Source organism: Pseudomonas sp. NPDC099000 (assembly GCF_044759925.1).
Lineage (GTDB): Bacteria > Pseudomonadota > Gammaproteobacteria > Pseudomonadales > Pseudomonadaceae > Aquipseudomonas.
In genome coordinates, this window is record NZ_JBIWAF010000003.1 from 279998 (window position 1) to 337668 (window position 57671).

General features: G+C 58.8%; 42 protein-coding genes and 2 pseudogenes (2 of these 44 running past the window's edge). 21 read left to right on the forward strand and 23 right to left on the reverse strand.

Translation table 11 applies throughout. The features are described 5' to 3' along the window. The 7 genes and pseudogenes from ACIQV9_RS05950 to ACIQV9_RS05980 all read left to right on the forward strand — a co-directional run. A protein-coding gene (locus ACIQV9_RS05950) for a hemagglutinin repeat-containing protein (RefSeq protein WP_403099210.1) crosses the window boundary here: on the forward strand, positions 1-4479 show its 3' portion. 8205 nt of this gene lie to the left of the window's left edge; 4479 of the gene's 12684 nt are visible here — the last part of the coding sequence; its start codon lies off the left edge, out of view; its stop codon occupies positions 4477-4479. A 635-nt stretch (positions 4480-5114) separates the two neighbouring features. Then, the gene (locus ACIQV9_RS05955) at positions 5115-5675 is read left to right on the forward strand and encodes a hypothetical protein (RefSeq protein WP_403099213.1); all 561 of its coding nucleotides are present in this window, start codon (positions 5115-5117) and stop codon (positions 5673-5675) included. A 99-nt stretch (positions 5676-5774) separates the two neighbouring features. After that, a pseudogene (locus tag ACIQV9_RS05960) lies at positions 5775-10976 on the forward strand (hemagglutinin repeat-containing protein); the annotation flags it as partial. Then, the gene (locus ACIQV9_RS05965) at positions 10973-11542 is read left to right on the forward strand and encodes a hypothetical protein (protein WP_403099216.1); all 570 of its coding nucleotides are present in this window, start codon (positions 10973-10975) and stop codon (positions 11540-11542) included. The pseudogene ACIQV9_RS05960 and the gene ACIQV9_RS05965, both read left to right, overlap by 4 nt. A gap of 122 nt (positions 11543-11664) precedes the next feature. Beyond that, complete coding sequence (locus ACIQV9_RS05970) at positions 11665-12051, forward strand: barstar family protein (protein ID WP_403099218.1); 387 nt, start codon at positions 11665-11667, stop codon at positions 12049-12051. Positions 12052-12135: 84 nt separating this feature from the next. Next, positions 12136-12681, forward strand: a complete 546-nt coding sequence (locus tag ACIQV9_RS05975; RefSeq protein WP_403099221.1) for an Imm42 family immunity protein — start codon at positions 12136-12138, stop codon at positions 12679-12681. Positions 12682-13001: 320 nt separating this feature from the next. Then, the gene (locus tag ACIQV9_RS05980; RefSeq protein WP_403099224.1) at positions 13002-13175 is read left to right on the forward strand and encodes a hypothetical protein; all 174 of its coding nucleotides are present in this window, start codon (positions 13002-13004) and stop codon (positions 13173-13175) included. 4 nt (positions 13176-13179) lie between these two features. Here ACIQV9_RS05980 and ACIQV9_RS05985 read toward each other — a convergent pair whose 3' ends face one another. Next, positions 13180-13914 (reverse strand): DUF899 domain-containing protein, encoded by a 735-nt coding sequence (locus ACIQV9_RS05985; protein WP_403099226.1) that lies wholly within the window; start codon positions 13912-13914, stop codon positions 13180-13182. Positions 13915-14090: 176 nt separating this feature from the next. On the opposite strand from ACIQV9_RS05985, the gene ACIQV9_RS05990 reads away from it, so the two are divergent. Continuing rightward, positions 14091-14480, forward strand: a complete 390-nt coding sequence (locus tag ACIQV9_RS05990) for a transcriptional regulator (RefSeq protein WP_403099229.1) — start codon at positions 14091-14093, stop codon at positions 14478-14480. A gap of 125 nt (positions 14481-14605) precedes the next feature. Here ACIQV9_RS05990 and ACIQV9_RS05995 read toward each other — a convergent pair whose 3' ends face one another. The 3 genes from ACIQV9_RS05995 to ACIQV9_RS06005 form a co-directional block, all read right to left on the reverse strand. Continuing rightward, positions 14606-15475, reverse strand: coding sequence for a DUF6279 family lipoprotein (locus ACIQV9_RS05995; protein WP_403099231.1), 870 nt, complete (start codon positions 15473-15475; stop codon positions 14606-14608). Between the two features lie 76 nt (positions 15476-15551). Further along, on the reverse strand, positions 15552-16268 hold the full coding sequence (locus tag ACIQV9_RS06000) for a TorF family putative porin (protein WP_403099234.1): 717 nt from the start codon (positions 16266-16268) through the stop codon (positions 15552-15554). A 220-nt stretch (positions 16269-16488) separates the two neighbouring features. Continuing rightward, a complete protein-coding gene (locus tag ACIQV9_RS06005; protein ID WP_017337097.1) occupies positions 16489-16677 on the reverse strand; it encodes a hypothetical protein in 189 nt (62 codons plus the stop codon). Positions 16678-17029: 352 nt separating this feature from the next. Between ACIQV9_RS06005 and ACIQV9_RS06010 the strand changes: the two genes are divergently transcribed. The 3 genes and pseudogenes from ACIQV9_RS06010 (at position 17030) to ACIQV9_RS06020 (ending at position 19457) form a co-directional block, all read left to right on the forward strand. Next, positions 17030-17866 (forward strand): S1 RNA-binding domain-containing protein, encoded by an 837-nt coding sequence (locus ACIQV9_RS06010; protein ID WP_403099236.1) that lies wholly within the window; start codon positions 17030-17032, stop codon positions 17864-17866. 46 nt (positions 17867-17912) lie between these two features. Further along, positions 17913-18305 (forward strand): DUF2177 family protein, encoded by a 393-nt coding sequence (locus tag ACIQV9_RS06015; RefSeq protein WP_403099238.1) that lies wholly within the window; start codon positions 17913-17915, stop codon positions 18303-18305. 220 nt (positions 18306-18525) lie between these two features. Further along, a pseudogene (locus ACIQV9_RS06020) lies at positions 18526-19457 on the forward strand (DMT family transporter). Here the strand turns inward: ACIQV9_RS06020 and ACIQV9_RS06025 are convergent. Further along, positions 19402-20583 carry an MFS transporter gene (locus tag ACIQV9_RS06025; protein WP_403099241.1) on the reverse strand — a complete coding sequence of 394 codons (1182 nt, stop codon included), beginning with the start codon at positions 20581-20583 and terminating at the stop codon, positions 19402-19404. The pseudogene ACIQV9_RS06020 and the gene ACIQV9_RS06025 sit on opposite strands and share 56 nt — an antisense overlap. A 103-nt stretch (positions 20584-20686) precedes the next feature. On the opposite strand from ACIQV9_RS06025, the gene ACIQV9_RS06030 reads away from it, so the two are divergent. Then, on the forward strand, positions 20687-21580 hold the full coding sequence (locus tag ACIQV9_RS06030) for a LysR substrate-binding domain-containing protein (RefSeq protein WP_403099244.1): 894 nt from the start codon (positions 20687-20689) through the stop codon (positions 21578-21580). Positions 21581-21719: 139 nt separating this feature from the next. Beyond that, positions 21720-21848, forward strand: coding sequence for a PA1414 family protein (locus tag ACIQV9_RS06035; RefSeq protein ID WP_003184145.1), 129 nt, complete (start codon positions 21720-21722; stop codon positions 21846-21848). 208 nt (positions 21849-22056) lie between these two features. On the opposite strand, the gene ACIQV9_RS06040 is transcribed toward ACIQV9_RS06035, so the two are convergent. The 6 genes from ACIQV9_RS06040 to speB form a co-directional block, all read right to left on the reverse strand. Further along, complete coding sequence (locus tag ACIQV9_RS06040; protein ID WP_010462011.1) at positions 22057-22308, reverse strand: hypothetical protein; 252 nt, start codon at positions 22306-22308, stop codon at positions 22057-22059. 55 nt (positions 22309-22363) lie between these two features. Further along, positions 22364-23089, reverse strand: a complete 726-nt coding sequence (locus tag ACIQV9_RS06045) for an MBL fold metallo-hydrolase (protein WP_403099247.1) — start codon at positions 23087-23089, stop codon at positions 22364-22366. Between the two features lie 85 nt (positions 23090-23174). After that, positions 23175-24554: a sodium:solute symporter gene (locus tag ACIQV9_RS06050; RefSeq protein ID WP_403099250.1), complete on the reverse strand. Its 1380-nt coding sequence runs from the start codon at positions 24552-24554 to the stop codon at positions 23175-23177. A 191-nt stretch (positions 24555-24745) separates the two neighbouring features. Next, positions 24746-26257 carry a purine-cytosine permease family protein gene (locus tag ACIQV9_RS06055; protein WP_403099253.1) on the reverse strand — a complete coding sequence of 504 codons (1512 nt, stop codon included), beginning with the start codon at positions 26255-26257 and terminating at the stop codon, positions 24746-24748. A gap of 54 nt (positions 26258-26311) precedes the next feature. Then, the gene (locus tag ACIQV9_RS06060; protein WP_403099255.1) at positions 26312-26719 is read right to left on the reverse strand and encodes a YybH family protein; all 408 of its coding nucleotides are present in this window, start codon (positions 26717-26719) and stop codon (positions 26312-26314) included. A 9-nt stretch (positions 26720-26728) separates the two neighbouring features. Further along, on the reverse strand, positions 26729-27679 hold the full coding sequence (gene speB / locus ACIQV9_RS06065; RefSeq protein ID WP_010462004.1) for an agmatinase: 951 nt from the start codon (positions 27677-27679) through the stop codon (positions 26729-26731). 391 nt (positions 27680-28070) lie between these two features. On the opposite strand from speB, the gene ACIQV9_RS06070 reads away from it, so the two are divergent. Beyond that, positions 28071-28964: a LysR family transcriptional regulator gene (locus ACIQV9_RS06070; RefSeq protein ID WP_007945995.1), complete on the forward strand. Its 894-nt coding sequence runs from the start codon at positions 28071-28073 to the stop codon at positions 28962-28964. A 4-nt stretch (positions 28965-28968) separates the two neighbouring features. Then, a complete protein-coding gene (locus ACIQV9_RS06075; RefSeq protein ID WP_403099258.1) occupies positions 28969-29565 on the forward strand; it encodes a tRNA-uridine aminocarboxypropyltransferase in 597 nt (198 codons plus the stop codon). A gap of 128 nt (positions 29566-29693) precedes the next feature. Here the strand turns inward: ACIQV9_RS06075 and ACIQV9_RS06080 are convergent, their stop codons facing one another. From ACIQV9_RS06080 to ACIQV9_RS06090, 3 genes are read right to left on the reverse strand one after another with little or no spacing between them, the layout of a single operon-like run. After that, positions 29694-31061 carry an HlyD family type I secretion periplasmic adaptor subunit gene (locus ACIQV9_RS06080; protein WP_094468566.1) on the reverse strand — a complete coding sequence of 456 codons (1368 nt, stop codon included), beginning with the start codon at positions 31059-31061 and terminating at the stop codon, positions 29694-29696. A 9-nt stretch (positions 31062-31070) separates the two neighbouring features. Then, on the reverse strand, positions 31071-33230 hold the full coding sequence (locus ACIQV9_RS06085; RefSeq protein ID WP_403099261.1) for a type I secretion system permease/ATPase: 2160 nt from the start codon (positions 33228-33230) through the stop codon (positions 31071-31073). Positions 33231-33248: 18 nt separating this feature from the next. After that, on the reverse strand, positions 33249-34607 hold the full coding sequence (locus ACIQV9_RS06090) for a TolC family outer membrane protein (RefSeq protein ID WP_403099264.1): 1359 nt from the start codon (positions 34605-34607) through the stop codon (positions 33249-33251). A 590-nt stretch (positions 34608-35197) separates the two neighbouring features. Here ACIQV9_RS06090 and ACIQV9_RS06095 point away from each other — a divergent pair. Further along, positions 35198-42367, forward strand: coding sequence for a retention module-containing protein (locus ACIQV9_RS06095; protein ID WP_403099266.1), 7170 nt, complete (start codon positions 35198-35200; stop codon positions 42365-42367). Between the two features lie 408 nt (positions 42368-42775). On the opposite strand, the gene ACIQV9_RS06100 is transcribed toward ACIQV9_RS06095, so the two are convergent. The 6 genes from ACIQV9_RS06100 to ACIQV9_RS06125 all read right to left on the reverse strand — a co-directional run bounded on the left by ACIQV9_RS06100 (position 42776) and on the right by ACIQV9_RS06125 (position 49482). Then, a complete protein-coding gene (locus tag ACIQV9_RS06100; protein WP_403099268.1) occupies positions 42776-43135 on the reverse strand; it encodes a DUF6124 family protein in 360 nt (119 codons plus the stop codon). Positions 43136-43553: 418 nt separating this feature from the next. After that, the gene (locus ACIQV9_RS06105) at positions 43554-45437 is read right to left on the reverse strand and encodes a hypothetical protein (RefSeq protein ID WP_403099270.1); all 1884 of its coding nucleotides are present in this window, start codon (positions 45435-45437) and stop codon (positions 43554-43556) included. Between the two features lie 127 nt (positions 45438-45564). Then, complete coding sequence (gene lapD / locus ACIQV9_RS06110; RefSeq protein WP_403099272.1) at positions 45565-47505, reverse strand: cyclic di-GMP receptor LapD; 1941 nt, start codon at positions 47503-47505, stop codon at positions 45565-45567. Between the two features lie 22 nt (positions 47506-47527). Further along, positions 47528-48235 (reverse strand): cysteine protease LapG, encoded by a 708-nt coding sequence (lapG, locus tag ACIQV9_RS06115; RefSeq protein WP_403099276.1) that lies wholly within the window; start codon positions 48233-48235, stop codon positions 47528-47530. 253 nt (positions 48236-48488) lie between these two features. Next, entirely contained in the window at positions 48489-48884 is a 396-nt protein-coding gene (locus ACIQV9_RS06120) for a YbaN family protein (protein ID WP_403099279.1), read from the reverse strand. A 10-nt stretch (positions 48885-48894) separates the two neighbouring features. Further along, positions 48895-49482 (reverse strand): YecA family protein, encoded by a 588-nt coding sequence (locus tag ACIQV9_RS06125; protein WP_010461974.1) that lies wholly within the window; start codon positions 49480-49482, stop codon positions 48895-48897. A gap of 397 nt (positions 49483-49879) precedes the next feature. On the opposite strand from ACIQV9_RS06125, the gene recQ reads away from it, so the two are divergent. The 4 genes from recQ (at position 49880) to ACIQV9_RS06145 (ending at position 54791) form a co-directional block, all read left to right on the forward strand. After that, complete coding sequence (gene recQ / locus ACIQV9_RS06130) at positions 49880-52006, forward strand: DNA helicase RecQ (protein WP_131062539.1); 2127 nt, start codon at positions 49880-49882, stop codon at positions 52004-52006. A 119-nt stretch (positions 52007-52125) separates the two neighbouring features. Next, positions 52126-52560, forward strand: coding sequence for a MarR family transcriptional regulator (locus tag ACIQV9_RS06135; RefSeq protein WP_403099284.1), 435 nt, complete (start codon positions 52126-52128; stop codon positions 52558-52560). A gap of 128 nt (positions 52561-52688) precedes the next feature. Further along, positions 52689-54458 carry a FimV/HubP family polar landmark protein gene (locus tag ACIQV9_RS06140; RefSeq protein WP_403099286.1) on the forward strand — a complete coding sequence of 590 codons (1770 nt, stop codon included), beginning with the start codon at positions 52689-52691 and terminating at the stop codon, positions 54456-54458. 45 nt (positions 54459-54503) lie between these two features. Next, entirely contained in the window at positions 54504-54791 is a 288-nt protein-coding gene (locus ACIQV9_RS06145) for a SelT/SelW/SelH family protein (protein WP_403099289.1), read from the forward strand. Here the strand turns inward: ACIQV9_RS06145 and ACIQV9_RS06150 are convergent. Next, positions 54785-55675, reverse strand: a complete 891-nt coding sequence (locus ACIQV9_RS06150; protein ID WP_403099293.1) for a DMT family transporter — start codon at positions 55673-55675, stop codon at positions 54785-54787. The genes ACIQV9_RS06145 and ACIQV9_RS06150 overlap by 7 nt on opposite strands. Before the next feature lie 72 nt (positions 55676-55747). Then, positions 55748-56512: an AraC family transcriptional regulator gene (locus ACIQV9_RS06155; RefSeq protein ID WP_403099296.1), complete on the reverse strand. Its 765-nt coding sequence runs from the start codon at positions 56510-56512 to the stop codon at positions 55748-55750. A 129-nt stretch (positions 56513-56641) separates the two neighbouring features. Between ACIQV9_RS06155 and ACIQV9_RS06160 the strand changes: the two genes are divergently transcribed. Beyond that, positions 56642-57457, forward strand: a complete 816-nt coding sequence (locus tag ACIQV9_RS06160) for a UDP-2,3-diacylglucosamine diphosphatase (protein WP_403099299.1) — start codon at positions 56642-56644, stop codon at positions 57455-57457. 149 nt (positions 57458-57606) lie between these two features. On the opposite strand, the gene ACIQV9_RS06165 is transcribed toward ACIQV9_RS06160, so the two are convergent. Then, positions 57607-57671, reverse strand: the final stretch of a protein-coding gene (locus ACIQV9_RS06165; RefSeq protein ID WP_403099302.1) for an HD domain-containing protein. It continues 526 nt past the right edge of the window; 65 of the gene's 591 nt are visible here — the last part of the coding sequence; its start codon lies off the right edge, out of view; the stop codon is at positions 57607-57609.

Sequence of the window (57671 nt, forward strand, 5' to 3'; positions counted from 1 at the left end):
CAAGTCGCGGCCCTGACCCACGATATTGTCTGGATGGAAAACGCCGTGGTGAACGGCGAGCAAGTACTGGTGCCGGTGCTTTACCTGGCCAACGCCAACAACCGCCTCGCCGCCAACGGTGCCCTGATCCAGGGCCGCGACGTGACCCTGATCGCCGGTCAGGACTTGAACAACGCGGGGACATTGCGCGCCTCGAACAACCTGTCCGCCACCGCCGGCAACGACTTGGTCACGAGCGGCCTGGTGGAGGCTGGCAGTCGCCTCGACTTGCTGGCGGGGAACAACCTCGTCAACAAGGCCGGCGGCATCATCGCAGGCCGTGACGTCACCCTCACCGCCACCCGCGGCGATGTCATCAACGAGCGCAGCATCACCACCCATGAAAGTGGTACCGGCGCCATCAACGAGCGCAAGGATTTCGTCAACAGCGCCGCGCGTATCGAAGCCGCCAATGCCCTGACCCTCAATGCCGGCCGCGATATCAACAACACCGGTGGCGTACTGAAAAGCGGCGCCGACACCACGATCAATGCGGGTCGTGACGTCAACCTTGTCTCCGCTGAACAGGTTGTCAGCAGCGAGCGGGGACTTCATCGCAATGATACCGTGACCCAATATGGCTCGGATGTTGATGTGGGGCAGAGCCTGAAGGTCAATGCCGGGCGTGACCTTACCGTTATCGCCAGTCAGATCGACGCCAAGCGCGATGTGAACATGAGCGCGGTCGGTGATTTGATACTGGCTTCTGCGGCGGATGAACAGCATGCCTATGGCGCGAACAAGAAGTTTGTCAGCCAGGAAGATCACGTCAGTCAGGTGTCTACGACGGTCAATGCGGGGGGCACTGTCTCGCTTAACGCTGGCAAGGACCTGAGTTTGATCGCCAGCCGGGTGAGTGCTGGTGATGAGGCCTATCTGGTCGCTGGCGGTGATCTATTGATGGGGGCCGCACAAGACGAGGACTACAGCTTTTACAGCAAGACCAAGAAAAGCTCTTCGGGCAAAAAGAGCTTGCTGGAAGAAACTTCCAGCACGACCAATGTCGGGAGCTCGGTGACTGCTCAGGGTAAAACGGTACTCGCGGCTGGCAAGGATTTGCTGATCGAAGGCAGCAATGTGATCTCCGAAAAAGGCAGTGTCGGCCTGGCGGCTGGCAATGACGTGAAGATCGTTGCAGTTACTGATTCGAGTAGTGCGCGCCATGAAAGCAGCTCCAGCAAAAGCAGTTGGGGCGGATTGAAATCAAGCAAGGTCAAGGACGCGTTTTCGGAAACTCAAACCACTGCCGTGGGGAGCCTGATATCGGGCAACACCGTTGCCGTGAGTGGCAAACGTGATGTCGATATCACTGGATCGGCAGTCGTCAGTACGGAGGATTTGACAGTCCGTGCCGTGCGTGACTTGACGATCAATGCTGCCGAAAACATCTTCACTCGTAACCAGACGCATCAGGAAAAGAACCGTGATCTGACCGGTGTACTCACCGGCAACAAATTGGGTATCGATGACATCACCGGCAACCAGCATCTGTCTGTTGGCGGCCAAAAACACAATGGCACGATGTCACAGACAACATTGACCGGCAGTACCGTCGGTTCAAGTGCAGGCAATGTCAGTCTCGTTGCGGGGGGGAATCTGGACGTCATTGCCAGCGACCTGTTCAGCATCAAGGACATGACGCTCATGGGCGCTGACGTTTCCATTACGTCCGGCATGGAAAGCTCTAGCCAGAACACCACAGACAAAAGCAACAACCTGGGCGTAGGACGGGTGCTCGGTGGGTCGATAATCGACACCGTCAATACGATTCGCACCGCCGTGAAGGCGGCCAATGATGCTGAGGATCCGCGTCTCAAAGCGGTGAAATTGGCGCAGGCCGCATTGGCGGGCTACAACCTGGGCGGCATGGGATCACAAACCGAGGATGCCGCGACGGCCTATGGAGACAAACAAGGTGGTTCCGCCAGCAACGGCTCGTTGATCAAAATCGGCACCGAGCTTGCAAACACCCACAGCAAAGCCACGAGTGAGTACAACAGTCAGACTGCCAAGCAAAGCACGGTCAATGCCGGAGGCGGTCTCACCATCATTGCCAATGGCAATGCGGCGGGCAGCCAAGGTGATATTCATGTCACCGGCAGTAGCCTGAACACCGCGGGCACAGCTGTATTGAACGCCAAAAATGACATCGTCCTGGAAAGCGCGCAAAACACCGCTGATTGGGCCAATAACAACACCAGTAACAAAACCGCTATCGGCGCCAGTTTCAACATTGGCCAGCAAAACGGTTTTACCCTGGATCTTGGGGCTTCCGGCGCGAAAGGGACCGGGACCGGCAGTTCCATCACCCAGGTAAACACCACGCTGAATGCGGGAGCGCTGGTGTTACGCAGCGGCGGCGATACCACCTTGGCAGGGGCTCAGGTCACCGCTGACAGCATCGACGCGAAGATCGACGGCAACCTCAACATCATTTCCCGCCAAGACGTCGAAACCCAGGAAAACAAACAGGGCACTGCCGGTTTCGGTGCGAGCATCTGCGTCCCGCCGTTCTGCTATGGCACCACGGTGACAGGGTCGGCCAGCGTTTCTTTCGGCAACATGGATAGTGAATACAAGGCTGTCACCGACCAGACCGGCCTCTTTGCGGGTGCGGGTGGCTACAACCTGGATGTGGGTAAAAACACCACGTTGGTCGGTGGTGTGATTGCCAGCGAGGCATCCGCCGACAAAAACGTGCTCAGCACTGATCGATTGATTGTCAGTGACATAAAAAATGTCAGTGAAGTGAATGCGCAATCGGGCGGCGCGAGTGTTTCAGGCAGCTACGGCGGCGGAAGTGGTAGCGCGTCCGTAGGTGGCTTGTATGGTGTCGCTCTTTCGGACTCGGACTCGAGTAAAACCCGAAGCGCAGTCAGCGACGGCACGATCACCGTGCGTAACCCTGAAGGCTCCAACGATTTAGTGGGGTTGAATCGGGATACGACAAACGCCAACGAGCAACTCGACAAGCCCGACATAGAGGCTATGAAAGAGCGCGTTGAGCTAGTGAAAAGCGCCATTGAGCTGTCGAAGGGCATCAGCGACGCAATTGCTGCAGCGAAAATGGAAGAGGCCAACGACCGGGATAGCGAAACCTCGAAGGTTGCGATCCAGAAACTCAAGGATCAGGGGTACAGCAACCCGACGGACGAGCAGATCATCCAGCAGGTTCAGCGCGATTACGGCATGGGCAGCAGTTTCCAAAAGGCTGCTCAGGCGGTGACGTCAATCGTGCAAGGCGTGCTCGGCGGCAACATTGCCGGAGCGCTTGCGGGGGCTGCTGCGCCCTACGTTGCTCAGGCCATCAGAGATGCGACCAAGGGAGATAAAACGGCTAATTTGATGGCCCATGCCGTGTTGGGCGCGTTGGTTGCCAAAGCTAACGGCGGCTCAACGCTTGCGGGTGCGGTTGGCGCAGTTGCTGCGGAAGAGATAGCCCGAATCCTCAAGGAAGAGCTTTACGGTGACGTCAGTAACGACAAGTTATCGGCCGAGCAGAAACAGACCATTTCCAGTTTGTCTACGCTGGTTGCCGGCATTGGTGGTGCTTTCACGGGGACTGATTCACTGGATGCCGTTACGGCGGCGCTGGTGGGGAAAAATGCGGTAGAAAATAACGGCCTAAGCGCACAGGACGTGGTCAATTGGGCTTCTGAACTGATTTCTGCCAACAAAAAAGGCGAGTCTACAGAAGGGGTCTGGGAAAAGTACAAGGGATTGAGCGCGCAAAAACGTGCAGAAATGCTCACAGACTGTGCCGGTACTGGGGGAGCCTGCACGCTCTACTATCAGTCCGATTTGGATATGGGTATCACCGTGGCTGACAGTGTCAGTGCGCTGAGTTGGTTTTTTAACCTGTCTTCCGACGAAGCTCGACGGCTTAACCAGTATGTTGATGAAGAAAACAGAAATGACATGTCTCTGTTGTATGAGGCACTGCCCACATGGGAAAAAGTAGCTTTAGTCGCAAAGGACACGGCTGATGCGTTGAACCTTGGGGCTGGTGGTGTCGGAGGCAGTAAAACTTCCGTTGCATCAGTTGTGGCGCGCAACACAGGTAGTAAAACCACGACTGGCTCAAAAACCAGTAGTGGTCCAGTGGTGCTTAGCTATGATAAAAATACTCGGACTTGGTCAACCCCCGCTGGCCTTGACTATGGTGAAGGGTCTGAACAAGGTAATCGCGTTAAACACGTGCTTGAACATTCGGTCCCTAATCCTAATAAAAGAAAGCACAGTGTTTTCAGTATGGATAGAAAAGATATTTTAGGTGTTGTGGATGAGGCTTGGATAAAAAAAGGTAATCCAGTCGTAGGAGATCCGGGCGCTTATATTGTTCCAATGTCGCGCGTTGTGGGTACCGCGGGCGAGACAAATATTAAGATTGTTGTTCGTCCTGGTACGAGTATAGTAATTACTGCGTATCCGTTTAAGTAGTGAGGTGTGAAATGTGGTGTCCGCGCTGTGATCAGGGTGATGTTGTAAAAGCAACAATCAAAGGGTGTGGGGTAGGTATTTATTTGTGTGATGAATGCGAGGCTACTTGGTTTTCATTAGAGCAGATCGGAGTAGGTGAGTTTATTGATTTTGGTACTTATATGATTTCCATAGGACTGCCTCCTTTGTGGAGTTCGATAGAGGTTTTACGTGGGTGGGACAAGGAGTAGCTACTACTTTTTTTCGACGACACCGAATGGGGTTGAGGTCGAGGGATATGGTTCTCCAAGGAACACTATTTATCCGATTTATAGCCCTCTACGAGAGGCAGGCATGGAACTGAAGTATTGCTATATTCCCGGGGGAGTTCACCCTGTTGCCGGGACGGTATAGAAAGGGGACGGATTTATTTTTCTGGCACCCGATGAAGAGAAAAGGGGACGGATTTATTTCTCTGGCGCCCGATGAGCAGGCCAGAAAATAAATCTGTCCCCTTTTCTTTAAAAACCTGATCTGGCCCCTCTAGTAGAAATGGGGACAGATTTATTTGTTTGGCTTGTCACGGGCAGAAAATAAATCTATCTCCTCTTATTACCCCTCACCACCGGACCTAAACTTAATAAGGGCATCCACACGTGAAAAAAATCACACTACTAACCCTGACCCTGATTCTCGCATTGCCAGGCTGTCATTCCAACGTCAGGGACTCCTCTCCCAGCCTGTTGAAAGACGGCATCCAACTGCAACAGAATACGGTAACTACTGACGCGCAGCACGCCAAAGTCATCATGAAAGCGTCGGGCTACACATTTCCAGTCGAGTTTTCGGTCCGTCATTCGGCAGATCCTGACCAGAGATTGGAGGTGCTAGGGACCGTGGTGGACTCCGGCCAGGGCAAGGTGTTTGGCTGGATCGTCAAACTTAACGAAGTAGCCAATAGCGCCACGGTTAAACGTTTCCCGCAATTAGAAGTACAGGCCGATGCCGACAAGCCTTTTGAGGTGTCGGGATATTCGAATGGCAGGGGCGCCGGCGGCAATTATAGTTGCGGCCCGCTGAAGAACACTTTTACGCCAGAGCGAAGTAAGGTCTATTTGGTGGAGTTCCAGTTTGTCGGGCAGGGCTGTGAGCAGCATGTTTACGATGTGACCCTGCCTCAGCAGCGTGTTCCCGTGACGAGTGCACCGGCTGTGTGACAAGGATATCTATTGCTCGCTACATAAAACGGGCGACCCAAAAGGTCGCCTGTTTTCATTCAGCCCGCAACCACCGACCAGCTCTCGCGCACTCGTTAGACCTCCGACGAGAGCATGTTCAAGTACCTGATGAACAATGCGGTCGCCAGCAAACAGGAACTCAACCTGTCGCTCGGCGTCAGCCTGACCTCCGAACAAGTCGCGGCCCTGACCCACGACATTGTCTGGATGGAAAACGCCGAAGTGAATGGCGAACAAGTGCTGGTGCCGGTGCTGTACCTGGCCAACGCCAACAATCGCCTGGCCGCAAACGGTGCCTTGATCCAGGGCAGCGACGTGACCCTCATCGCCGGCAAGGATCTCAATAACGCCGGCACCTTGAAGGCCTCCAGCAACCTGTCGGCCACCGCCGGCAACGACCTGGTCAACAGCGGCCTGGTTGAAGCAGGCAATCGCCTCGACCTTTTGGCCGGCAACAACCTGATCAACAAGGCCGGCGGCGTCATCTCCGGCCGCGACGTCTCGCTGACCGCCACCCGTGGCGACGTGATCAACGAACGCACCGTCACCACCCACGAAAGCAGCAGTGGTTATCGCGACGAACGCACCGACTTTGTAGACAGCGCGGCGCGTATCGAAGCGGCCAACAGCCTGACTATCAAGGCCGGGCAAGACTTCAACAACACGGGCGGCGTGCTGAAAAGCGGGGCCGACACCACGATCAATGCCGGTCGAGACGTCAACCTCGTCTCTGCCGAACAAATCGTCAGTGGCGAGCGCGGTCTGCATCGTGATCAGACCATTACGCAATACGGCTCGACTGTTGATGTAGGGCAGGACCTGAAGGTCAATGCCGGTCGAGACATCACCGCCATCGCCAGTCAGATCGATGCCAAGCGCGACATCAACATGAGCGCTGTTGGCGACCTGACGTTGGCTTCGGCGGCGGATGAACAGCATTCCTATGACAAGACCAAAAAGGTGACGAGCCAGGAAGATCATGTCAGTCAGGTGTCTACGACGGTCAATGCAGGGGGCAACATCACCCTCAGCGCGGGCAAGGATCTGGACCTGATCGCCAGCCGAGTGAGCGCGGGCGATGAAGCCTATCTGTACGCCGGCGATGACGTGAACATGGAGACAGCGGACAACGTCGATTACTCCTACTATTCGAAAACCAAGAAGGGTTCGTTCGGCAAGAAAAAGTCGACGATGACTGAGAGCGAATCGGATGTATCCGTCAGCTCGAGTGTCTCGGCTACGAACAAATTGGTTATCTCCGCCGGTCAGGATTTCAACGCCACCGGCGCCAAACTGAGCAGTGATGGAACGTTGCTCGCCACCGCTGGCCGGGATATCAATCTTGATGCCGCCGAAGACTTTGCGAGTGAAGCCAGCTCCTCATCCAAAAAGGGTTGGTCTTCCAGCAAGTCCAGCAGCTCGGAAGTCACGCAGACCCGCCTGAACAGCACTGAGCTGGTCGCAAAAAACATCGAACTGAAAGCCGACAACGACATCTCGCTGACGGCTGCTGCGTTGCGTGCCGAAGAAGCGGTGAAACTCACCGCAGTTAACGATGTGCTGATTGGTGCCGGTGAAGAAACTCAAACGTCCACTCAATCGAAAAGCTCCAGCAAGACCAGCGCAACGTTCACGGGCTTGTTGTCCTCCTCACAAAAATCGCAAGAGGGGCAATCCACCTCAACCCAGAGCATCGGCACTGATATCAGTGGCGGCAGCATTCAAATCAAGAGTGGTCGTGACACTGTCATCGAGGGCAGTACGCTAGTCGCTGACAAGAACATCACTATCAATGCCGCTCGTGATCTGGAAATCACCAGCGCAGAAAATACTGAAAGCGCTAGCTCTTCTTCCGGCAGCAAGAAAGTCGGGGAGATCGGCTCCTGGTGGCAGGGTGCGACGGGAATCGTCAAGCAGAAGGAAGCTGATGAATACACCTCCACCCGCCAGTCGGGCAGCCAGATCGCATCGTTGGGCGGCAATATCAGCCTGACGGCAGGTGATCACTACACCCAGACGGCCAGTCAATTGGTCGCGCCACAGGGTGATATCAGCATTACCGCCAAGCATGTCGACATCGAAGCCGGTTTCGACACGATGGAATCGACCAAAACGGCGAGCACCAGCCGGACGGCCGTTGGTGGCTCCGTGAGTATTCCTCTGCTCGATGCCTTGCGTGGCATTCAGCAAATGGGCGAGGCGGCACAGAAAACCAGTGATGGGCGGATGGTAGCGCTTGCTGCGGTGAACGCGGCAATGAGTGCCGATCAGGCGCTGGACGCCGGTAAATCAATGGTTCAGGACCCTAAGGCCGGAGTGAAGGTCAGCGTCAACCTCAGCAATACCCAAAGCAATATGAACAGCAGTCAAAGCGGTCGTAACGTTGTAGGCAGCGGGGTCATTGCCGGAGGAAACATCAACATCGTCTCCACTGGAGCCGGGGCTGATAGCGACATCAATGTGGTCGGCAGCCGGATCGAAGGCGGTGGCGATGTCTCCCTCAAAGCCGATGGTGAGATCAACGTGCTGTCCGCGCAGAACACGGCGCATCAGGAAAGCACCAACAGTAACAGTGGCTGGAGCGCCGGCATCGGTTTCGGTTTTGGTGAAAGCAATGGCATCACCTTTGAGCTCGCCGCAAACAAGGGGCGCGGCAGCGCTGATGGCGATGACGTCACCCAGACCAATTCATCGATCAAGTCCGGCCATACGCTGAGCCTGCAAAGTGGTGGCGATACCAATATCAAAGGCGGCGTTGTCAGCGGTGAAACGGTCAAGGTCAAGGTGGGCGGTGATCTCAACATCGAGAGCTTGCAGGACACCAGTACTTACGAATCGAAACAGTCGAGCGCCAACGTAGGGGTGAGTCTATGCATTCCACCGTTCTGCTATGGCAACAGCAGCGTCAGCGGTGGTGTCGCTCAGCAACACATGCAAAGCGATTACGCCAGCGTCAGCGAACAGTCGGGGATCAAGGCTGGCGATGGCGGCTTCCAGGTTGAAGTCATCGGCAATACCGATCTGGTCGGGGCGATCATCGCCAGTACCGACAAAGCGGTGGCCGACGGCAAGAACACCCTGAGCACCGGGACACTGACCAGCTCCGATGTCGAAAACAAGGCGGAGTACGACGCCAGCAGCATCAACCTTAGTGGTGGTTATGGCGGCGACATGGGCCGTGATGCAAACGGAAATGCCAGCGCCACGGCCAACCGAGGTGGTCCCGTCGTTGCCAGCAAGGATGGCGTGAGCGCGACAACGCCAATCGTTCTGTTCGCCGGCGGCAACTCCAGCAGCACCACCCACAGCGGGATCAGCGGCGCAGCGGTCACCATCACCAATACGGTCAAGCAACAGGAGTTGACCGGTCAGACGGCCGAGCAGGCAATTGCCGCGATCAATACCGATGTCTCCAGCGAGCGTGATGGCAGTAACAAACTCAAACCGATTTTCGATGCAGAAGAAATCGGTGTGGATTTTGAGATTGTCGGCAAGTTTGTGCAGAACGTTTCTCAATATATTGAGAGTCGTGCAAGGGAAATTGACCAGAAGAAGGGCTTGGCTGAGCAGGAAAAAGCGGCATCGAATGACAAGACCTTGTCTGTCGACGTTCGGATGCAGCACCTCGAAAATTACCGGGCGCTCACTCAGCAAATCAAGGAAATAGGCGATAACTGGGGCGCAGGTGGCACTTATCGGCAAATCGCTACAGCACTGGTGGCCGGTATCAGTGGCAATGTGGCCGGCAGCGGCGCTCAGTTCGCGCAAAACATGGTGGTCAACTACGTCCAGCAGCAAGGCTCGGCGTACATCGGCGATCTGGTGAAAAAGGGCCTGAAAGAAGGTAGCCCTGAACACGCGGCCCTGCATGCCATTCTTGGCTGTGCGGGCGCGGCTGCCAGTAGCCAGAGCTGCTCGGCTGGCGCCTTGGGTGGCTCTGCCGCCAGCGTGCTGGCCGGGCTGTTCGCTGATGCTGATCCGAACGAAACCGCCGTGGAGCGCGAAGCCAAACGCAACATCATCACTAGCCTGGTGACCGGCATTGCCGCCATGAGCAACCCGAATGGTGCGGCTACTGCCAATAACGCGGCTACGGCGAACGTCGATAACAACTGGTTGGCGACGCAGCAATACGTTCAGGCAAAGAAAGAAATTGATGCTGAACCCAATCTGCTCAAAAAACTGGAGATTGCCGCGAAGTGGCAGATCACTTCGTTGCGCCAGGATCTGCTGACCGGTTCGGGGATTCTCAAAGGGTTTACAGATGGGATGGCCGGTGCGGGCTTAGGCACTTTGGATAGCGCCGTCACATTCATGACCGACCCTGCGCAAAGTCTGAAGGCCGCAAAGGAGTTTGCATTCTCCGCGGAGGCCAGGGCGTTGTTAGGTGATGCAGTTGCGGCAGCGCTCCAGTCACAGATAGATCAGATTGGAAAAGCGATTGTCGAGGGGGGTGACGCCAACGCGGAAAACCTTGGCAACCAAATGGGCCAAGTAGTAGCGCTCGTCGCACAACTCATGCTTGGCGGGGGGAGTAGTTCTGCCGCAAGCGCGTTGCGACTTTCCGAAATGGGCATTGATGTCTCTGTCACAACCGTCAAAAAAATGGGCGCTTCGTTTGATATCAACGCGGTTAAAACCAAAATCAGTAATTTGCAAGGCGTTGTACGGGATTCGGATGTTCCGGTGCTTGATCCGCCGACAACGGTTACTCCGCCGAAAACTGATGTAACGCCGCCTAAGGTGGAGTTTACACCGCCGAAGAACGTCGATCCTGTAACTCCAGAGTCGCCTACGGGGCCCTCAAAACCAGTCGAAGTGGATGATGGTATTCCCGCAACGTCAGCAATCGCACGTGAAGAGCTTAGGCTTAAACTTGCAATTGAAGCGGGAATCCCGCGATCCTTGGACCAGGTATGGGGGGCGTCGCTAGATGATCTTATCCAGATGTATAGGATGGATGGCGCGAAAACCACGCCTAAACCTCCGAGTGTTGGAAGCTCCGGAAATGCTCAAGTATTTACGGTGGAAGGACATCCGTTAATTAAAGAAGTACAGTTTAGTCCCGAAAGCCCTCTATCTACTCATGGCGGCCAGTATTATAAGTTTACCTTTACGGATGGTACGAAAGTGAAAGTTATTGATCCTGAAAACTATAAGGTTAAATATAAATCTAATTCTGCAGGAGTGTTTGAGGCCGATATTGAAAAAAATACGGTTTTCTATAATTCTTCTGGTCATGGTCTAGTTTATAAAAATGACATATGGGTGCTGAAATGAGCAGTTTTAGCTGGTATGCACCTATAGTTCCGGGTAGGACCGTGGCGGGTATTGAGTTGGGCGCTGGACTAGAAGATTTTAAATTTTTGCTAGAAGGATTTTGTGTTGATGTCGCAAAAGGGTTGTATAAGTTTCCGGGCGCACCATTGTTGTTGCTTGAAATAGTACAGAAGCCAGGGGAAGTGTATTTTGCATTCAGTGTTGCAGATCTAGCTCTCACAGGCTGGTTTCTGCAGTTTCCAAATTCAAAAAAAGTTATGTCTGAAACAAGAGCGTTAGTCGTTGGTTTTTTGGAGGATAAGGTGTCAAGCATTTCGGTTTGGATGTTTGATTACTTCGACTCGTTAGGTGGCAAGAAGCTTGCCTACTCATATCAAGGATGCTTAGCAGAAGGAATCAGGTTAGGTTCACGAATGGAGGATGTAGCTTCTTACTATGAACTCGATTTTGATGAAGGAGATGAGTGGTTTTATACCAAGTCCGGAGGAATAATTTTCGGTGGAGGTGGGGTAGGGAATTTGGAAGATTCTAAGGACCAAGTTGTACTCATGATTATGGTTGTTTAGGAGGAAATGGGGTGCCCATTAGTTGGCCTAAAGGCAAAAAGAAAAGGGGGCGGATTTATTTCTCTGGCGCCCGATGAGCAGGCCAGAAAATAAATCTGTCGCCTTTTCTTGTTAGGTTGTATATGGCTCCGTTTAAATTTATCGATGATCTTTCTGGTTTTGGCTTTTCGAATAATTTTTGTGTGCGAATTGATCCGAGTATTGGTTTGACTGATGAGTTATTAAAGGCGCTTTATTATCAGCTTTGGCTTCCTGGCTATTTTGGTTTTAATTGGGATGCTTTGTATGATTGTCTACGAGACCTTGAGTGGATAAAACATTACAAGGTTGTATTGATTCATGAGGTTTTGCCTGCTTTCCCGGAGCAGGACTTGCGCATATATTTGGAGGTGCTTCGGGATTCGGTGCTTGATTGGGTAGGAGATACCCGTCATGAGCTTGAAGTTGTTTTTAGTGTTTCCGATAAGGTGCTTGTGGAAGCAGTATTGAATGATCTCTCTGATCAATAAGCGCATTTGAGTCAGTGTTTTGGTCTTTAATTCGTTCGCAATGTCAGGAATGCATTGGGACTAAAAGGAAGTTGAGGTAATGAGATGATTTTTGGTGATCCGATAAATTTTGCCATTCTGATGAAGTACATCCCGCAGTGGAGTCAAAACGGTAGTTATAAGAATGGAATGTTTCACTTTATTATTGACTCCGCTATTTTTCCTGAGGTCGCGGGCGTTGCTACATTAGGTGGCGATGTTGGTTGTGTGAAGTCCGATAACGCTTTATTTCGGCCAGTTGATGATTTTGAATTGTTTCATATGGATGCCAAAAGCGCATTTCTGTTGATGCTGGAGGGTATGTTGCCCGCGAGGTTGGGCGTTGAGGTTGATGAGGGATTTGTCGAGGATTATAGGTTTCAAGCCTCGACAAATAATCTCGAGGAGTTCGGGTGCTTTGTTTTTGCAGTAGGTTTTAAGAATGAGGTGCGAATATTGGGGGCAAACCTTAATTGTCTTTCCAGTGAGGGTGATGTAATAACCGGGTTGGAATTGATTAAAGTCTCTGAAGCGATAATAAGTAAGGAAAAAGTTTTAGAGATGGTTGCTGGTGTGGTTAAGGAATATGAGTCGGCGCAAGATGTTTGGTGAGGGGCGCGGAGTGTCTAATGAACAGTAATAAAGCAGTATTTGTTTGTCCTGTTTGCTTGTATCCGGATCTGGATGAGGCCCCCTACGATAGTTTTAAATGCGCTTCATACACTATTTGTCCGTGTTGCGGTACTGAGTTTGGATATGACGACTCGTCAATTACTCATCTTGAATTACGCCGGAAGTGGGTAGCTGGCGGTGGTAAGTGGTGGAGTATCAATCGAAATCCCCCCTCGGGATGGAATGCAGAGCAGCAGCTGAAACATACATAAAATTGGAATCGAAGGTAGCCCGTGTGATGCTCGCCGCCGGCACATGTCGTGGTCCCCGACAATCACGAACACCGCTATGAGCGAGTGGTCGAGGGCGATGGCAATCGTTACTACTTCAACTGGCTGTTCGATTGCAGCTCCTCGGTGTACACCACGGCCGATGGTGTGATCCGGTCGTGGCGGTTCGAGACATCGCGACCTGAAAGTTGTTATGTGTTCTAGCGCACTATCCCCCATGGCAGCAGCTGGATAACGTCTGGTCGTCGTATTTGTCGTGGTGCTGCACCCATTCCATGATTTCCTCTTCATTACGGCCCTTCGGCGTCAGGTCGAGGTAGTTGTAGGCGCCGACCAGCAAATCGAGACCACGGGCATAAGTGGAGTAGGTGTGAAAGATTTCGCCTGCTTCATTGCGATAAAACACGCTGAGCCCCGGGAGTTCTTCCTCGGCGCCGTCGGATTTTTCGTAGTTGTAGGTGGCTTTGCCGGCAGCGACGTCTTCGGCTCGGGCGGTGACGCCGAAGTCGTAGTTGAAATCGCAGCCTTCTGACGACACCCAGTCGAATTTCCAGCCCATGCGTCGTTTGAATTCCTGGAATTCGGCGAACGGTGCGTGGGAAACCGCGACCACTGCCACGTCGTGATGGGCCAGATGCTGGTTAGCGCCGTCGATGTGGTCGGACAGGAACGAGCAGCCGGGGCAGCCTTCGTCCCATCCGGCGGCGAACATGAAGTGGTAGATAACCAATTGGCTGCGGCCGCCGAACAGGTCGGCGAGTTTCATTTCGCCTTGGGGGCCCTGGAAGTGGTAATCCTTATCGATTTTCACCCAGGGCAGGGCGCGGCGTTCGGCGCTGAGCTTGTCCCGTTCCTTTGTGAAGGCTTTTTCGTGGGCCAGGTGTTGTTTGCGGGCGGCGAGCCATTCTTCGCGGGACACGACGGGATGATTCTGAACGTTCATCAGGTTTCTCCTTCGCAATGCTGGGAGGTGTCTTACAGAGCCTAGTCGTTTGACCTGCGTCCAATTCGACATGCCGTCGGTCGGCAGCCGCAAAAAACTCGGCTGAACGGCTGCGCGCGGTGCCGGTCACAACTTAAGAAGGCCCCTCACTCACAGGCTTTGGAGGTTGAATCAGGATGACAACTTACAACTGGGATTTGATTGAACGCTTGCTGCACGAAGTGCAGCACGGTGAAGGCAGCTACACGCCACGAGCCTATGCCGAGCAGTACGCGGCGGAGAAAGCGTCGGAAGGCGAGCAGACTGAAAACCTGGATCACCTGAAAGCGGTGGCCGGCGAGTACGAAAAATTACTGCTGGAGCGCGGATATATCGAGCCTCGGCCCGAAGAGCAGGGCGGCACCGGCTCCAATTACATTTTGACGGCGCGTGGCTCGAGTTTGTTGAGCCTGATCGACAGCAGCATTCCGGGTAATGACCATCCGCGGCAGGTGCTGGATGAGCAGGACGATGCGCTGGACGAGGTGACGTTTGATGAGGTGGCGTCGAAGGCGCAGATTGCGTGAAGACCACCGATAACTAATGTGGGAGTTAGCCTGCTCGCGATTGCGGAGTGTCAGTCGACATCGTCGTTGTCTGACACTCCGCAATCGCGAGCAGGCTAACTCCCACATTTTGATTTGTATTGTGTTTAGCCTTGTTTGGCAGCTTTCAGGCACTTCAAATCGTTGAAGTCCTTGCGCACCCCTTCAATCTTTTTCAACAGCTGTTGGCGCTGAGCCGGCGTGCTCTCGGCCATCAAATCCACAAACAATCCCCGTGCTTGCGCTTCAGTGTTGGCGTAGGCCTGACGGTACGCCGGCGTCCACAAACTCTCTCGATTCACCAGAAGCGTCTCGATTCTCTGTGGGAATTCCGGACTCTGACGCTGCGCAACCGCCGCACTGAACTGATTCTGCCAATGGACACGGTTGGCGATCCATTGGGTGTTCTGGTCACCCAAGGCGTTCGACCAGGTCACCACACGTTGTTGCTGGGCCGGGCTGAGGGGGCCCAGCCAGTCATTCAGGCGTTTTTCCATGCGCTCGGCGCGCTGCTTGATCTGCTGATCGAGAGACGGTTTAACGTAATCCTCCTGGCGTTTTCGCTGATCCTTGGCGAAGGCGTCGTTCATTTCCGCGACTTGCTTGTCATCCAGCCCCTGTAACAACTCGATGGCCGAGGGCGTGATTTCCCGGGCGGTCTGGGCGATGGCGGCTTTGGCTTCCTGAGTACGGGTTTGCAGCGCGGCTTCGGTGACCTGATTGGTCTCGACCATCGCCTGCAAGCGGTCCAGCCAGTCGAGATAGCCCGGCAGTTGCGTGGTGCAGTGCCAGCTCAAGTGTTCCTTGAGGCGCTCGTTGAACCAGCCTTTTTGTTCGCCGTTCATGTCCAGGTAGTCGCTGAGCGTCCACGGAATGATCACGTCGAGGTTGCGGTAGGCCAGGCCCACGCGGCTGCACGCGCCAAGGGCGAGGCTGAGGGTGATGATGACGGCGAGATACTTCAACCAGCGCGACATGGGCAAGTCCTTGCGAAGGCCTGGCTTCTTTAGTGGTTCTCATGTGAACGCAGAATGTGCCCGGCAGTTCAGCCGATCAATAGAAGGCGCGCTCGGCCTTGAGGGTAACGAGCCCGTCGCATTGGCTGTTGTGCCCGGAATAGGCGGAGCAATCGCTGCCGCTGAGGCTTGAGTCGCTGTAGATCAGGTTCAGGTCAACGCCCATGAACGGCCGGGAAAGTTGTACTGACCAATCGGTGAAACTGCCGATATAGCCACCGTCGACGGAGGCCGGTGTGTCGAGCTGGTGGGTGGTGTATTTCATGCTGATCCCGATGCCGAACGGCTGATTGCCGCCGAGATCGGCGAATACGGTGCTGTTCTGTTTGTCCGGGTCGTTGCTGAACGCAGCGCCGAAACGGCTGCCGAGAAAGGTCAGGCCACCGAACAGCTCCTGGCTGTCGAGGGTGTCCACTTTCGGATAGCTGTAACGGATCATGCCGACTTCGTAGCCGAGGGTATTATCGAAAGGTTGTTTAAAGCCCATGTAGGAATCGACTTCCAGGTTGGCTCCCGGCGTCAGACCCATGCTCGGCGCCCATTGCCCCACATAAAAACCGCTGTCGTGGCTCAGGTCGAGGCCGCCGTGGAACGAGCCGGTGCTGGAAGGCTTGACCAGCCCCTGGGCCATGCTGCGGCTGGGGGTGGTGCCGAGTTTGAGATCGAAGTCGCCCAATTCACGCTGGAAGATTTGCGCGTTGGCAACTGAACACGACAGCAAGGTGCCGAGCAATAGATAGGAGGGTTTGAGCATGCGTCACTCCATGACTGCGAGGAGCAGGAACGAAAACCTACTGAAACGCTTGATCTAGACGTGTGCAAGCATACCGGCGAATGCTCGGCATCGAAGGCCGTTCGTCGATTTTTGAAATATTGATGTGTTTGGCGGGGTGTTGCGGGGAGGTTCCAGTCCAAGCGCTTCGAAGCTCAAAGCGCTTACGGACCAGGTGACGCGGCGGATCTTTGGGAGAGTGTTACTTCTTGCCCAAAGTGATCTGCTTGGACGGGCCGAACGTCTGGCCGCTCACGCCTTTGGCAATTTGCTGGATCTCGCCGCCAGACTTGAGGAACGCAGCAATCTGGTTGTTGATCGATTCGCTGGTTTCAACGGCTGGAGCTGGCTTTGCTTTGCTGTTGGATGCTTTTACACGCATGGCGGCCATTAACCTGTAGAAAATTAACTTGGCCAGGCATCGTACAGGAAATACTTGACAATTGCTTGGCTAATATCCCCTCAAAATACACATCGCAGGGGCGTCATTAATCACAAGTTATTTTTCGAAATACGTCCCTAAGCTGCTGTTTTAACTAAGAACGATGGTAAAAAAACACAGGTTTCGGATGCGCTGGCGTGGGTGACAATCACCTTTTCGGCCTGACGAGCGGCCGAAAGCCTGAGGCAGAACCCAGGAAAATGAAGGCCTTCAGAAGAATTTCTGCTGTCACCGGGCTGGCTACGGGAACGTCGCCCGCAAAACCGGGTAGAATGCCGCCCACGCAATGAGGGTATTGGAAATGGCTTTAGTCGGGCGCTACAACAGTTTGCAAGTGGTTAAACACACTAACTTCGGTTTATATCTTGACGGTGGCGCGGACGGTGAAATCCTCCTGCCTAATCGTTATATTCCCAAAGATATTCCCAGCGAAGATGAAGATTGGCTCAACGTTTTTGTTTATCTGGACAGCGATGACAAACTCATCGCAACTACCGAAAAGCCGAAAGTTCAGGTCGGTGAATTCGCCAGTTTGAAAGTCGTTGAAGTCAACAGCATCGGTGTTTTCCTGGATTGGGGTCTGCCGAAGGACCTGCTGCTGCCGTACTCCGAAGAAAAGCGCCAGATGACCGCCGGTGAATATGTCGTGGTGCACGTCTACCTCGACAAGCACACCCGCCGCATCACCGCGACGGCGCGCCTGGACCGTTACCTCGACAAGACCCCGGGCAACTACTCCCCTGGCCAGGAAGTTGATTTGCTGGTGGCTGAAGCGACTGACATGGGCTTCAAGGCAATCATCAACAACAAGCACTGGGGCTTGATCCACAAGAACGAAATCTTCAAGTTCATGCGCGCCGGCAAGGAAGAGAAGGGCTTTATCAAAGAAGCCCGTGCCGACGGCAAGATCAGCCTGAGCCTGCAACCGGTGGGCGAAGAAGCCGCCACCAGCCTCAACTCGAAGATCCTCGCCAAGTTGCGTGAAAACAACGGCTCCCTGCCGGTCAGCGACAAGAGCGATCCGACGGTGATCACCAGCATGTTTGGTGTCAGCAAAGGCAACTTCAAAAAGGCCATCGGTGCGCTGTACAAGAACGGCCAGATCGTCATTCATGCCGATCGCATTGAACTAAGCTGACCTTGCTCCGGCCCCATGTAGGACGATTACATGGGGTTGGGCGGCTATGAAAAAAACGCTGTTTGCTTACGCGGGCACCTTGCTCGTGTTTCTCGTGCTCGACGGCCTCTGGCTCGGCGTGCTGATGGCGCCGACTTATCGGGCGCTGCTCGGTTCGCTGATGCTCGACCAACCGCTGCTGGCCCCGGCAGTGGCGTTCTATCTTCTCTATGTATTCGGTTGTGTGGTGTTCGTGGTGTTGCCGGCGAACACCTGGCGGCGCGCTGCCCGTTTGGGTGCGCTGCTGGGGTTGGTGGCGTATGGCACGTATGACTTGAGCAACTGGGCGACGTTAAAGGGGTGGTCGGTTCAGTTGGCGTTGATGGATATGGCGTGGGGTGCTTTTGCCACGTGTGTTGCATGTAGCGTTGGGTATTGGGCTGCGCGCAAAGTGCGATGATCTCCGTGGTTTGAGATGACGTCATCGCGAGCAGGCTCGCTCCTACAGTTGATTGTTGTCGCACGTATTTAAAGGTCGCCCCGAAGCGGCATTTTCTGGCCACTTGGTTAATAATCGACAGCCTCATTTTTCGCCCCGACACCGTTTGTTCAGCAAGCAGGCCGGGGCTTTGTTTTTACTGTCGAGTCACTGCCATGTTTGTTGTTGTCGAGGTGTTCCTGTGAGCGCCACCCGGCGTAGCGCCGATGGGTTTGCCCTGCAAGTGATGATCGGGTTGTGCCTGATCTGGGGCGTGCAGCAAGTGATGATCAAATGGGCGGCGCCCGATATCGCGCCGGTCATGCAAGCGGCGGGGCGGTCGGGTATTTCCGCGTTGCTTGTAGGACTGTTGATCTGCTGGAAGGGCGGCTGGGACCAGGTCAGCAGCACTTGGCGCGGTGGCTTGCTGGCCGGTGCGTTGTTTGGCCTGGAGTTCTACTTCATTTCCGAAGGCTTGCAACTGACCACGGCGGCGCACATGTCGGTGTTCCTTTACACCGCGCCGATTTTCACCGCGTTGGCGTGCACTGGCTGCTGCCGAGCGAACGTTTGAGACCCGTGCAGTGGCTGGGGATTTTCCTCGCGTTCGTCGGGATCGCCATCGCGTTTGCCGGCGGCGTGTCCTGGGACAACCTCGATCACCGCATGTTGATGGGCGACGCGTTGGGCGTGCTGGCCGGTGCATCCTGGGGCGCGACCACGGTGGTGGTGCGCGCCTCGCGGCTGTCGGAAGCTCCGGTGACGCTGACCCTGTTCTATCAACTGATCGTCGGATTCGTCGGGCTGTTGCTGATCGCGATCCTCAGCGGTCAGGTGACCCACGTCAGCCTGACCACCGTGGCGGTGGCGAGTGTGCTGTTCCAGGGATTGGTGGTGTCGTTCTTCAGCTACCTGACGTGGTTCTGGCTGTTGCGCCGTTATCTGGCGGCGAACCTGGCCGTGTTTTCGTTCATGACGCCGCTGTTCGGCGTCACGTTCGGCGTGCTGTTACTCGGTGAAGAGCTGAGCCTGAACTTCGTCATCGGCGCGGTGCTGGTGCTGCTGGGCATCACGTTTGTCAGCGCTGAGCAGTGGGTGCGCCGTCGTTTGCGCAAAGCCCTTGGGCAGCACTGATCGGGCGCAGTAACAGCCCGCCGGCCACGAGCAAACCGCTGCCGGCGACCACCAGCGCTGGCTGCAAACCACCGCTGAAATGGCTGCTCGTGGCTGCCAGTAACGGCCCGGCGAGCTGACCCACGGCAAAGCAAGCCGTCAGCAGCCCGGCGTTGCGTTGGGTGGCGTGGGGCGCCAGTTCCCGGGAACGTTGCATCACCAATTGCATGCAGGCCAGGAACGGCGTGCCGCAAAGAATCACCCCCAGCGCCAGTCCGGGCCCGCTGCCCAACAGGCAGGCAAAGACGCCGGCGGCTTGCAGCCACAACGTCGCCATCAGCCAGTGGCGAGTGCCATTCGGGGATTGACGACGCAGACTGACCAGCACCACCCCGATAGCCGACGCCAGGCCGAAGCACGGCCAGAACAGGTCGGCTTGCCACTGACCATGGAATTGGGCGCTGGCCATTTGCGAAAGGAAAGTGGCGGGGAGGATGTAGCCCAGACCGTACAACCCGTAGATCAAACCTAGACGATCAATGCCATGATGGCTGGACGTGGTTGCGCTCGGTGCGACAACGACAGTCGCGCTCGATTGCGGCAAAAACGGCAGAATTCCGAGCAGCATTGCCAGGGCGACACCGGCATATACCAGCCACAAGGTTGCAGAAGTCTGCCCCAGCAGGTGCGAGCCCAAGGCCAACAATCCTGTCAGAAAAATCCCCAAACCCGGTCCGGCGAATACCAGGGCGCCCAGTCGGGGGCGACCGGCTGCCGCGGCCAGTGGCTGGCTCAACGCCGTGATCATCACCAATACCCAGGCGCTGGCCACGCCGGTACCGAATCGCAGCACCAAATGCGACCAGAACCCGTTGGCCCAGAACGACGCCAGTGTCAGCAGCACACACAGCCACAGACCACCGAGCAGTCGCCGACGGACCTGTTCGGGACGGCGGGAGAACATGGCGTCGACGGCACCGACGAAGTAGCCGAGGTAGTTGGCGGCGGCAATCAGACCGGCGGCGGTCAAGTCGATCTGACCTTCACTGAGCAAGTGCGGCATTTGCGGCGTGAGGGCGAAACGCCCGATACCCATGGCCATCATCAGGGCAATAAAACTGGCGAATAAGCGAATCAAGGGAGACATGGTCTGAATTCCGGCAAAGGCTCAATGACCGTCAGGCTAGGACTGATTGACATTCTTTAGAAATGAATAATAGTGAGTAACTTGTTCTGATTTGGAGAAGGTTGTGGAGTTCAGCCAGTTACGAATCTTCCAGGCCGTGGCGCAAGAGGGCTCGATCACCCGTGCTGCCGAACGGTTGCACCGGGTGCCGTCGAACCTGTCGACGCGGCTCAAGCAACTTGAAGAACAGCTCGGCGTAGAACTCTTCGTCCGCGAGCGTCAGCGTTTGCAGTTGTCACCTGCGGGAAAAGTCCTGCTGGACTACACCGCCAAGCTGTTCAACTTGCGCGACGAAGCCCAGGCGGCGGTGCAGGGCGGGCAACCGGCCGGGGACTTCGTGTTGGGCACCATGTACAGCACGGCGGCGATTCATTTGCCGGGGTTGTTGGCGCGTTATCACCGCACTTACCCGGCGGTGAACCTGCAAGTGCAGTCCGGGCCCAGCGGCGAATTGCTTGAAGGCCTGCTCACCGGTCGTCTCGATGCCGCCTTGGTGGATGGCCCGCTGGAACTGGCTGGTCTGGACGGCGTGCCGTTATGCGACGAACGGCTGGTGCTGATCAGCGAGGCCGATCACCCTCCGGTGCGCAGCGCACTGGATGTGGAGGGGCGGTCGGTGTTTACCTTTCGTCAGGGCTGTTCCTACCGGATGCGTCTTGAAGCCTGGTTCGCCCATGACCACGCGGCCATGGGCCGGGCGATGGAGATCGAATCCTACCCGGGCATGCTGGCGTGTGTGATTGCCGGCTCGGGCGTGGCGCTGATGTCGGAGTCGATGCTCGCCAGCCTGCCGGGCCGCGAGAGCGTGACCGTGCACCCGTTGGCGGAGCCGTTTGCCCGCGCGACGACCTGGTTGATGTGGCGCAAAGGCATGCTCGGGGCCAACCTGAACGCGTGGATTGAGCAGCAACAAGTGGTCTATCCATCGGCTCTGGTGCAGGCTTCGGCGATTGCTTGAACTATCGGTCAGGTATTTTGATCAATTCAGTAACAGATCATTGCGGATTTGGCTGAGCATTGCGTAGGACTTCGGACTATTATCAGTGCGAAGGGGCTACAGAATTTCAGCCGCTCGGCACTACCCTGAAGGGGGCACCATGAAAGAGAAAATCCAAAACTGGCTGCACGATCTGGGTGTTGCACTCGGTTTGATCGAACCGCCTCTGCAACCTGTGCCAATTCGCACGGACGACGAACAGCGTCGACGCCAGCCGCGCCGTCGGTAACTGCAACACGGGGCCCGTGGCGAACGGCCTGTTGTGGTGAGTGGGCTGTTGTGGCGAGGGGGCTTGCCCCCGTTGGGTTGCGAAGCAGCCCCAAAACCATTTACCCCGGTTGAATCAGGCTGACCGCATCAGCCGATTTACGACTGCTGCGCAGCCGGACGGGGGCAAGCCCCCTCGCCACAGGTATTCGGCTGTACTTGAAACCATATCAATGCCGCCCAATCTCCACCAAAAACCGACTCAAATCATTCGCCGTCCTGGCGTCCTTGAGCATCCGGTCTTCTTCCGCCGTAAACGCCGTCAACCCCAGCTCATCCTCCAGATGGAAGATCAGCTCTTCGATATCCTGTTTATCCAATCCCAACTGCGCCAGGCTGGCGTTGTCGTCGAAGTCATCCTGACCCTCCAGCAGGCGACTGATGAAGCGATGCACGGCAGCACGAACGGCAGCTCTTTTCATGGTTGTTCTTCGAGGGCGTTATTGTTGTTTTCCCTGGGCTTGAGTACAGCAGGCTTCAGGCGTGTGAGCGCTGCCACTCGTCAATCATCGTGCGCAAATGCTCCCCGGAGAAACTCCCGAAATGCCCGCCATGCACCGTGCGGATCGGCAACGCGCGCAAGCGCTGCAGGCTGCGGGCGTAGTCGTCGAGATTGGAATGGTAGGCGTCTTCGATCAGCGGACCGTCGTAAATGATGTCGCCGCTGAACAGGGTCTCGGTCGCGGCTTCAAACAGACTGATGCCGCCGGGGGAATGTCCTGGCGTGTGCAGCACTTGCAGCACGCGATTGCCCAGATCCAGCACGTCGCCTTCTTCAATCATCCCCGTGGCCGGGGCGGCTTTGACTCGATACTCGGCGTAGCACAACGGGCAGTCAGGGTGAGCCTCGAACATCTCGTCACCGACAAAAGCCCGGCTCAAATCGTTTTCGCCGTCAGGTGCCGCCAGGATGTCAGCTTCGGCGGGATGCACCAGGCGCTCGGGAAATTCGTGATGGCCGGCGATGTGGTCGAAATGGCAATGACTGGCCACCGCCACCAGCGGCCGCTCGGTGATCCACGGCAACTGTTCGCGCAGGCTCACCAGCCCGGAACCGCTGTCCAGCAGCAAGTCCTTGTCGCGACCCTGAATGTGCCACAGGTTGCAGCGATAGAAGGGCCGAATGTAAGGCTCGTGAATCAGCCGAATGCCGTCACTCAGCTGTTTGACCTCGAACCACTGATCGCGAGAAACAATCTTCATCAACAGTTTTCCCCAGACGAAAAAAAACGGGTGTGGCAACCGACGCCACACCCGTCGAAGAAAGCATCAAGTCGTTATGTTCAGCTTAGGCGGCGCTGGCCACCGCTGCTGGACGCGGGGACAGCAAGCTGACCACAACGAAGCTCACCAGACCAACGCCGAGGCTGTAATAGATCGGGGTGTTGGCGTCCATACCGTCCTTGAACATGAACAGCAGCGCGGTGGCAAAGCCCATGCCCATGCTGGCGATAGCGCCGGCGGTGGTTGCGCGTTTCCAGAAGATTGCACCGATCAGCGGGATCAGCATGCCGCCCACCAACAGGTTGTAGGCCAGGGTCAGCGCGCTGATCACGTCGTTGACTACCAGCGCGATGCCGAGAACCACGATGCCGGTCAGCAGGGTGAACAGGCGGTTGATCCCCAGGCTCGACTGTTTACCGCCGCGCAGTTTCGGCAGCAGGTCTTCGGTCAGGGTGGTGGCGGCGGCGAGCAGGCCGGCGCTGGCGGTGGACATCATGGCCGCCAGTGCAGCGGCGATCACCAGGCCACGGATACCGTCCGGCAGGGACAGTTTGACGATGGCGGCGAAGGCGTTGTTGACGTTGTCCAGGTCCGGGATCAGCACATGAGCGGCCATGCCGATCAGGGCGCAGGCCAGTCCGTAGAGGATGCAGTAGAAGCCTGCGAATGTACCGGCGACTTGAGCAACCTTGGCGCTCTTGACGGTGAACACACGCTGCCAGATGTCCTGGCCGATCAGGATCCCGAAGAAGTAGATCATGAAGTAGGTGATGATGGTGTCCCAGCCAATCGTGGTGAAGCTGAAGGCGGTTGCCGGCAGTTTCAACACCAACTCGTCCCAACCACCGACGCGGTACAGGCAGATTGGCAACAGGATGAACATCAGGCCCACGGTCTTGATGACAAACTGGACGATGTCGGTCAGGGTCAGGGACCACATGCCGCCGATCGCCGAATAAATCACCACCACGCCACCGCCGACCAATACCGACAACCAGAACGGCAGGTCGAACAGCACTTGCAGCACGGTGCCAATGGCCAGGATCGAGACCACGCCGATCATCAGCGCATACGCCAGCATGATCACCGCGCTCGCGGTGCGGGCCATCGGGTTGTAGCGTTTTTCCAGCACCTGGGTAACGGTGTAGATTTTCAGTTTCAGCAGCGGTTTGGCGAGGAACAGGTTCAGCGCCACGATCCCGCAACCCAGTGCGGCGCAGAGCCAGAAACCGGAGATGCCATGGACGTAGCCCAGGCGTACGGTGCCGACGGTGGATGCGCCGCCCAGAACGGTAGCCGCCATGGTGCCCATGTACAGGCTCGGGCCGAGGTTACGACCGGCGACCAAAAAGTCTTCGTTGGTCTTGGCCTTGCGCATGCCGTAGTAGCCGAGTATCAGCATCGCGGCGGCGTAGATGAGTACAACGAATAAATCCAAAGCCATGATGGCGTGTCTCCGATTGTCTTTTTTATGGTGAGGCGAAAATCAATCCCTGTGGAACATCAATTCCTGTAGGAGCGAGGCTTGCCCGCGAAAGCGGTGTGTCAGTCAACATTGATGTTGAATGTGCCGCCGCCTTCGCGGGCAAGCCTCGCTCCCACAGGTCATGCGTTGACCACAGGTAATGCGTTGAATCAGGCGGCTTGTCGCATCGCCGGCTTACTGAGCGAATCCGTGCCCTTGCTACGTGCATCGTTCGGCCCGAACACCGCGGCCGGTTCCGGGAACAGGGTCAGCAGCGTCAGGTACACCAGCGAGGCCAGGCCGAGGGTGACCGGCAGGCTGATGTCGATGCCGCCGGCGAGGTCGCCCAGCACACCCACAAACTGCCCCGGCAGGTTCACAAAGCACAAACCCACCAGCGCACTCGGGATCCAGGCACCCAGGCCACGCCAGTTCCAGCCGTGGGTGAACCAGTAGCGGCCACCTTTCTCGCCGCGGGTGAACACTTGCAGGTCATCCGGGCAGTAGAAGCCACGGCGCACCAGCAGGCCGATGATCATGATCACCATCCACGGGGTGGTGCAGGTGATGATCAGCACGGCGAAGGTCGACACGCTCTGCACCAGGTTCGCCGCAAAGCGGCCGATGAAGATGAAGGCAATCGACATCACGCCGATCAACAACGTCGCCTTGACCCGCGACAGCACCCGAGGGAACACGCTGGACATGTCCAGCCCGGTGCCATATAGCGAGGTGGTGCCGGTGGACATGCCGCCGATCACCGCGATCAGGCACACCGGCAGGAAGAACCAGCTCGGCGAGACCGCGAGCAGACCGCCCACATAGTTGTTGGCCGCGATGTAGTCCGGTGCCTTGATCGCTACGATGGTGGCGGTGGCGAGGCCGAACAGGAACGGGATGAAAGTCGCGATCTGCGAGATCACCACGGCGGCCATGATCCGGCGCTTGGAGGTGGCACGCGGGATGTAGCGCGACCAGTCACCGAGGAACGCACCGAAGGAAATCGGGTTGCTCATGGCCACCAGTGCAGCACCGATGAACGCTGCCCAGAAACCCGGTTGCCCCAGGCTGACGGTGCCGGCGTAATTCACATCGAAAGGACCTGCGAACGCGAAGATGCCCAGAAGGAACAGCAGGCTGGCGCTCCACACGGCGATCTTGTTGACCCACAGCAGGAAGCGAAAGCCATAGATGCAAACCGTCAGCACCAGGATCGCGAACAGACCGTAGGCCAGGCCCAGGGTCAGGTCGGTTTCCGGCAGACCGATCAGGCGTTTCGCACCCCCAATCAGCGCATCACCCGAACTCCACACCGAGAGCGAGAAGAAGGCGATGGCGGTCAACAGCGACAGGAACGAACCGACGATCCGCCCGTGCACGCCGAAGTGCGCACCGGAAGACACGGCGTTATTGGTGCCATTGAGTGGCCCGAACAGGCCCATTGGCGCAAGGATCAGCGAGCCCAGCAGCACGCCCAGCACAATCGCCCAGACGCCCGCCTGAAAGGACAGACCGAACAGCACCGGGAAACTGCCGAGCACGGCGGTGGCAAAGGTGTTGGAACCACCGAAGATCATCCGGAACAAGTCCGTCGGGCCTGCGGTGCGTTCGTTGTCCGGGATCTGTTCGACCCCGTAGGTTTCGATGTGCGTAAGGCTTTGGTCTTTGTTGTTGTTATTCATGATCAGCTCCGATCATAAAGGCGCGCTCATCGTGCGTGAGCGTCACCTGTTTGGCTAAGGGGGTGGCAGCCCTTCCGGCATCGCGGACAAATGTTCGTGGCAGGCCAGCCAAAGGCCTTGTTGTTGTCGGCGAAACACAATCGTTTCGCGCTCCTGGCTGAAGTGTTGCTCCCCTTGCATGCGCAGCTCGGTGGCCACGTCATGGATGAAAATCGCCACGTCACCCTGCAGGCTGACGAAAGCGTTGCTTGAAGTGCACGCAAGCACTTCGAAGCCATCCTCGGCGCGCCAGGTGTCCCACAACGCCTGATAGGCATCGCGCGACAGCAGGGGCTGTTCGAGGGTGTAGAAGACGAAGCTGGCGTCGGCGCTGAACGCGCCGAAGTAGGCTTCGCGATCGTTACGGGCAAAGGCCGCCACCAGATCGGCGGCGGCTTTCAAAACCTGATCACGTTCGGTCATGACCGATCCTCAGCGGTGGGCCACGCCAGGCAGTACGCAGAGCATTTCGTACAGCAAGTTGGCGGCCAGTAGCGAGGTGTTGCCGGTGGTGTCGTAGGCGGGCGAGACTTCTACCAGATCGCAGCCGATCAGGTCGAGGCCTTGGCAGCCGCGAATGATCTCAATCGCCTGAATGGTCGTCAGACCACCGATTTCCGGGGTGCCGGTACCTGGCGCCCAAGCCGGATCGATGCCGTCGATGTCAAAAGTCAGGTACACCGGACCGCCGCCGACTTTCTCGCGGACTTCGGCCATCAGCGGTGCCAGGGATTTGTGCCAGCACTCTTCGGCCTGAACCACACGGAAGCCTTGTTTACGGCTCCAGTTGAAGTCTTCGGACGTGTAACCCTGAGCGCGCAGACCGATTTGCACCACGCGATCGCAATCGATCAGGCCTTCTTCGGCGGCGCGACGGAAGGTGGTGCCGTGGGCGACTTTCTCGCCAAACATGTGATCGTTCACATCGGCGTGAGCGTCGATGTGCACCAGGCCGACTTTGCCGTGCTTCTTGTGAATGGCACGCAGGATCGGCAGGGTGATGGTGTGGTCGCCGCCGAGGGTCAGCGGGATCACGTTGTGTTCGAGGATGGCGTCGTAGGATTCTTCGATGATCCGCACGGCGTCCAGCAGGTTGAACGTGTTGATCGCCACGTCGCCGATGTCGGCAACCGACAGCGAGTCGAACGGTGCAGCGCCGGTGGCCATGTTGTAGGGGCGGATCATCACCGATTCAGCGCGGATTTCGCGAGGTCCGAAACGGGTGCCGGGGCGCAGCGAGGTGCCGATGTCCAGCGGGACGCCAACAAAGGCAGCATCCAGGCCGGCAGCGGTAGGCAAATGGGGGAGTCGCATCATGGTGGCGATGCCGCCGAAGCGCGGCATTTCATTGCCGCCCAGTGGTTGGTGAAGAATCTTGTCCACGGGTAGGGCCTCATCGTCGTTGTTTTATTTATGTCGGTTGCGCCGCTCCGGGGAGGTACGGGCACCGTTGGGGGCCGATTCTGCGAAATGTAGTGGCCGGGAAGAATCGCTACGGGCAAATACTTAGTTCAGATTTTTCTAAACTAATGTCGATGGCGACGATAGACTTGGGGCCCATGCACGGAATCCTGTGGGAGAGGGCTTTTGTGGCGAGGGGGCTTGCCCCCGTTGGGCTGCGCAGCGGCCCCAGAATCTGCCTATGTGGTCTACCTGATCCAATTGAGGCGAATGTTTTGGGGCCGCTTCGCGACCCAACGGGGGCAAGCCCCCTCGCCACAGGATCTCTATCGTCCCAAAGCATTGCGCGTTTTCTTGTCACCGGAGCCCACCCATGGCCAACGCTTTACCCGACCTGAAACTGTTGCGCATTTTCGTCAGCGTGGTCCGTCATCAGGGGTTCGCCAACGCCCAGCAAGAGCTCAACCTCTCGACCTCGGCCATCAGCACTTACATGAGCCAGCTCGAAGCCGCCCTTGGCCTGGTGCTCTGCCATCGCGGTCGCGGCGGTTTCAGCCTGACCAGCAAAGGCGAGTTGTTCCATCAGGAAACCCTGCGCCTGCTCGGCGAACTCGAAGGCTTCGAACAATACGCAGCGGCGTTGAAGGGTGAACTGCGCGGCACCTTGAACCTCGGCGTAATCGACTCCACCGTCAGCGACAAGGCCTTGCCGTTCGCTGAAGCCATCGGTGCCTACAGCCAGGAGCACCCGGCCGTGCATTTGCACCTGTCGGTCATGAGCCCTTACGAATTGCAGCTCGGCGTGCAGGACAACAGGCTCGACCTGGCCATCGGTGCGTTTTCCACGCGCATGAGCGGTCTGGTCTATATGCCGCTCTACCGTGAGCAACACTGGCTGTATTGCAGCAGCCGTCATCCGCTGTTCACCGAACGGCGCATCCCCGAGCAAGTCATCACTCAGCAACGCATGGTCGGTCGTGGTTACTGGAGCCAGGCCGAACTGGCGCGCCACGGTTTCAAGCACAGCGCCGCCACCGTGGAAAGTATGGAGGCGCAGCTGATTCTGGTGCTCTCTGGCGCCTACATCGGTTACCTGCCGGAGCACTACGCCCAGGCCTGGGCGGACAAGGGCGACTTGCGGGTGTTGCTGCCCGCGACCTTCGGTTATCAGGCGCCGTTCTCGATGATCGTGCGCCGTGGCCGCAGTCGTGAGCCGCTGATCCAAACCTTCCGCGATTTGCTTAAAGCACAACTGAACCAGGCCTGAGAACATGTCCAGAATCCAGTGTCCACGCTGCCTGCGCCCACAAACCCATTGCCTGTGCCCGTTGATTCCGAGCCTCGACAGCCGCACCCGGGTGTTGCTGTTGCAGCATCCGAGCGAAGTGAACCATGCGCTGAACACGGCGCGACTGGCCGCGTTGGGCTTGAAGAATGCCGAGTTGATTGTCGGTGAGGTGTTCGAGGATTTGCCGGTGCTGCTGAATCCGCCGGGGTATCAGGCGCGGTTGTTGTTTCCTGCTGACGACGCGCAACCCTTGCAGGCGTACACCGCGAATGACCAGCCGCTGTTGCTGGTCGTCCCGGACGGCACCTGGCGCAAGGCGCGCAAGATGTTGCACCTCAATCCATTGCTGGCGGCGTTGCCGAGGGTGACGTTGGCGGACGGCGGGGTGTCGAGATATCGACTGCGCAAGGCCCCGGGACCGGGGGCGTTGTCGACGGTGGAGGCGATTGTCCAGGCGTTGCAGACACTGGAAGCGCCGACCTCTTTTGAACCCTTGTTAAAACCGTTCGAGGCGTTGATCGAGGGGCAGATTGCGGCGATGGGGGAGGAGGTTTTTCAGCGCAATCATGGGCCCAGATGATCGTTCCTACGCTCCGCGTGGGAATGCATCCAGTGACGCTCTGCGTCACATCCGGGAAGGGACGCGGAGCGTCCCGGGCGGCATTCCCACGCGGAGCGTGGGAACGATCAAACAATTCCGGCAATAAACTACCGTTCCCGCATCGCCTCGGTCCTGGCTTTCAACACCGGTTTCAGCAGGTAATCCAGCACGCTTTTCTCCCCGGTAATGATATCCACCGTCGCCACCATCCCCGGAATAATCAGCAACGGTTTCACATCCCCACCCAAGTGATTTTTGTCGGTCCTCACCTGAATCAGATAAAAGCTGTTGCCCTTGTCATCGGTAATCGTGTCCGCACCAATCAACTCCAGCTTCGCAGTCAACCCGCCATAAATCGTGTAATCGTACGCGCTGAACTTGACCATCGCTTTCTGCCCCGGATGCAGGAACGCCACGTCCTGCGGCCGCACCTTGGCTTCGATCAGCAAGTTGTCTTCAATGGGCACGATTTCCACCATGTCGCTGCCCGGTTGAACCACACCGCCGATGGTGTTGACCTTCAGCACCTTGATAATCCCGTGCACCGGCGACACTACGGTGGTGCGGGTCACGCGGTCATCGATGGCGATGCTCGAGGCTGTGATTTTCGACAGGTCGGTGCGTTTTTCATTCAGCTCTTTCGCCGCGTCCGAACGGAAGGATTGTTCCGATTCATCAATCTTGCTTTTGATCTCGTTGATCGCCGATTCCGCCCGGGGAATTGCCAGCGTCGTGGCGTTCAACGAGCCGCGAATCTCCACGGCGCTGCGTTTAAGCCGCAGGATTTCCACGGGTGAAACCGCCCCGGTGCCCACCAGCGGCGCGGACATGTTCATCTCTTGTTGCAGCAAGGCCAGGCTCGAACTGAACTGCCCCTGCTTGGAGCGGAATTCCGCCAGTTCCTGGGTTTTCTGCCGCAGTTGTTCACTCAGCGTCCGTTGCTCACTGGCCAGTCGACGCTGGCGCTGTTCGTACAGCGAGCGCTCGTCCTCGGCCACTTGCGGGGCCTTGGCGATCACTTCAGGCGACAGCTTGAACGGCCGGCCTTCCGCTTCAGCGGACAGACGTTCGACCTGCGCGGTCAACGCATAACGATCCGCTTCGCTCTCGCCCTTGTTCGACAGAAAGCGCGTGTCATCCAGGCGCAGCAAAGTGTCGCCCTTGTTCACCATTTGCCCTTCGCGCACGAAGATCTCGGTGACGATGCCGCCCTCAAGGTTCTGGATCACCTGGACCTTGCTCGACGGGATCGCCTTGCCTTCGCCCATGGTGACTTCTTGCAGCACCGCAAACTTGGCCCAGACCAGCGCGGTAATCAGCAACGCTGCGGCCAGCCACACGGTGATTCGCGACCAGCGCGGCGAATCCTGCAACGAAGCGCCGGCGGTTTCCGGCATGAATTCGCTCTCGGCGGTTTTGCCGAAGCTGCCGAAATAGCCCCGGTCTTGTGGCGTGTCGGAAGATGAACGGGCCATGGGTAGCTCCTAGACAGCCGCAGAGCCGACACGGCCCTTGCGCAGTGCATCGATGACCGCTTCTTTCGGACCGTCGGCCACGATCCGCCCGTTGTCCAGCACCAGCAGCCGATCCACCAGGCTGAGCATCGAGGTGCGGTGAGTCACCAGCAGCAAGGTTTTGCCCTGCACCCAGCCGTGGAGTTTCTGCCGCAAGACGTCTTCGCTGCTGTTGTCCATGGCGCTGGTGGGTTCGTCGAGCAGCATGATCGGCGGATCCAGCAACAAGGCCCGGGCCAGCAGCACCGCCTGACGTTGACCGCCAGACAGCAACTGCCCGCGTTCGCCCACGGGCCGGTCAAAACCCTGCGGGTGCTGACGCGCCAGCTCGGTGACGCCGGTCAGTTCGGCGACTTCGAGCATCCGTGAATCGCTGATGTAACGCGCGCCGAGGGTCAGGTTGTCGCGCAGGCTGCCGGCCAGCAGCGGCAGGTCATGGGCGACGTAACCGATTTGCTGGCGCAGGTCGGCGACATCGAGTTGCCGCAGGTCCAGGCCATCGAGCAGCAACTGGCCTTCTTCCGGCGCATAAAACCCCATCACCAAGCGTGCCAGGGTGCTTTTGCCCGAGCCGCTGCGGCCGATGATGCCGATCCGTTCGCCAGGTTTGACGCTGAAGCTGACGTTGGCCAGGGCCGGGGCGTTCTGGCCGTTGTAGTGGAAGGTCACACCGCTGACATCCATCGCGCCTTGCAATTGCGTGCGCTCCAGCGGCCGCTGGTTGGCGTCGCGCTCTTGCGGCAAGGACATCAGCGCATCGGTGCTTTTCATGGTCAGTTGCGCTTGCTGGTAGCGGGTGATCAAACCGGCGATCTGCCCCAAGGGTGCGAGCACGCGGCTGCCGAGCATGTAGGTCGCCACCAGCGCACCAACGCTGAGGTTGCCGGCGATGATGCTGTAGACCCCGGCGACGATGGTCGCCATGCCGGAGAATTGCTGGATGAACAGCGTGCCGTTGGTGGCCAGCGCCGAGAGGTTGCGCGCATGGCTGTCGAGGCGGGTGAGGGCGCCGTGGGTGCTTTCCCATTTGTGCTGGCGTTCGCTTTCGGCGCTGCACGCTTTCAGGGTTTCCAGGCCGCCGAGGGTTTCGATCAGCAAGGCCTGGCGTTCGGCACCGAGGCTCAGGCTTTTCTGCACGGTGTCGCGCAGGCGGACCTGAATGATCATGGCGAAAATGATCGTGATCGGAAACGCCAACAATGGAATCACCACCAGCCAGCCGCCGAGCAGGCCGATCACCACCAGCATCAACACGGCAAAGGGCAGGTCGATCAGGCTGGTCAGCGTGACGGCGGTGAGGAATTCGCGCAGGCCCTGGAAGTCGTGAATGCTCTGGGCGAAACCGCCGATGGTCGCCGGCCGCGCTTTCATCGCCATGCCGGTGATGCGTTCGAACAAGGTCGCGGAAAGAATCACGTCGGTTTTCTTCCCGGCGGTGTCCAGCAAGTGCGCGCGCACTACCCGCAGCACCAGTTCGAAACCGGTGCCGATCAGCAAGCCGATCGACAGCACCCACAAGGTCGATGTGGCCTGATTCGGCACCACGCGGTCGTAGGTTTGCATCACGAACAGCGGCACCATCAACCCCAAAAGGTTGATCAGAAAACTCGCCAGAATCGCATCGCTGTACAGCCATTTCGAAAGCTTCAAGGTGTCGCGAAACCACGCTTCCACGCGCGGCACCAGCGGCGAGCGCAGGTCTTCAAGTTCATGGCGTGGCCGGGCGAACAACGCCTGGCCACTGTAGTTCTCGGTCAGTTCTTCACGGCTGACCCATTGTTCGCCACCGTCCGCTTCGCTGGGCAGAATCAGCAACCGGCCGTCATCGCCGAAGCGTCGCAAGATGGCGGTGCGGCCGTTGTTGAGGATCAGCATCACGGGCAGGTTGAGCGCGGAAATGTCCGCCAGTTCGCGACGTAGCACCCGCGCCTGCAAGCTGGCCCGGGCTGCTGCGCGCGGCAGCAGGTCCAGGCTCAAACGCTGCTTGTTCAGGGGCAGCCCGGCACTCAGGCTGGCGCGACTGACCGTCGCGCCGTGCAGTTTGCAGAGGATCAACAGACCGTCCAGAAGCGGGTCATCGAAGCTCAGGCGCGGATCGACACCGATGTTGCCGGGTTCCATGCTGGTCAAATTGATCTCTCCACAGGCCTACTTCAGTTCAGGCAAACGAGCTTCGTTTTTTACTTCCGTGGAGGCGATCGCATCGGCGGGCAATACCACCCGTTGTTTGCTCAGCAACTGGCCCATGTTCGCCAGCACGCGGTACATCGAATACTCCTCGGTGTAGCGCACTTCGGTGTAGCGGCGATTGGCGTTGTAGAGCTCGTTTTCACTGTCGAGCAAGTCGAGCAAGGTGCGTTGGCCGAGGCCGAACTGATCCTGATACGCCACGCGCACACGTCGGCTGGTATCCGCGTATTCGCGGGCAGTCGGGGTCTGCTTCTTGGCGTTGACCATGGCGTTCCAGGCCAGGTGGATGTTCTCGTTGAGTTGGCGCAGGGCGTTGTTGCGGATGTCCATCGCCTGGTTGATCTGATGCGCATTGGAGGCCAGGCGCGCCTTGTCGCTGCCACCGCGGAACAGGTTGTAGTTCATCACCACACCCACGCGCCATTCGTTGTCGTGGCCTTCATCGCCTTGCACGTTGTTGTTCGCACCCACCGCCGCTTCGGCATCGAAACGCGGGTAGAACGGCGACTTGGAGACTTCGTACTGGCTCTCGGCCGATTGCACGTCAGCCTGGGCCGATTTCAGGTACGGGTTGTTTTCCACCATGCTCTGCTGGGCTTCCGGCAGGGTGGGAGGCAGTTCGCCGCGGATCGACGGCGGTGCTTCGAGTTCATCGGGCATGCGCCCGGTGACGGCGTAGAAATTCGACTCGGCATCCGCCAGATCGACCTCGGCGGTGTCGAGGTTGTTTTGCGCCAGTGCCCGGCGCGCGCCGGACTGGTCGGAGTCGGCGTTGCTGCCGACACCACGCTGGGTGCGCAGGCCGATCTGGTCGTTGACCCGCAAGTGAGCCTGCAGGTTGTTCGTGGCCAGGGTCACCAGTTCGCGGCGCTTGAGCACTTCGAGGTAGACCTCGGTGGTGCGCAGTGCCAGGTCCTGGGCGGTGCCTTGCGCGTAATAGGCCCGGGAGTTGACCACGCCTTTGGTGCGTTCGACTTCGTTCGCGGTGTTGAAACCGTCGAACAGCATCTGCCGCAGGCGCAGCTCGGATTGGGTGTAGGTGAGGATTTCGGTGTTGTGATTGCCGAACGCCCGGGTGTTGGTGTTATCGCTGTACCCGCGCCCGTAGGCGGCGTTCAGGTCCACCGATGGATAAAAGCCCCCCTTGGCGACTTTGACTTGCTCATCCGCAGACAGGCGCGAGTCTACGCGCGAGGCCAGTTCCGGGTGGGTTGCGATGGTGCTCTGGATCGCCTCGGTCAACGACATGGCTTGAGCCTGGGATGTGCAGGCCATGGCCAGCAGAATTGCGCTGCAAAGTGGGGTCAAAACGCGCATGGGTACATCTCCCTGATTCCTGATGGTTCTTTATCAGTCGCCAAATATTTGACGACATTTATAGGCAAAACCGTTTCATGCTTGTAACAACGTAGCTAAGAACATTCTAGAGCGTAGCTAAGAAATTTTTTTCATAGAGGCTATTCCAAAAAAAACTTATGCGCTCTGCAAAATCCAGCACATTGTTCACTCTGAAAGCCCTTGTTTTAGAAGCTCTAGGTAACATTCGAGGGTTTAAGGAAAGTTCCATCCACTTATCGACATAGGGCGGAGAAGTGCTGGAGGGGAGGGAAGCGAAACGGTTTTGAGGTGACAGTTTTTTGTCACTCTATAGGTTCAAAATCGTTACGCATCGCACAAAGGGCAATATGGCTGCGATTGGAACCCCAAGGTTATTGATTGCATTGGGGTTTTTCCAAAAACGGACACATTGCCCACGAGCGACACGCTTGGTGAGAATTTCGCCGGGGCAGCGGCTTACTCGGGTAAACGCGCCCCGCAGGCGATCCGCCAGGCAACCTGCTTCAACCATGAGCACGTTCTTCGCACAAACAGGGTGCCGACAGCGGTTGGCAGCGGAGGAAATGCACATGGCAACGCTCATCGGTATCGTCAGTAAAGTCATTGGTCAGGTGTTCGCGGAAAGCGGTGGCACCCGACGTGCACTGGTCGAGGGCGATCGATTGTTCGCCGGCGACCAATTGATCACCGGGGCCGAAGGCGCGGTGGCCGTGCGTCTGCAAAATGGCCAGGAGCTGACCCTCGGGCGCGGCAGCAGCCTGCAAATGACCTCCCAGTTACTGGCGCATCAGGCGCCCCATGTGGATACCGCTGAAGCGGTGACGCCGGCTCAGGCACAACTGACCGATGTCGAGCAACTGCAAAAGGCTATCGCAGCCGGGGAAGACCCGACTCAAACGGCAGAAGCCACGGCGGCCGGACCTGCTCCGACCGGTGCACCCGGTGGGGCTGCGGGCGGCGGCCACAGTTTCGTCATGCTCGAAGAAGTGGGCGGGCGGGTCGATCCCGTCATTGGCTTCCCTACTGCGGGCTTCAACGGCATTCCCGAATTTCCGCTGGAACGTCTGGCCGGTGACCCGGACAACGGCGACAACGGTGACGGCGGTGCCGGTTCAGGAGGCACAGGCGTCTTGCCGAACAACCCGGTCACCCTCGCAGGCCTGTCGGTGGCAGGGGGCGAACTGACCCTCAACGAAGCCAACCTCGCCGACGGTTCTGCCAGCAATCCGGGCGCGCTGATCCAGAACGGCACCTTCACCGTGTCTGCGCCTGACGGACTGACCAGCCTGAGCATCGGCGGGATCAACGTGATCACGGGCGGGGTCGCTGTCGGCTTCCCGCAGTCGATCACCACGCAACTGGGCAACACCCTGACGATCACCGGTTACAACCCGGCCACCGGCGTTGTGAGTTACAGCTACACCCTGGTCGGCAACGACACCCACTCGGCCGGCGAGGGTGCCAACAACCTCAGCGAACAATTCACCGTCGTCGCTAATGATTCCAATGGCGATACCGCCACCGGTACGCTGGACGTCAACATCACCGACGACGTGCCCAAAGCGGTCGATGACAGCAACGCCAGCACTGCTTCGGAAACCCTGCTGACCCTGACCGGCAGCGTACTGCCCAACGACTCGCAGGGGGGCGACCGCATTCCCACCGGCCCCAACAGCGGGCCGATCATCGGCGGCACCTTTACCGGGACTTACGGCACCCTGGTGCTCAATCCCAACGGCAGTTACACCTACACGCTGAACACCAGCGACGCCGATTTCAAAGCGCTGCACGGTGGTGGCAGCGGCACCGAAACCTTCACCTACACCCTGACGGATGCCGACGGCGACACCAGCACCGCCAACCTGGTGCTGGAGATCCACAACAACGATGACCCGGTGACGATAGGCGGCCTCAACGTCGAAGGCGGCGAGCTCGTCGTCTACGAGAAAAACCTCAGCGACGGCTCCAGCCCCGATGCACCAGCGCTGACCCAAAGCGGCACCTTCACCATCACCGCGCTCGACGGTGTCCAAACCCTGAGCGTTGGCGGTATCAATGTGGTGGTCGGCGGCGTGTCCGCAGGTTTCCCGCAATCGGTCGTCACGCCGCTGGGCAGCACGCTGACCATCACCGGGTTCAACAGCGCAACCGGCGTGGTCAGTTACAGCTACACCCTGGCCGATAACGAAGCGCATCCGACGGCGAATGGCGCCAATGGCATCTCCGAGCAATTCGCCGTGACCGTGGTGGACGACAACGGCACCACCGCCAACGGCAATCTCGACGTCAACATCGTCGACGACCTGCCCCAAGCGGTCGATGACAGCAACGCCAACACCGCCTCGGAAACCTTGCTGACCCTCAACGGCAACGTGCTGCCCAATGATTCGCAAGGCGCCGACCGCGTGACCGTCGGCGAGAATGCCGGCCCGATCACCCCCGGCACCTTCGTCGGGACTTACGGCACCCTGGTGCTCAACGCCAATGGCACGTACACCTACACCCTGAACACCAGCGACGCTGACTTCAAAGCGTTGCACGGCAATGGCAGCGGCACTGAAACCTTTACCTACACCCTCACCGATGCCGACGGCGACACCAGCACCGCCAATCTGGTGCTGAACATTCACAACAACGACGACCCGGTGACCCTCAACGGCCTCGACGTCGCTGGCGGTGAACTGACCGTCTACGAGAAAAACCTCAGCGGCGGCACCAGCCCGAACACGCCCGCCCTGACCCAGAGCGGCACCTTCACCGTGACAGCGCTCGACGGCCTGCAAACCCTGACCGTAGGCGGGATCAACGTGGTGACCGGTGGCGTGGCCGCAGGCTTCCCGCAATCGATCGTCACCCCGTTGGGCAGCACGCTGACCATCACCGGCTACAACCCGGCCACCGGGGTGATCAGCTACAGCTACACCCTGGTCGATAACGAAGCGCATCCGACGGCCAACGGCGCCAACAGCCTCACCGAGAACTTCAACGTGGTGGCGACGGACACCGACGGCAGCACCGCGTCGGGCCAGATCAACGTCAACATCGTCGACGATCTGCCCACTGCGAACCCTGATTTCGCCTCGGTGGACGAGGGCGCGACGATCTCGGGCAACGTGCTGGATAACGACATCGGCGGTGCCGACGGCCCGGCGCTCAGCGGTGCCGTGATTGGCGTGCGCGCAGGCTCGGACACCTCGACCTCGGCCATCGGTGGCTTGGGCACGAACATCAACGGCACCTACGGTTACCTGACGCTGGATGCCAACGGCAACGCGACCTATCACAGCAATCCCAACGCGGTGAACGGCCCGGGCGCGATCGACGTGTTCACCTACACCGTGCGCGATGCCGATGGTGACGAAAGCACCACCACTGTCACCATCGACGTGTCCAACAGCAGCATCGTCGCCTCCACCGATACCGACGTGACCGTCTACGAAAAAGCCCTTGACCTGACCCAGGATGGGCAAGATTTGGCGGCCGGCACGGTTATCGGCAGCGATCCGGGCAGCACCGGCGAAACCGCCAAGGGCACGCTGGTCGGCTCGGTCACCGGTGCGATCGGCGCCATCACTTACACGCTGGTGGGCAGCGCCACCGGCAACTATGGCCAGCTCCAGCTCAACCCCAACGGCACGTACACCTACACCCTGACATCGCCTGCGACCACCACGCCGCCTACCAACGACGGCGCGAATTCGCTGACTGAAAGCTTCACCTACCAGGCCACCGATTCGCTGGGTAACAGCACCACCAGCACCATCGTGGTGAAGATCGTCGATGACGTGCCAAAAGCCTTCAACGACAGCAACGCCGCCACAGCGTCGGAGGCCGCGCTGACGCTCAATGGCAACGTCCTGACCAACGACGTCCAGGGCGCAGACCACGTCGCCACTGGTCCGAACGCCGGTCCTGTGACCCCAGGCACTTTCACCGGCACTTACGGTACCCTGGTGCTCAACGCCAACGGCACGTACACCTACACCCTAAACACCAACGATGCCGACTTCAAAAACCTGCACGGCGGCGGCACGGGCACCGAAACCTTCGCCTACACCCTTACGGATGCTGACGGCGATACCAGCACCGCCAACCTGGTGCTGAACATCCAGAACAACAACGACCCGGTCACCCTCAACGGCCTCGATGTGTATGGCGGTGAACTGACCGTCTTCGAGAAAAACCTCAGCGACGGCACCAGCCCGAACGCACCAGCCTTGACCCAGAGCGGCACCTTCACCGTGACCGCGCTGGACGGTCTGCAAACCCTCACCGTCGGCGGCATTGCGCTGGTCACCGGCGGCGTGGCGGCAGGCTTCCCGCAATCGGTGGTCACACCGCTCGGCAGCACGCTGACCATCACCGGTTACAACCCGGCGACCGGCGTGGTCAGCTACAGCTACACCCTGGCGGACAACGAAACCCATCCGAACGCCAACGGCGCCAACGGCATCACCGAAAACTTCAACGTGGTGGCGACGGACACCGATGGCAGCACCGCTACAGGTCAGATCAACGTCAACATCGTCGATGATTTGCCGACGGCCAAAGCGGACACGGCGAGCGTGGTCGAAGGCGGCACGGTCAGCGGCAACGTGCTGGGCAACGACATCAAGGGCGCCGACGGCGCGGCAGCCGGTGGTGCGGTGGTCGGCGTGCGCGCGGGTTCGGACACGTCGTCCTCGGCCATCGGCGGCCTGGGCACGAACATCAACGGCACCTACGGTTACCTGACGCTGGATGCCAACGGCAACGCGGTCTATCACAGCAATCCCAACGCCGTGAGCGGTGCGGGCGCCACCGACACGTTCACCTACACCGTGCGCGATGCCGACGGCGATGAAAGCACCACCACTATCACCATCGATGTGTACAACAGCTGCATCAAAGCGGTCACCGACACCGATGTCACCGTCTACGAAAAAGCGCTGGACCTGACCAAGGACGGGCAGGACCTGGCGGCCGGTACTGTGACGGGCAGCGAGCCCGGCAACACCGGCGAAACGGCCACCGGCACCCTGGTCGGCTCGGTCACCGGCGCGAGTGGCGCGGTTACCTACACGCTGGTCGGCAGCGCCACCGGGACCTACGGGCAAATGCTGCTCAACCCCAACGGCACCTACACCTACACCCTGACCTCGGCACCGAAAACATCGCCGAATGCCAACGACGGCCCGAACACCCTGAGCGAAAGCTTCACTTACAAAGCCACGGATGCACTGGGCAACAGCACCACCAGCACCATCGTGGTGAGCATCGTCGATGACGTGCCCAAGGCGGTGGCCGCTGATCGTTCGGTGGCCGCCGTGGAGATCGATTCCAACCTGCTGTTGGTGATCGACGTCTCCGGCAGCATGGTCGACCCCTCCGGTGTGCCGGGGCTATCGCGCCTCGAACTGGCCAAGCAGGCGATCAGTGCCTTGCTCGACAAATACGACGACCTGGGCGATGTGAAAGTGCAGATCGTCACCTTCAGCAGCAACGCCACCGACAAGACATCGATCTGGGTTGATGTAGCGACCGCCAAGTCGATCATCTCCGGCCTGACTGCCGGCGGTGGCACCAACTACGACGCGGCTGTGGCCACGATGCAAACCGCGTTCAACACCTCGGGCAAACTGACCGGGGCGCAGAACGTCGGCTACTTCTTCTCCGACGGCAAACCCAACGAAGGCGACATCGGCAGCGCAGACGAAGCCGCGCTCAAAGCCTTCCTCGACGCCAACAGCATCAAGAACTACGCGATCGGCCTGGGCAGTGGCGTGAGCAACGCCTACCTCGATCCGCTGGCTTATGACGGCAGCACCCACACCAACACCAACGCTGTTGTGGTGACCGATCTCAACCAACTCAACTCGGTACTCTCGGGCACGGTGATGGGGGCGCCAGTCACGGGCACCTTGCTGGAAGGCGGAACATTCGGCGCCGATGGGGGCTTCATCAAAACCCTGGTGGTCGACGGCACCACGTACACCTACGACCCAAAAGCCAACGGCAATCAGGGCGCGCTGAACTTCAGTGGCGGCGCCAACCACGGCACGTTCAACACGGTGAACAACAGCATCAGCATCGCCACCAACAACGGCGGCACCCTGGTGGTGAACCTCGACACCGGCGAGTACACCTACACCTCGCAAAAAACCACAGCGGTGCTAATCACCGAAAACATCGGCTTCACCGCCAGCGACAACGACGGCGACCTGGCCAGCTCCACGCTGACGGTCAAAGTCATCCCGAACGCGGCACCGGTGGCTGTCGATGACCACATCATCACCAACGTGCTCTCGGGCAACATCGTGGTGCCGGGCGAGTTGCTGCTGGCCAACGACACCGATGCCAATGGCGATCCGCTGACGGCTTCACCCACCCATTTCAACACCGGCTGGATTTCAAAAGCCGCCGACTTCACCGGCACCGGGGCGATCAGCTTCTCCTCCACCGGCAACAACACCGCTAACCAGGTCTTGGCGAATGTGCGCACCGCCTTTGCGGCGAACGCGGCAACCATGACGGCCGTGCTGGTGGTGAGTGGTTATCTGGGCGGGGTGACCAACGCCAACGCCAACGATGAGGACCGGATCACCGTCAACCTCAAACAGGGCGAAACCCTCAACCTGGACCACAACCTGGCGGGCGGTCACATCGCCATGGAGTATTCGCTCAACGGTGGTGCGTGGATCGCCCTCGCGGACGGGCAAACCCTCACCGCGGCGGCGGACGGGACGTACCAGATTCACATCACCAACATCGACGACGGTGGTCCGGGCAACAGCGGGAAGGGGTCGGAAAACTATCAACTGACCATGACCCTCAACTACGCCGGGGGCCATGATATCGCCCCGGATGCCCACGGCACTTACACCGCCAACGACAACCACGGCGGCAGCGACAGCGCGGGTGTGACCATCAGCTATCAGGACGGCCACACCCTCACCGGCACGGCAGGCGACGATGTGTTGGTGGCCGGCACCGGTAACAACGTCCTCAATGCCGGCGACGGCAACGACGTGCTCACCGCCGGTTCCGGCAACAACGAGCTGCACGGCGGCGCCGGCAATGACTTGCTGTTCAGCGGCACCGGCAACGACTTGCTCGACGGCGGCACCGGCATCGACACCGTGAGCTACGCCCACGCCACCGCCGGGGTCACGGTTGACCTGAGCCTGGCCACCGCGCAAAACACCGGAGGCGCCGGCACCGACACATTGACCGCCATCGAAAACCTCACGGGCTCCAACTTCAACGACTCGCTCACGGGTGACAACCTGAGCAACGTCATCACCGGCGGTTTGGGTGACGACATCCTCAAGGGCGGCGGCGGTGACGACTTCCTGATCGGCGGCCTGGGCAACAACACTCTCACCGGCGGGGCAGGGGCCGACACCTTCCAGTGGCTCAAAGGCAACAGCGGCCATGACGTCGTCACCGACTTCACCCCAGGCACCGACAAACTTGATTTGTCGCAACTGCTGCAAGGCGAAAACGGCACGGCGGCATCGCTGGATGACTACCTGCACTTCAAAGTCATCGGCAGCGGCGCCTCGGTCCTCACCAGCATCGACGTCAGCGCCATGGCCGGCGCGGCACCGAACCAGACCATCGACCTGGCCGGCGTCAACCTGGCCAGCCACTACGGCGTCACGCCGGGGGCGGGCGGGGTGGTCGCGGGCGGGCACGATACCGCGACCATCATCAATGGCATGCTGAATGATCATTCGTTGAAGGTGGATACCGTGTGATCTGAAGGCTGAAATCTAAAACGACAAAACCCGCCATTTCTGTGGAAGGAATGGCGGGTTTTTTTTGACTATGGAATCGCCGTCGTCGGATCGCCGCCCGGAGCCGGCTCACTCCCACATTTTGATCTTCAGTGAACACAAAACTGGCGAACAACCCAGATCACTGTGGGAGCGGGCTTGCCCGCGAAGAGGCCCAAAAGACCAATACAGAACTCGCAGCCTGAAACACCACTGTGGCGAGGGGATTTATCCCCGTTGGGTTGCGAAGCAGCCCTAAAAAATCAGCCACCGCAGTGATTCAAGCAGACTGCATGTACCGAGTCTACGACTGCTTCGCAGCCGAACGGGGCGGTGCGACGTTTCGATAAATCCCCTCGCCACAGGTCAAGGTTCGCCGCCGGTTCTTCGCTAACCCTGCGGAACAAAATTATCCAGCATCCGGTTCACCGCCAACTCCCCCAGCATCACCACCTGCTGAATCCCCAGCACCGTGTTGCGATGCGACCCCTCCATCAACCCCGCGAAATTACTCAGCATCACACTCGCCGACGCCAGGGTTTCGCAGGCGTTGACCAGCAGGGTCTCGTCGTTGGTGTCAGGGTCGATGGAGTAAATCGTGCTCGGTTTACGCGGGGTGTCTGTGGGGATGACCGGTTTGAGGTAGTAATCGAGGGCGCGGTCGGCGGCTTCGTTGAGTTTTTTGGAATCGGGGGTTTCGTACGGGGAAACGTCGTCGGTTTCGGGTGGGTTGGGTGTGATCTTGAACATGGTGAAACTCCTACAAGAAATGGAGCCACCAGGACCTGTCGCTAAACAAGTAAGGGTGGCGGCTGCACGCAGGTTAGCGAACCGGGTGTAGGCGCCCGGCAGACCCGAAGGTCTCCCGCGCACAGCCGCCATGACATCAACCGCAGACATGAACAGTCCGCAAGTGAGTTTGGAGCGCTGTTGCGCCTACAAAGGTTCGGGTCGCTAAACCCGATCGCTGATTCGTCAGCGACCGGGAAACAATAGAGCCCGACCCTTAGGCGCACAAGCCGGCGGATTCTGGCGCAGTCGTAAGCAACGACGCAAGGATGTGTAGCCTGCGTGAGTGTCTGGAGATGTAAATTAAACACCGTCGTTTAATTGCTCATCCAGTGACTGGTTCGTTTGCGTCGACCGATGGGTCCCGCCGTGATGATGGTTACCTCACAGATATGACGCCGAGGAATATGTCGTTTGTAGTAGTGACTTCAAATGACTTTATTTTTTTGCCGGCTGGGGCCTCGAAGGTAATGAATGCAAATTGGTAGAGTGCGGTGTAAGGCAGTGCTTGATAACCCACGATTTCACCTGTTTCTGATCGGTAAATTACCGCGTTATCTTCATGCTTTTGATGTGAGTCAATCATGAAGCTCACAAATGAAACTACTCCGGGTAAAGTAAAACTAACACTTCCTAACATGCCCAGGGCTACGTTGCCATGTAAGTGTGTGTATGCAGGGATGTGAGAGGATGTTAAATAAACAGTGCCGTACAATGATTTAAGGGTGATTTTGCTGGCAAGTGAAATGCTGGCGCCGGGTGCCAAGTAGATTAAGGGCGCGCCTTCAAAGTTTTCGGTTCCCGCAAACGCAGGCAGTGCGCTGATTGTGTACAGGCGATCCGGAAACACCTTGGCCGTGGCCGGATTGTTGCTCTTGTCCAGCGACACCTTGAACTTGATCGTCAGTGTGGTGCCGTGCCCGAGTTGCTTGAGGAAGCTGTTGGCCAGCTCGACAGGCCAGAATCCTTGACTGATCCAAGTGGCGTTGACCTGGTCCGGGAGGCCGTTCCACAGCGCGAGGTTGTGCGCCGTGCCGTCCGCCTTTCTGCCTTCCAGACTCAGCCAGCATGGCTGGCCCGCTTCGATCAACGTGTGGAGGAGAGCGTGAATAGTCGCGTTTTTGCTGCCCAGCGCCATAAGGTCCAGAAAGTTGTTGGCGTCGGCCTCGATGATCTTTGGCGGGATCAGCGCCGTCGTCGGCAGCGGCAGAATGTTCAGCGACAAGGGCAATGAAGTGTAGGTTGTGCCGTTGACTTCTATTACGTAAGTGACAGTCACGGATTTGCCCAAGCTGTAGGCCAGCACCGAGCGTGGTACGACAAATTCCAACCCGGCGCTGACCGAGCGTAGCGGGCTGGTGTAGGAACCCGCCGCTGGTGTGCCGGACGCGCCTTGCCAGATCACCCCCACCTGGTAGGTGGGCTGGAGCAAGCCTTGCGGCACTATGACCTGGACATCCTGTAAGGTCGGATTGAAAGTGCTGCCCACTTGGCCCTTCACGGTCGGGGCCGGTAGCTCAAGACGGTTGGCGTGGATATTAAGATACGTCGTCGCTGATTGATTTTGGTTGCCCAACTGATCGGTCGCCGTGAATTTGACCGGTGTATTGGCATTGTCACCGATCTGCAGGAAATCGGCGGCAGTCAGTGTCACCGCGATCGGTTTGGTCGGATCAGTGACTTTAATCGTGGTGCTCCAGGTCCCCACACTCAGACGAACCTCGTCATAAGACCGCGCGAAGCTGATGACAAAGGTGAAGAGCACTCCTGCTGCCGCGTCTGCGGGACCGACGCCGCCTGCTACGATGCTGGGTGGAAGGACGAGTGTCGCGCCGGCCGGTGCCGGTTCACCGGGTGCCGGATCGTGATACAGCACATCCAGCACCGGGGTTGAATCCTCGAAATTCCCGCTAGGCCGGGTGACCCGATAAAACAGCTGATTGACGCCGTTCACCAGCCACCCCAGCGGCAAGTACAGGAGAATGCGCAGTTGCTCTTCTCCTGGCAGGATGACCTTGCTCACGGAAGTGGCTTTGCCATTTGCCCACACTTCGACGGTGTCGAATGTATCCAGCGTAAAAGTTTTGAGCGTCGTGACGGGATCAACCACCACCGCCAGGCCATTTGGCGGCTGATAGATGGACTGAGGTATGCCTCCGTGGGCGAGCCCCGCCGGTTGTACGGATTCCCTCCATCCCGGAATGAACATGGGGCGCAGAGCAAGTGCCGCGTCGGCCTGTGTTGATTTGACGTCAATGTTCATCTCTTACTCCTCGCGCGTTGTGCCTGAGCCATTGCAGAATTGAGGCTCATCACACCGCGAAAGGAAAAAACTGGCTACTGTCAGATCTGACAGGTAGTAGACGATTTTAGACGAACGGTAAAACCTCTCACATCGGCTCCGGCGGCCCGATCAACCGCCCCATCACCCCAAACAACCCCAACTCCCGAATCACCTCCAGCTCCCCCTTGGTCTCGACCATTTCCGCAATCAACGGCAAATCAATGCTGTTCGTCGCCCTATAAATCGCATCAATAAACAGCCGCTTGTCACTCTGTTCATCAATGTGCCGGATGTACGCCCCATCGATTTTCAAATACGCCAACCCCAACTGCGTCAGGTTGCCGATCTGGCTGAAGCTGCCGCCAAAGTGCTGCAAACCGATGCGATAACCGGTGGCGAGCAAGCTGTGGCTCAGGCGTTGCAGTTCATCGGGGGGCGGCAGTTGGCGTTCGTCGATTTCCAGTATCAGCAGATGGGCCAGATCGGGCAGTGATTCGAGCATGTCGATGATTTGTCGCAGTTGCGCCGGGTCGCGCAAGCTGCTGCCGGACAGGCTTAGCGCCAGGGGCCAACGGTTGACGATGAGGTAGTCGAGGGTGGCTTCGAGCATCGCCAGGTCGAACCGGGCCGACCAGCCGAGACGCTCGATCCACGGCAGGAAATGCCCGGCGGCAATGGCCTCGCCCTGTGGGTCGAGCAGGCGCGCGAGGACTTTGTGGTGCAGCACTTGGCTGGTGTCGGCGCATTGCACCACGGGTTGGAAATACAGCTGCATTTTGCCCTCGGTGAGGGCGTCGTCGATCCAGGTGCGCCAGTCGTGTTGCGAGTGGTTCGTCGCGGTATCGGAACGGGCCAGATGCACCCACGGCCGCTCAGGATGTTGCTGAGCCTGGGCCAGCGCTTGATCGAGGCGTAGCAGGACGTCGCCAGCCGGTTCGCCGGGCTGATAGGCGACCACGCCCAAGTGCGCCACGGGCATGCAATCGCTGGCGCCGGTCAGGCGCAGATTTTCCAGAGTGGCGCTGATTTCCGAGGCGAGGCGGGCCGCTTCGATGCTGTCCAGGCCGGGCGTCAGCAAGCTGAATTCGCCGCCACGATTGCGCGCCGCCAGCCAGGTGCGCCGTTCCGGCAGTTGCGTCAGACGCTTGAGCAATTCGCCGACGGCGCTGATAAGCCCGTCGGTGCGCTGGCCGCCCAGGCGTTGGTTGAGGCCGATCAGGTCGTTGATCCGCAGCATCAGCAAATGGCCGTCGCTGCTTTGCTCGGATACCAATAAATGGTCGGCCAGTTGTTCATCCAGCAAGCGTCGATTGGCCAGGCCCGTGAGGCTGTCCTGATAGGATTCGGCGCGCAGTTTTTCGCTGCGCGTGGCCTCTTCGGAGAACAGCGCCTTGAGCTTTTCGACCATCTGATTCATGGCCAGTACCACGCGCCTCAGTTCAGGGGTGCGTGGCAGTTTTGGCAGGCTGCGGAACTCGCGTTTACTGATGGCTTCGGCTTGCCTGACCATTTTGTCGAGCGGGCGCAATTGCCGGCGTAGCAACCATCCACCGAACACGGCGCTGAGCATCCCGCAGATCAACAGCCAGATCAGGCTGCCAAGTGTGCTGTCCCAGAGTTTGGCCAGGGCGAACTGCGGATTGCTCAGCACTTCGACCCGCGCCACCTGTTCCCAGCCGCGCATGACCAGCGCATCGCCACCTTCCGGACGCAGGTTGACCAGACTCACAAACCAGCCCGGCACGCCTTCGATCTGCGCCGGTGCGCTGCGCTCCACCAGCACCTTTTCATCAACGATAGTGACGACGCGGATGCTGCGGAAATAGCCGCTGTCAAAAATCGAGCTGACCATCAATTCGGTCATCGCCGGGTCGTCGATCTGCGCGGTCAGCGACAAACCCAAGGCGGTGGCGGCGTCCTGGGCGTGGGAACGCAACTGGCCGAGCATCTGCTCGCGGGAGCTTTCCAGGCTGACAAAAAAACTGCCACTGAACGCCACCAGCAAGAACAGGCAGATGGCGAGAAACAACTGTTTGCGCAGTGACATAAAACGCTCCTTGCGAGGGCGGCTAGCCTTCGCCCACGGCGAACCCTTCGGCTTGCATCTTTTTCAACACGTCCTGCCACCGCGACAGCTTTTTTGAGTCGCTGCTGCGTTTTCCGCCATTCGTCCCCGGCAAATACAGCCCTTCGGCGTTGAAGGCGTACACCGGCAACAGGTCTTTGCGTTGGGAGGCGGGGCGGATCTCGCCGATCAGGTTGTCGAGCACCAGTGGCTCGGCCGTGGGGCTGCTGTAGAAGGTCAGCACCATGTGCGCCTGGTTTTGGGACAGGGCCTTGACGTAGGTGATGCGCAGTTTTTCACTGGGGATCCCGAGTTGGCGAAGGCTGAAATATTTCGCCAGGGCGTAGTCTTCGCAGTCGGCGGCGCCTTTGATCAGCGATTCTTCTGGCGTGGCCCAGTAATCGGTCTGACGCCAGATGCGCGTGTCGTCCTGAAAATTCAGCTGTTGATTGAAGAAGCGATTGACCGCGTCCAGTTGCTCGCGCTCGGGTTGGTTGAGTTCGCTTTTGAGCATTTGACTCCAGGCCTCGATTCTTCCTTGGGCGGGGCCGAGCGGGCCATAGCGCTTTTCGGCGATTTGCAGGATCTGCGTAAAGTTCCAGTCGGCCCAGACACTGCCGAGCCCCGTCAGCAGGAAACTCGCCAACAGCAGCCATCCGCCGAGCCGAAATCGGAGCGTTGGCCATCCTGGACTACGCCGGCGACGGGACATGTCTGGCTGCTCGGGTGCAGATGACTGAAGTCTAGGCGGTGTTTTCAGCGAGGCAGGACAAATTGTCGGAGGATGGGACTTTTGCAGGTTGCTTTTGTGGCGAGGGGGCTTGCCCCCGTTCGGCTGCGCAGCAGTCGTCAAACCAGTCAATGTGGTCTGTCAGGAGAAATGGGGGGAAGGTTTTGGGGCTGCTTCGCAACCCAACGGGGGCAAGCCCCCTCGCCACAAAAGCCCTCGCGGTACAGTGATCAGCTCAGGGCTTGCGCAGGGTTTTCTGTTTGAGGATGTAGATCGTCACCAGCACCGCGCTGGTCAGCATGAACCCCCGCGCCCACGGCAGGGGCACCAGGTAGCAGGAGAACAGGATGCTCATCCACATCAGGCCGATGGCGTAGACCTTGCCCTTGAGCGGGATGCCGTTGCCTTCGAGGTAGTCGCGAATCCACGGGCCAAGCCGTGGATGCCCCACCAGCCACTGATAAAACCGTGGCGAGCTGCGGGCGAAACAGGCGGCCGCCAACAGCAGGAAGGGTGTGGTGGGCAACACCGGCAGGAAAATCCCGATCACCCCCAGCGCTACGCTCAGCCAGCCGATGGCCAGCAGCACGTAACGCAACATCAGGGAGCGGTTGCCTATGGGGTTGTCCATAGGCAAAACCTTAGTGGTGACGTGGCTTGAGGATCGCCGGTTTTTCGTCTGGCGCCTGGCACAGCAGGTACAGCGCGGTCAGGGCTTCCGGGATCTGCACGATCATGTCGTCCATCAGGTTGGCGTCTTTGGCGATGTCTTCGAACTCAGGCTGTTCGTCGAACAGACCCGAACCGACCATGATTGGCAGCAGCATCTCGCTGACTTCGTCTTCGGCGGTTTCGAACCAGGCCGCTTCGCGCAGGAACACGCCTTCCATGAAACCGATGCACCAGCCGCGCAGGTCGGAATCGTCCGGCTCTTCGCCCAGGTCCAGGTCACAAGGCAGCTCGAACTCTTCATCGGAAGCCAGTTGGCGCGCGATGTGAGCCTTAAGGGCCAGCAGGGTGGATTCGATCGCTTCACGCTCGGTGTCGTCGGCGTAATGCGGCTCTTCGGCGAAGAGGGCGTCGATCCATTCACGATCCGGAACCTCTTCGGAACAGATCGAAAGCGCAGTGAGGTAGCCGTGGGCGGCCACGTAGTCCAGCGCCTCGTCATGCAGTTCGTCGGCGTCGAGGAAGACTTGCAGGCGGGTTAGTTGCTCAGCGAAGGACATTAAAGGGCTACCTTGGGGAATTAACAGATGCGGGAATTCTAGGCCTTCTTGAGCAGTCAGGCCAGCCGCGCGGGATATTTGCCCCCGGAACACCACAATCCCTGTGGGATCAAGCCTGCTCACGAAAGCGGTGACCGGATTGCGACTGCTTCGCAGTCGAACGGGGGCAAGCCCCCTCGCCACACAAGCCCGCTCCCACAGGTTTGTCCTTGTGTGTCTTCTCAGCGGTGCCCTTTGCAAGGGAGGCCTCGGGTATACTCGCGCGTTTTGTGATGCCCTGCTGGCGTCGCGGCTGAAATGTGAAGCGTCATGCAATGCGCACTTACGATTTGTCAGTGCAGCTTGCGTGGTTCTGAACCAGCCTTGCAGGGATGTTTCGGTGATTTTTGGAGTTTTTATGCTCGAACAGGCTCAACGCGTCCTCAAGGACATCTTCGGCTACGACAGTTTCCGTGGCCGCCAGGGTGCAATCATTGAGCGCGTGGCCAGTGGCGGTGACGCCCTGGTACTGATGCCTACCGGTGGTGGCAAATCATTGTGCTTCCAGGTGCCGGCGCTGCTGCGTGAAGGCCTGGCGGTGGTGGTATCGCCGTTGATCGCACTGATGGACGATCAGGTCGCGACCCTCGAAGAGCTGGGCGTCGCCGCCGCTGCATTGAACTCCACGCTGAGCGCCGAGCAGCAGCGCGATCTCGCTGCACGGATCAAGCGCGGCGAAGTGAAGATGCTCTATCTGGCGCCTGAGCGTCTGGTCCAGCCGCGGATGCTGGCCTTCCTGCAAAGTCTTGAAATCGCCCTGTTCGCCATCGACGAAGCGCACTGTGTGTCCCAATGGGGCCACGACTTCCGTCGGGAATACCTGCAACTGGGCCAGTTGGCGGAATTGTTCCCCAACGTCCCACGCATTGCCCTGACCGCCACGGCCGACAAGCGCACCCGTGAAGAAATCGTCGACCGTTTGCATCTGCAGAACGCCGAGCGCTTTCTCTCGAGCTTCGACCGTCCGAACATTTTCTACCGCATCGTGCCCAAGGAGCAGCCGCGCAAGCAGTTGCTGGCGTTCCTTGCCGAGCGCCGCAGTGATGCCGGCATCGTTTACTGCCTGTCGCGCAAGAAAGTCGACGAAGTCGCAGTATTCCTCAGCGAGCAAGGCTTTCCGGCGCTGCCGTACCACGCCGGTTTGCCCAACGACACCCGGGCCCATCACCAGAAGCGCTTCCTCAACGAAGAAGGCCTGATCATGGTCGCCACCGTGGCGTTCGGCATGGGCATCGACAAGCCCAACGTGCGCTTTGTCGCTCACCTCGATTTGCCGAAATCCCTTGAGGCGTACTACCAGGAAACCGGTCGCGGCGGTCGTGATGGCCTGCCGGCGGATGCCTGGATGGCTTACGGCCTGCAAGACGTGGTGATGCTCAAACAGATGCTGCAAAACTCCGAAGGCGACGAGCGTCACAAGCGTCTGGAGCAGCACAAGCTCGACGCCATGCTATCGCTCTGCGAAGAAACCCGCTGCCGTCGGCAAACCCTGCTGGCCTACTTCGACGAAGACATGCCCGAGCCGTGCGGCCATTGCGACAACTGCGTCGATGGCGTGCAGACCTGGGACGCCACCGAGCCGGCCCGTCAGGCGCTCTCGGCGATTTACCGCACCGGCCAGCGTTATGGCGTCGGGCATCTGGTGGACGTGTTGCTGGGCAAGGACAACGAAAAGGTCCGCAGCTTCGGCCATCAACATCTGTCGGTGTATGGCGTGGGCAAGGCCATGGGCGAGAGTGAATGGCGCTCCCTGTTCCGCCAGCTGGTGGCCCGTGGCCTGGCTGACATTGACCTCGAAGGCTACGGCGGCTTGCGCCTGAGTGACACGTGCCGGCCGCTGCTCAAGGGCGAAGTGACCCTGGAACTGCGCCGCGACCTCAAGCCGCAAACCACCGCCAAAAGCAGCAAGAGCCAGGCGAGCCAGCTGGTTCGCGGCGAAGAACGCGAACAGTGGGAAGCCTTGCGCGCCCTGCGTCGCAAGCTCGCTGAGGAACATGGCGTGCCGCCGTATGTCATCTTCCCCGACTCGACACTGTTGGAAATGCTCCGCAGCCAGCCAACCTCGCTGGCGGAAATGGCCACGGTCAGCGGCGTCGGTGCGCGCAAGCTCGAACGCTACGGCGAGGCCTTCCTCGAAGTGCTGGGCGGTCAGGTCGAGGCGCCGAAAGTCGTCGCCGACGTGCGTCACGAGCTGATTACCCTCGCTCGCGCCGGCATGACGCCGTTGCAGATCGCCGGTCAGCTGCAGTGTTCGGAAAAGAATGTCTACACCATGCTTGCCGAGGCCATCGGCAAGCAGCAGTTGTCGCTGGAGCAAGCGCTGGACCTGCCTGAAGAGTTGATGGGCGAAGTTCAGGATGCCTTCCTCGATGGCGAGGGCGAGTTGCCGCCAGTGTCGGAGATTGCCGCGCTGTTCGCCGGGAGAGTGCCGGAAGGTGTCTTGTACTGCGTTCGGGCGGCGCTGCAATCCGAATTCGAGGTTTAAATGACCTGTTACAGTGGTGTAACGATTCACTACAGACCAGACCTTGCCTCAAGCCAACGGTCATGCTTAGCTGACTAATAATTAGTATTTCTCTATTTCAGTCTAATCATGAGTGTTTTATGCCGTTAACCGATCAACACCGTTTTGGCATGCAACTGGCCCAGATGTCGCGCGGCTGGCGTGCCGAACTGGATCGCCGTCTGGCTGGCCTGGGTCTGTCCCAGGCGCGCTGGCTGGTGCTGCTGCACCTGGCGCGCTTCGAAGAAGCACCGACCCAGCGTGAGCTGGCGCAAAGCGTCGGCGTCGAAGGGCCGACCCTGGCCCGGTTGCTCGACAGCCTGGAAACCCAAGGCCTGGTCCAGCGCCAATCAGTGCTGGAAGACCGTCGGGCGAAAAAAATCGTCCTCTGTGCCCCGGCCCGTCCTCTGATCGAACAAATTGAAACCATTGCCACTCAACTGCGCCGCGAATTGTTCGACGGCCTCGACGAGGCGGACTTGAAGGTGTGCATGCGGGTCCACGGGCACATTCTGGCCAACCTGGAAAAATCTTGAGGCATAACCGCGCGTCAGCTTTTTGAGATACCCCGTTGGGCAGACTATAAAGAACTACTAGGCAATATCGTGTTCGTACCGGATGTGCGAACGCGTACAGGTTGGTTCTGGTTATCTAAGGGATGCTCATGCTCGAGAGTTGGCACGTTGTATTGCGGTGTTGCACCAGGCTGCTTCTGGTCGGTGGTGCTGTCACTTACTCGGCATTGGCCCCGGCGCTGGGACTGGGGGACATCACCCTGCATTCCGCGTTGAATCAGCCGTTGAGTGCCGACATCGCCCTGATGGATGCCGGTGGGCTGGAGGAGGGCGAGCTCTCAGTCAGCCTGGCGACGGCGGATGAATTCACCCGCGCCGGCGTCGATCGGGTATTTTTCCTCAATGACCTGAAGTTCACACCGATCCTGCGGGGCAATCGCAGCCTGATCCGAGTGACCTCCAACAAACCGGTCAATGAACCTTTCCTGAATTTCCTGGTGCAGCTCAATCAGCCCAATGGGCGCTTGCTGCGCGAGTACACCGTGCTGATCGATCCACCGGGTTCGCCGGGGATCGTGCCGGCCGACGACGAACCCGTCGCCAGCCCACAAAACTCACCATTCCCGAGCGTCAAGCCGGCCACTGCGCCGAAGAAACCTGCGCCAGCGCCTGACGTCGTTCAGCCTGTTGCGCCTGTGACCGACCCCGTTGCCGAACAACTGGCCGCCAGTGTGTTGCAAAACCAACAGCTGCAAAAAACCATCGATGAGCTGAATGCGAAGCTTCAAGCTCAGGACGTGCAGATTGCGGGTCAGAAAAAACAGGTGAGCGAACTGCAAACCCAACTCGCAGAGGTCAACCAGGCGTCGCCGGTGACGCCGGCAGCGGCGGCGCCTGCGCCCGTGGTTGTTGAAGAACCCGAAGCCAGCCACTGGCCGCTGATCATCGGCTTGCTGGCACTGATCGCGTTGGTGTTGCTGGGGCTCTTTGTTCGACGTCGACGCCAGCTGGTTCAGGCATTGCCCGAGCCTTCGCCCGTTTCACCCTCGAAACATGAGCCGGTACTTGAGCGTGCGGGGCCCCCGTCGGTGCAACAGCCCATGCTGAAACCCGCTCCCGACCATCGTGAAGAGACGCCGACAGGCGATGTGCTTGAAGGGGTCGGTATCTACCTGGCGTATGGCCGTTTTTCCGAAGCCGCGGGTTTGTTGCGAGAAGCGTTGGACAAGGAACCGCAGCGCACGGATCTAGGCGTGCAACTGCTGGAAATCCTCGGCAAACAGGGGGATGTTCCCGCCTATGACGCACAGGAAAAAAACCTGCGTGAGGGCGGGTTCGACGAAGAAAAACTTCAGGACATCCGCGCCCGCAACCCGAAACTGAACAATGCGGCATCAGCGGCATCAGCGGCATCAGCGGCATCAGCGGCAGCCGTGGCAGTCACCACTCCCGCGCAATCGGGACCTGCCGACGAGTTCCAGTTGAATCTGGATGACCTATCCATGGATTCCAGCTGGGACCTGATCAGCCCTTTCGATAATGCCAAACCTTCAGACGAACCACCAAAGGCCGTAGAACCGGCGTTCACCTCGAATCTGCACGTGTTGCCCGATGTGTTCGAGATGCCTGAAGAACCGACGCTGGATGAGCCGGAGCTTGAGTGGGTCGCCGAACCGGACTCACAGGCGCTGAACGACGACTTTCTCAACGAATACAGCGATACCGACCCGTCACTGGAACTGGAACCATTAAATCCGCAGCCGGCCGACCCGACCAGCTCCGACAAACTGGAACAAGCCCAGACCTGTATCGATGATGGCGATCTGGACAGCGCCATCGAACTGCTCAACGAGCTGCTGAAGGAGGGCGATGAGCCGCTCAAGCAAACTGCCCGGAGCCTGTTGGCCGGAATCCGCTGAGCCACTACTATAGCGGCGCCCTCTGGCTCAGGAGTCTTGCGCATCATGACCACGCATAAACCGGAAATCATCATCACCTATTGCACGCAATGCCAATGGCTGTTGCGTGCGGCCTGGCTGGCCCAGGAACTGCTCAGCACTTTCGGCGACGACCTGGGCAAAGTGTCACTGGTGCCCGGTACCGGCGGGGTTTTCCATATTTTCTGTGACGATGTGCAGATCTGGGAGCGCAAGGCCGACGGCGGATTCCCGGAGGCCAAGGTGCTCAAGCAGCGGGTGCGCGATCAGATCGATCCTGACCGCGACCTCGGCCACAACGACCGCACTCAGTGAGACGCGGCTTCGGCTGCCACGGTCTTTTTACTTGAGCCGGACAGTCTGCTGGAGACCACGATCGCGACGATGATCAAGGCGCCGCCGAGCAGCATGCGCAGCGTCGGGTTTTCATCGAACAACAGCCAGGCCATGGTGATCCCGTAAACCGGCTCCAGGGCGAACACCACGGCGGCGGTGCGCGCCTTGATCACCGCCAGGCTGGCGACGAACAAGCTGTGCGCGACACCGGTGCAGAACACCCCGAGCAAACCGATCCACAGCCAGTCGATGGCGCGGACCTCGCTCAACTGCGGCGCCGCCACTGGCAGCAGGCACAGCGCGACCACCACGTTCTGACACAGCGCAGCCTGCACTGGCGGGATTCTGCCGGAGCTGGCGCGGTTGGTCAGCGACAGCAGGGCGAACAGCAAGCCTGAACCGACCGCCCAGAGCAGGCCGGTGGTGGCGCCACTCGCCAGATCGAAGTCAGGCGTAACCAGCACCAGCCCGACACTCACCAGCACCACCAACAGGATTTCATTGGCGCGGATCCGCTCACGGAATATCAGCCCTTCAAGGATCACGGTAAACGCCGGGAAGCTGGCGAAACCCAGGGTCGCGATCGCCACACCGGCGACTTTCACCGCAATGAAGAAACTCACCCAGTGCCCGGCCAGCAGCAAACCGCTGAGCAGCAGACGGCGCCAGTCCTGCGCTTCGAGTCTGTACCAGCGCGTGTTGCTGGCAAACCGCGCGAACACCGCCAAGGCAAGCACGGCAAATGCCGCTCGGCCAAATACGATGACGGCGGGCGAGGCGGCAGCGAGTTTGCCGAACACACCGGTCAGGCCGAACATCAATGCGCCGATATGCAGGGCGCCAAGGGCGGTACGGGGAGTCATTGCGATCCTTAACAACAAGACAAACAGAGGGGGACATTGAACCGCGCCATACTCGCTGAGTCTGTCGGCAAACTATCGACTTTTGTCGCCAGCCTCGCGCCGCAGTTTTCCCGGCGTCGCCCCAAACTCGCGCAACACTGCCGCTGCAAATGCACTCTGGGAACTGTAACCGACCCGACTGGCAATCTCGCCGATCGGCAATGGCGAATCCCGCAGCAGTCCTACCGCACTATGCAGCCGCCGACTGCGGATGTAATCCATCGGCGTCTGCCCGCACTCAGCGACAAACCGCGCATGCAACCGGGCGCTGGACAGCCCTGCGACGCGCGCCAGATCGGCGACCTGCAATGGATACGCCGCGTACTGATCGATATGCGCATTCAACGCCGCATACGGCAGACGCCGACCGCCCACGATTTCAGGCTTGGCGTTGTTGAGGCTGGCCAATAACAGCACCGCGCCTTGCTGGGCAATCAACGGGTCACTGACCTGGCTGCCCGCCAGCCAACTCACCAATTGGCTTTGCCCAGCGTCCAGAGGCAGGCGACCGGCGTTGTCGAGCAAACGGCGGCTGGCGTCAGCGTGATCGCCGAGGGACTGCGAAACCCATTGATCGCTCGGTATATCCAGCACCAGGCAACGGCTGCCATTGCTGCTGCCGCAGGCGTGATGAAAGCCTGACGGCACCACCACAAAACTCTGCTGAACCACCTGGCTGCCATGCCCGTCGACCTCGAAGTCCAGCGCACCCGACAACCCGAACACCAGTTGCGCGTGGTCGTGGCTGTGGACGATCAGGTCTTTGGTGTATTGGCGAAGCGTGAGGATCGGTCTCATCGCAGGTCTCCCGGTCAAGATGCGGCCAGTCTACACCGGCCGAGCGCTGTCACAGGACTGACTCGCGGTTGTCATGGGCCATTAACCCGATCGGCGCAAGCTTGCCAAAACTTGTCCTGAGTGTTGCCCATGACCAGCGCCGAGCTCGCCAAACCCAGCCGTAAGCAACGTGTGCGGACCTTGTGGATTTCCGACGTGCATCTGGGCACCCGGGACTGCCAGGCCGAACACCTGTCGCAGTTTCTCAAGGGCTACCACGCGGACAAGATCTACCTGGTCGGCGACATTATCGACGGTTGGAAACTGCGCGGCGGTATGTACTGGCCTCAGGCGCATACCAACGTGATTCGCCGCCTGCTGACCATGAGCAAGCGCGGCACCGAGGTGATCTACGTCACCGGCAACCACGATGAATTTTTGCGGCGCTATTCGAAGCTGATTCTGGGCAACATCCAACTGGTGGACGAAGCGGTGCACGTGACCGCCGACGGCCGCCATCTGCTGGTGATTCATGGCGACCAGTTCGACGTGATCACCCGGTATCACCGCTGGCTGGCCTTTCTCGGCGACTCGGCCTACGAAGTCACCCTGACCCTCAACCGTTGGCTGAACCATTGGCGCGCGCGTTATGGCTACGGCTACTGGTCACTGTCGGCCTACCTCAAGCACAAGGTGAAAACGGCGGTCAGTTTCATCAGCGATTTCGAAGAAGCCATCGCCCACGAGTGCGTCAAACGGGAGTTGCATGGGGTGGTGTGCGGGCACATTCACCATGCCGAGATTCGCAAGGTCGGCGGGGTGGATTACCTCAACTGCGGGGATTGGGTGGAGTCGTGCACGGCGTTGATCGAGCATTGGGACGGGTCGATCGAGTTGTACCGGTTGGCGGATGCCCAGGCGCGGGAGGCTGAGTTGAAAGCCATTAAAGTCGCAGAACCGGCATAGTCTGTTAGCAATGTAGTGTCTGAGCTGGCCTCTTCGCGGGCAAGCCCGCTCCCACAGGGTTCTCTGGCGTCCACAAATCTTGTGTTCACCTCGCTCACTGTGGGAGCGGGCTTGCCCGCGATGGGGCCAGGCCAGACAGCCCGGATCTATCAGGCTGGCGAACGCTCTTCCATCGCCGCCTTGTAGATGGAATTTTTCGGATACGCAAACAAGC

Bases quoted from the DNA above. Each gene is read 5' to 3' on its own strand.
- ACIQV9_RS06155 (WP_403099296.1), bottom strand. From the start codon at position 56,512: ATGAGACCGATCCTCACGCTTCGCCAATACACCAAAGACCTGATCGTC.
- ACIQV9_RS06125 (WP_010461974.1), bottom strand. From the start codon at position 49,482: ATGTCCTTCGCTGAGCAACTAACCCGCCTGCAAGTCTTCCTCGACGCC.
- ACIQV9_RS06080 (WP_094468566.1), bottom strand. From the start codon at position 31,061: ATGGCCCGTTCATCTTCCGACACGCCACAAGACCGGGGCTATTTCGGC.
- ACIQV9_RS06010 (WP_403099236.1), top strand. From the start codon at position 17,030: ATGGCTTTAGTCGGGCGCTACAACAGTTTGCAAGTGGTTAAACACACT.
- ACIQV9_RS05970 (WP_403099218.1), top strand. From the start codon at position 11,665: ATGGCTCCGTTTAAATTTATCGATGATCTTTCTGGTTTTGGCTTTTCG.
- ACIQV9_RS06090 (WP_403099264.1), bottom strand. From the start codon at position 34,607: ATGCGCGTTTTGACCCCACTTTGCAGCGCAATTCTGCTGGCCATGGCC.
- lapD (WP_403099272.1), bottom strand. From the start codon at position 47,505: ATGTCACTGCGCAAACAGTTGTTTCTCGCCATCTGCCTGTTCTTGCTG.
- ACIQV9_RS06135 (WP_403099284.1), top strand. From the start codon at position 52,126: ATGCCGTTAACCGATCAACACCGTTTTGGCATGCAACTGGCCCAGATG.
- ACIQV9_RS06070 (WP_007945995.1), top strand. From the start codon at position 28,071: ATGGCCAACGCTTTACCCGACCTGAAACTGTTGCGCATTTTCGTCAGC.
- ACIQV9_RS06095 (WP_403099266.1), top strand. From the start codon at position 35,198: ATGGCAACGCTCATCGGTATCGTCAGTAAAGTCATTGGTCAGGTGTTC.
- ACIQV9_RS06140 (WP_403099286.1), top strand. From the start codon at position 52,689: ATGCTCGAGAGTTGGCACGTTGTATTGCGGTGTTGCACCAGGCTGCTT.
- ACIQV9_RS06160 (WP_403099299.1), top strand. From the start codon at position 56,642: ATGACCAGCGCCGAGCTCGCCAAACCCAGCCGTAAGCAACGTGTGCGG.
- ACIQV9_RS05990 (WP_403099229.1), top strand. From the start codon at position 14,091: ATGACAACTTACAACTGGGATTTGATTGAACGCTTGCTGCACGAAGTG.
- ACIQV9_RS06050 (WP_403099250.1), bottom strand. From the start codon at position 24,554: ATGGCTTTGGATTTATTCGTTGTACTCATCTACGCCGCCGCGATGCTG.
- ACIQV9_RS06055 (WP_403099253.1), bottom strand. From the start codon at position 26,257: ATGAATAACAACAACAAAGACCAAAGCCTTACGCACATCGAAACCTAC.
- lapG (WP_403099276.1), bottom strand. From the start codon at position 48,235: ATGTCCCGTCGCCGGCGTAGTCCAGGATGGCCAACGCTCCGATTTCGG.
- ACIQV9_RS05995 (WP_403099231.1), bottom strand. From the start codon at position 15,475: ATGTCGCGCTGGTTGAAGTATCTCGCCGTCATCATCACCCTCAGCCTC.
- ACIQV9_RS06120 (WP_403099279.1), bottom strand. From the start codon at position 48,884: ATGGACAACCCCATAGGCAACCGCTCCCTGATGTTGCGTTACGTGCTG.
- ACIQV9_RS06000 (WP_403099234.1), bottom strand. From the start codon at position 16,268: ATGCTCAAACCCTCCTATCTATTGCTCGGCACCTTGCTGTCGTGTTCA.
- ACIQV9_RS06150 (WP_403099293.1), bottom strand. From the start codon at position 55,675: ATGACTCCCCGTACCGCCCTTGGCGCCCTGCATATCGGCGCATTGATG.
- ACIQV9_RS06105 (WP_403099270.1), bottom strand. From the start codon at position 45,437: ATGAACATTGACGTCAAATCAACACAGGCCGACGCGGCACTTGCTCTG.
- ACIQV9_RS06075 (WP_403099258.1), top strand. From the start codon at position 28,969: ATGTCCAGAATCCAGTGTCCACGCTGCCTGCGCCCACAAACCCATTGC.
- ACIQV9_RS05975 (WP_403099221.1), top strand. From the start codon at position 12,136: ATGATTTTTGGTGATCCGATAAATTTTGCCATTCTGATGAAGTACATC.
- ACIQV9_RS06060 (WP_403099255.1), bottom strand. From the start codon at position 26,719: ATGACCGAACGTGATCAGGTTTTGAAAGCCGCCGCCGATCTGGTGGCG.
- recQ (WP_131062539.1), top strand. From the start codon at position 49,880: ATGCTCGAACAGGCTCAACGCGTCCTCAAGGACATCTTCGGCTACGAC.
- ACIQV9_RS05965 (WP_403099216.1), top strand. From the start codon at position 10,973: ATGAGCAGTTTTAGCTGGTATGCACCTATAGTTCCGGGTAGGACCGTG.
- ACIQV9_RS06005 (WP_017337097.1), bottom strand. From the start codon at position 16,677: ATGGCCGCCATGCGTGTAAAAGCATCCAACAGCAAAGCAAAGCCAGCT.
- ACIQV9_RS06040 (WP_010462011.1), bottom strand. From the start codon at position 22,308: ATGAAAAGAGCTGCCGTTCGTGCTGCCGTGCATCGCTTCATCAGTCGC.
- ACIQV9_RS06035 (WP_003184145.1), top strand. From the start codon at position 21,720: ATGAAAGAGAAAATCCAAAACTGGCTGCACGATCTGGGTGTTGCACTC.
- ACIQV9_RS06015 (WP_403099238.1), top strand. From the start codon at position 17,913: ATGAAAAAAACGCTGTTTGCTTACGCGGGCACCTTGCTCGTGTTTCTC.
- ACIQV9_RS06100 (WP_403099268.1), bottom strand. From the start codon at position 43,135: ATGTTCAAGATCACACCCAACCCACCCGAAACCGACGACGTTTCCCCG.
- ACIQV9_RS05985 (WP_403099226.1), bottom strand. From the start codon at position 13,914: ATGAACGTTCAGAATCATCCCGTCGTGTCCCGCGAAGAATGGCTCGCC.
- ACIQV9_RS06045 (WP_403099247.1), bottom strand. From the start codon at position 23,089: ATGAAGATTGTTTCTCGCGATCAGTGGTTCGAGGTCAAACAGCTGAGT.
- ACIQV9_RS06145 (WP_403099289.1), top strand. From the start codon at position 54,504: ATGACCACGCATAAACCGGAAATCATCATCACCTATTGCACGCAATGC.
- ACIQV9_RS06025 (WP_403099241.1), bottom strand. From the start codon at position 20,583: ATGTCTCCCTTGATTCGCTTATTCGCCAGTTTTATTGCCCTGATGATG.